The organism is Stenotrophomonas sp. FSL W7-1447 (assembly GCF_037966425.1).
Classification (GTDB): domain Bacteria; phylum Pseudomonadota; class Gammaproteobacteria; order Xanthomonadales; family Xanthomonadaceae; genus Stenotrophomonas; species Stenotrophomonas pavanii.
On the sequence record NZ_CP150199.1, the window covers coordinates 3,059,241 to 3,115,129 of the forward strand.

Sequence of the window (55,889 nt, forward strand, 5' to 3'; positions counted from 1 at the left end):
GTCATCGACCTGATGTGCTACCGCCGCTGGGGCCACAACGAGGCCGACGAACCGGCGATCACCCAGCCGCTGATGTACCAGGTGATCCGCAAGCACCCGACCACCCGCGAGATGTACGCCGAGCAGCTGGAAAAGGCGGGCGTGATCGCCGCCGGCGCCGGCAAGGCGATGGTCGATGCCTACCGCGAGAAGCTGGACGCCGGTGAAGTGACCACCGAGCTGGCCAAGGTCGAGAAGACCCCGCCGAGCAGCCCGCTGTTCGTCGATTGGCCGAAGCTGCTGGAAGGCAAGCTGTCCGACCCGGTCTCGACCAAGGTCGAGAAGGACAAGCTGGTCGAGCTGGCCAAGCTGATCAACACCATTCCCGATGAAGTGCAGCTGCACTCGCGCGTGGCCAAGGTCTATGACGACCGCCGCAAGATGGCCGCCGGCGAGATTCCGGGCGACTGGGGCTTTGCCGAGAACCTGGCCTACGCCACCCTGCTCGACGAAGGCCATGCGCTGCGCCTGGTCGGCCAGGACGTCGGCCGCGGTACCTTCACGCACCGCCACGCGATCCTGCACGACCAGAAGACCGACAACTACTACATGCCGCTGCGGCAGCTGGTGGATTCGCCGGAGAAGGCCACCGTCATCGATTCGCTGCTGAGCGAAGAAGCGGTGATGGCCTACGAGTACGGCTTCTCCACCACCGATCCGAACACGCTGTGCATCTGGGAAGGCCAGTTCGGCGACTTCGCCAACGGTGCCCAGGTGGTGATCGACCAGTTCATCGCCGCCGGTGAAGCCAAGTGGGGCCGCATTTCCGGCCTGACCCTGCTGCTGCCGCATGGCTATGAAGGGCAAGGCCCGGAACACAGCTCGGCGCGCCTGGAGCGCTTCCTGCAGCTGTGCGCGCTGGAGAACATGCTGGTGGTGGTGCCGTCGACCCCGGCCCAGGCCTTCCACATGCTGCGTCGCCAGCTGCACATGACCACCCGCAAGCCGCTGGTGGTGATGTCGCCGAAGTCGCTGCTGCGCCACAAGCTGGCCGTGTCGACCCTGGACGAGCTGGCCAACGGCGAGTTCCAGCACCTGATCGGCGACGCCAACGCAGACGCCAAGAAGGTCAAGCGCGTGGTGCTGTGCTCGGGCAAGGTCTATTACGACCTGCTGGAGGACCAGATCAAGCGTAGCCAGGACGACGTGGCGATCATCCGCGTGGAGCAGCTGTATCCGTTCCCGCGTGCGCTGCTGGCGGCCGAACTGAAGAAGTACGGCAAGGCCACCGACGTGGTGTGGACGCAGGAAGAACCGCAGAACCAGGGCGCGTGGTACCAGATCCGCCACCACCTGCAGTTCTGCCTGGCCGATGGCCAGAACCTGCACTACGCCGGTCGCGCACGTTCGGCCTCGCCGGCTGCCGGTCACATGGCTGACCACGTCCGCGAGCAGCAGCAGCTGATCGCCGACGCACTGGTCAACCCGTTCAACGACCAGGTCGCTGAATAACTCTCCCCCCTATTTAGAAGACAAACCAGGAAGCTCCCGCATGGCCACCGAAGTCAAAGCCCCGGTACTGCCCGAATCCGTCGCCGACGGCACCATCGCCACCTGGCACAAGAAGGTGGGCGACGCCGTCAAGCGCGACGAAAACCTGCTTGACCTGGAAACCGACAAGGTCGTCCTGGAAGTGCCGTCGCCGGTCGACGGCGTGCTGAAGGAAATCAAGTTCGCCGAAGGCTCGACCGTGACCTCCAGCCAGGTCGTGGCGATCATCGAGGAAGGCGCCGTTGCGGCTGCTCCGGCCCCGGCCGCCGAGGCCGCTCCAGCCGCTGCTCCGGCCGCCGCCGCCGCTCCGGCTCCGGCCGCTGCCGCTGCGCTACCCCGGCCGCCAAGTCGGCCGCCGATGCGCTGCCGCCGGGCGCCCGCTTCACCGCCATCACTGAAGGCGTGAACCCGGCCGATGTCGACGGCACCGGCCGTCGCGGCGCGGTCACCAAGGAAGACATCGTCAACTTCGCCCGCAACGGCGGCGCCGGCAAGGCCGGTGGCGCACGCCCGGAAGAGCGCGTGCCGATGACCCGCATCCGCAAGCGCATTGCCGAGCGCCTGATGGAGTCGAAGAATTCGACCGCCATGCTGACCACCTTCAACGAAGTCGACCTGTCGAAGGTGTCGGCGGCGCGCAAGGAACTGCAGGACGAGTTCGTCAAGGCCCACGGCATCAAGCTGGGCTTCATGAGCTTCTTCGTGAAGGCCGCCGCCAACGCGCTGCAGCGCTTCCCGCTGGTCAACGCCTCGATCGACGGCGACGACATCATCTATCACGGCTACTCGGACATCTCGATCGCCGTCTCGACCGAGAAGGGCCTGGTCACGCCGGTGCTGCGCAACGTCGAGCGCATGTCGTTCGCCGACATCGAGAAGACCATCGCCGACTACGCCAAGAAGGCCCGTGACGGCAAGCTGGGCCTGGAAGAACTGCAGGGCGGCACCTTCACCGTGACCAACGGCGGCACCTTCGGTTCGCTGCTGTCGACCCCGATCATCAACCCGCCGCAGAGCGCCATCCTGGGCATGCACGCCATCAAGGAGCGTCCGATCGCCCAGAACGGCCAGGTCGTGATCGCGCCGATGATGTACCTGGCGCTGTCCTACGACCACCGCATCATCGACGGCAAGGACTCGGTGCAGTTCCTGGTGGACATCAAGAACCAGCTGGAAAACCCGGGCCGCATGCTGTTCGGCCTGTAAGAAACCTCCCGCCCCTCCGCGCCTGCGCGGAGGGGTTCTGGTAATGCATCAAGGAATAATTCAATGGCTGAACAATTCGACGTCGTCGTCATCGGTGCTGGCCCGGCCGGTTACCACGCTGCCATCCGCGCGGCCCAGCTGGGCCTGAAGACCGCCTGCATCGACGCAGCGCTGGGCAAGGACGGCAAGCCGGCCCTCGGCGGCACCTGCCTGCGCGTGGGCTGCATCCCATCCAAGGCGCTGCTGGATTCCTCGCGCCAGTACTGGAACATGGGCCACATCTTTGGCGACCACGGCATCAGCTTCAAGGATGCCAAGATCGACGTCGAGGCGATGGTTGGCCGCAAGGACAAGATCGTCAAGCAGTTCACCGGCGGCATCGCCATGCTGTTCAAGGCCAACAAGGTCGCCACCTACTACGGCTTCGGCCAGCTGCAGCCGGGCAACGTGGTCAAGGTGAAGCAGCACGACGGTTCGGAAGTCGAGCTGAAGGGCACCAACGTCATCATCGCCGCCGGCTCGGATTCGATCGAGCTGCCGTTCGCCAAGTTCGACGGCGAGACCATCGTCGACAACGTCGGCGGCCTGGACTTCACCGAAGTGCCGAACCGCCTGGCGGTGATCGGCGCCGGCGTGATCGGCCTGGAACTGGGCAGCGTGTGGAAGCGCCTGGGCGCTGAAGTCACCATCCTGGAAGCCATGCCGGAGTTCCTGGCGGCTGCCGATGCCGAAGTGGCCAAGGCGGCTGCCAAGGAATTCAAGAAGCAGGGCCTGGACATCAAGCTCAATGCCAAGGTCTCCAAGACCGAGATCACCGGCAAGGGCAAGAAGAAGGAAGTCATCGTCACCTACACCGACGCGGAAGGCGAAAAGACCCTGACCGTGGACAAGCTGCTGGTGGCCGTGGGCCGTCGCGCGGCGACCAAGGGCCTGCTGGCCGAAGGCACCGGCGTCAAGGTCAACGAGCGCGGCCAGATCGAAGTCGATGCGCACTGCCACACCGGCGTCAACGGCGTGTGGGCGGTCGGCGACTGCGTGCGCGGCCCGATGCTGGCACACAAGGGCTTCGAGGAAGGCATCGCGGTGGCTGAGCTGATCGCCGGCCTGCCGGGCCACGTCAACTTCGACACCATTCCGTGGGTCATCTACACCGAGCCGGAACTGGCCTGGGTCGGCAAGACCGAAGCCCAGCTGAAGGCCGAAGGCATTCCGTACAAGGCCGGCAGCTTCCCGTTCGCCGCCAACGGCCGTGCCGTGGCGATGATCGAACCGGCAGGCTTCGTGAAGATCCTGGCCCATGCCGAAACCGACCGCATCCTGGGCATGCACCTGGTCGGCGCCAACGTTTCCGAGCTGGTGCACGAAGGCGTGCTGACCATGGAGTTCAGCGGTTCGGCCGATGACCTGGCCCGCATCTGCCACGCCCACCCGTCGCTGTCGGAAGTGGTCCACGACGCGGCGATGGCGGTCAGCAAGCGCGCCATCCACAAGGCGAACTGATCGGCCGGTAGTGCCGGCCGCTGGCCGGCATCACCCGGATATGAAGAACCCCGCCTCGGCGGGGTTTTTTGTTGCCCGTTTCCCTGTAGCGCCGAGCACAGGCTCGGCGCTACGCCTTTCCAGCAGGCTTCTTCGGTGGATCCTCACAGACCCTGTGCTGCACCACCGTATCGCCGGCCTTCCATTGCTTGACCACCCGGCAGCGCGCCTCGGCTTTCGGCGCAGGGGCCGCCGCGGCATTGGCTTCGTCAGCCGCAGCGCTCTGCTCGCGCTCCAGCCACGCCGACGGGGGTGCCGGGGGTGCCGGGGGCGCGGCCAGCACCGGGCCTGGCAACAGGACCAGACCGGCCAGCAGCGCCCTCCTCATGCGGGAACCGCCCGGCCACCGAGCAGGCGCGCCGGCAGCATGAACAGCGCGCGCAAGAAGGCGAACAGCGCCGAGAAGGTGATGCCGACCAGGCGGAACGGCAGGCTCAGCAGCCACACGAACGGCCAGGCGATCAGGGCGAGGATCGCCAGCGGCCAGCACAGCACGAACAGCAGGCACCACACACCGAGCGCGAACAGGGTCTTCATCACGGTCTCCTTGGGGCGGCACCCTGCCGCCTGCGCACACCTTGGCGCCCTGCCTGCGCCGCCGGCAAACGGTTTGCGACGAAACCGGGCTGGCGGCGATGAAACCGGTGGTGGGGAAACCGGAGATTGATCAGGTTGCCGGCCAGCGGCCGGCACTACCGAACCGAGTCACGCCGGCACTGCCCCCGGACTGCCGTGGGTCACCTGGAAGCGCGCCGCGGTGCGCACCGCGGCATCCGGGCGCAGCACGCTGTCGGCGAAGCGCAGTTCGGCGTCCAGCGTCTGCCGGTTCAACTGCAGCTTCCACCAGCCGCGGCGGTCGCCGTCGAAGTAGCGGATGTGCGGGTTCTGCCCTATCGACGGACCGTAGTACGGCCCATACGGCGTATCGTCACCGCCGCTGCTGATCGCCGGGGCGATGAATTCGGTGGCGACGACCGGCGCACCGGTGGCATCGAAATCCAGCTTGAGGTCGTTGACGAAGGTGGAATGCCAGTCGCCGCCAAGCACGATGGCATTGCCCTGCCCGCCCACCTGCATCGCCTGCAGCAGACGCCTGCGTGCGGCGGGATAGCCATCCCAGGCGTCGTTCCAGAAGCGCTCGCGCGGCGTGCCGCCGTCCAGCCGAAGCTGCGCCATCAGCAGCTGCTGCACCACCACGTTCCAGCGCGTGCCCTGTGCGGCGGCCATCGACTGCGTGAACCACGCTTCCTGGCCGATGCCGAGCATGCTCATGCGTGGATCGAGCGCCGCCTCGCAGCGTGGTGACTCGCCCACACCACAGGGATTGGCCGGGCGGAACTGACGGCAGTCCAGCAACGTCAGCTGTGCCAGGTCGCCATAGCGCAGGCGCCGATGCACGCGCAGGCCGCCGTTGCCCGCAGGCGTGCTGCGCATCGGCAGGTGTTCGTAGAACGCACGGTAGGCTGCCGCGCGGCGCACGATGAAATCCTCCGTCGAGACGCCGGGCGTCTCCGGATGGATACCAGAGTAATCGTTCTGCACTTCGTGGTCGTCCCAGATCACCGCGAAGGCATGCGCGGCATGGGCCGCCTGAAGATCCGGATCGAGCTTGTACAGCGCGTACTGGTCACGGTAGCGCTGCAGGCTGATGGTTTCACCGCTGAAGCGCGCCGCATCCAGTGTTTCGCCGCGCGCATTCTGCAGCGGGCTGTACTCGTACAGGTAATCGCCCGCATGCAGCACCAGGTCGACATCGCTCTGCGCGATATCCCGCAGTACCGGGTAATAGCCGCTGTTCCAGGCCTGGCAGGTGCACAACGCCAGCCGCAGCTGCTGCAGCTGGGTTTCCAGCAGCGGTGCGGTACGGAAGTGGCCAACCGGACTTTCCTCATCACCGTCGCAGGCGAAGCGGTAGTAGTAGTCGCGGCCCGGGCGCAGGCCGTTGACCTCCACATGCACCGAATGCGCGAGCTCGGGCACCGCCGCGGCAACACCACGCTGCACCAACCGGCGCATCCGCGCGTCTTCGGCCACGAACCAGCGCACCGGCACCGCCCGCGACGGCATGCCACCGCCGTTGAGCGGGTCCGGCGCCAGCCGCGTCCACAGCACTGCACCCTGTGGATCCGGATCGCCAGCGGCGACACCGAGGGTGAACGGGTCACGCCCCAGCCGCGGCCGTGGGCCCGCCGTGGCCAGCCCCGGCATCGCCGCCAGCGCGATCGCCGCCCCCGTGCCCTGCCACGCCATGCGCAGCAGGCGACGACGGCTTTCCGGATCCACCGGCCCGCGCATCAGAAGCGCACGGTGGCGGTGGCCATCACCTGCCGCGGCGCGCCGACCTGCATGGTCGCCAGGCTGCGGGTCGGGTCGGCGGCGTAGGTGCCGTTGGTGTTGATCGACGACAGGTAGCGCTTGTCGGTCAGGTTGGTCAGGTTCAGCGCCACGGTCAGGTTCTGCGCCGGGCCGAGCGCGCCGAAGTCATAGGCCACCGACGCGTTGACCAGCCAGTAGCTCGGCACCGACACGTCGTTGGTGTAGGTCACGTAGCGCTTGCCGACGTGGTTGGCCGACAGGCGCATGTCCCACGGGCCCGGGGTCCAGGCCAGGGTGCTGGCGAACATCCATTCGGGGGTGTCGACGGTCTTCTTGCCGCGGGTCGGCACCACGCCGTTGTTCACATAGTCGTTGTCGTAGGTGCTGTCATTCCAGGACAGCGCGTTGGACCAGGCCAGGTCCTGCATCGGCTTCAGCTGCAGGGTCGCCTCGGCGCCGCGGCTGGTCACCGAACCAACGTTGGAGAACAGCGCCGGGCAACCCAGGATGCCGACGCACTGGGCGATCGCCAGCAGGCGGTTGTCGAACTTGACGTCGTACACCGCAACCGAGGCTTCATAGCCCTGCCCGTAGCCGCGCCAGCCCAGTTCCAGGGTGCGCGACTGTTCCGGCTTCAGGTTCTGCGCGCTGGCATCGAACGCGGCCTGTGGCACGTTGAACGGGCTGCCCACGCCCAGCGCATAGGCGGCGACGTTCTTTGCGAACGAACCGAAGATCTCGTTGCCTTCGTTGAGCTTGAAGTTGAAGCCGGCCTGCGGCAGGAAGCCCTTCTTCGAGGTCAGGCTGCTGTTGTTGGCATAGTTGCCCAGCGGCGTGCGCACGCGGGTGCGGGTGTGCGGCGACTTCGCGCCGATGTCGATGGTCAGGCGGTCGTCGAACAGGCGCAAGCGGTCCTGCACGTAGAACTGGCGGGTGATGGTGGTGTAGCGCTGGTGCCACACGCGCTGGTCCGGGTTGCGCAGGAAGAAGTCGTCGGTGACCGGGCCGTCGATGTAGTAGAAGTTGCGCTGAACGCTGTGGCCGTTGTCCTCGTACCAGAGGCCGGCCTCCAGTTCGTGGCCACCGACGTTCCAGGTGAACGCCGAGGTCACGCCGGTACGGTCGATCGCGTACTCGGTGGTGCGGATCGAGATCGGGATCTCGCGGAGGGTACCCGGGTTGGACGGATTGGACGGGCTGAACCAGTGGCCCTGGCCACGGTTGCTGTGGTTGTAGACGTTGACCTTCAGCCGCATCGACTCGTTCAGGCCGAAATCGCCGGCAATGCTGGACAGGTCATCGTTGCGCAGGCCGTGGCCGGAGTAGTACGCATCCCACGGACTGTTGACGCCACCGCTGAATGTCCCGCGTGCCGCGGCGACGGCGCGATCCCAGTCCGGCGCGTAGTTGTCCCAGTCCCAGCCGAGGCGATCGATCATCTCCAGCGACAGGTCCTGGTAATCGGCCTCGACGCGGCGCGAGGCGTTGAACAACGCGGTAATCCTGCTGTCCGTTCCGAAGTTGTAGGTGGCCTTGCCGTTGAACTGCTTCAGCTCCTGCGAGCCCTTGCCCTTCCACTTGTCACCTTCCGAATACACGCCGGACAGATAGGCGGCAAAGCCCTGGTGCTCGCCGGTCTCCAGGCGCGCATAGCTGCGCCGCGCGCTGTCGCTGCCGAAGCCCTGCGCCAGCACCACGCCGTGCTCGGTGGACGGATCGATCGAATAGAACTGGAACACGCCACCGAGGTTGCTGGTGGACGGCGTGCCAAGCGCACCGATGCCGGTGGACACTTCGGCTCCGCCCAGGTTCTCGCTGATCACGGCACGGCTGATGTGCAGGCCGTTGCTGTTGCCATAGGCCATGTTGCCCAGCGGGATGCCATCGAGCGTGTAGCCCAGGCGGTTCTGGTTGAAGCCACGCAGGCTGATGGTGGTGGACCATTCGTAGGCGCCGGTGGCATCGGCCGACTCGAAGTGCACACCGGGCTTGCTGGCCAGCAGCTTCAGCGGGTTGGCACCGGGCGGCAGGATCTTCATGTCCTCGGCGGTCACACGCTGCACCTGGCGGGCTTCGCCGCGGCCGATCACCGAGATTGAATCGAGGGTGGTGGCCGACGCTGCGTCGGCAGCGGGAGCAGTTTCAGCGGCAGCCAGCGACGGCAGCCAGGCGCAGACCAGCAGGGCCAGCAGATTGCGGCGAAGCGGAGCGTGGGACGGCATGGGGGCGGATTCCTTGGGCACGCTGGACGCCGAAGGGCGGCGTCGAAGGGCAGCAGCGGCGGAATCGTAGAAGCGTCGCGTTACATGTCATTTACACGCCACAGACGGGCGCTCGGCGTTTCGAATGGTCTGCCGGCCGGCGGGTGGTTGCCGGCCAGCGCCCGGCACGACCGTTACTCGAACGAACCGACCGAATCGTGGGCCAGGTTGTCAAAGCGGGTGTATTCGCCGAAGAACTTCAGCTTGCACGAACCGGTCGGGCCACCACGGTGCTTGCCGATGATGATCTCGGCCAGGCCCTTGTCCGGCGAGTTTTCCTTGTTGTAGTAGTCGTCGCGGTAGATGAACACGATCATGTCCGCGTCCTGCTCGATTGCGCCCGACTCGCGAAGGTCGGCCATCACCGGGCGCTTGTCGGTACGCGTTTCCAGCGAGCGGTTCAGCTGTGACAGCGCGATCACCGGTACGTTCAGTTCCTTGGCCAGGCCCTTCAACGAACGCGAGATTTCCGAGATCTCGGTGGCGCGGTTTTCGCTGTTGCCCGGCACGCTCATCAGCTGCAGGTAGTCGATCACGATCAGGCCGAGATCATGCTCGCGCTTCAGCCGGCGGCACTTGGAGCGCAGCACTTCCGGCGACACGCCCGGCGTATCGTCGATGAAGATCTTGGTTTCCTTCAGCATCTTGATCGCGCTGGTGACGCGACTCCAGTCCTCGTCTTCCAGCTGGCCGGTACGCAGGCGCTGCGCGTTGATGCGGCCGTTGGAGGAAATCAGGCGCATCGCCAGCTGCGATGCCGACATTTCCATCGAGAACACCGCCACGCCCTTCTTCGACTTGATCGCCGCGTACTCGGCGATGTTCAGTGCGAAAGTGGTCTTGCCCATGGCCGGGCGTGCCGCGAGGATGATCAGGTCGGTCGGCTGCAGGCCGGCGGTCATCGCATCGAAATCGGTGTAGCCGGTCGGCAGGCCGGTGATGTTGCCGCCGTTCTCGAAGCGGTTGCGCAGTTCCTCGAACGCATCCTTCAGCGCACCGGGCATGGCCACGAAATCGGTACGGCCACGCGCGCCCTGTTCGGCAATGGCAAACACGCTCTTTTCCGCCGAGGCCAGCAGCTCGCTGCTGTCGCGGCCTTCGGGCTGGAAGCCATCGTTGACGATATCGGTGCCGACCTGGATCAGCTGCCGCAGCACCGCCTTGTCACGCACGATCTCGGCATAGGCCACGATGTTGGCAGCCGACGGCGTGGTACTGGCCAGCTCGATCAGGTAGGCACCATCACCCACCAGTTCCATCTTGCCCTGCGACTCGAACCACTCGCCCAGCGTCACCGCATCGAACGGACGCTCGCGCTCGGACAGCTCGCGGATCGCGCGATAGATCATCTGGTGGTCGCGGCGGTAGAAATCGCCCTCGGTCAGCTGGTCATTGACCCGGTCGTAGGCCTCGGGCGCCAGCATCAGGCCGCCCAGCACCGCCTGCTCGGCTTCCACCGAATGCGGCGGTACCCGCAACTGGTCGATGCGCGACTCGTCGCGATCGCGATCGAAGCCATCACCGCGCTCTCTGCGGTTGGAACGGAAGCCGGGACGAGCGGACATGCTGCGGTGTTTCCTGCAAAAGTGGGCCAGACGAGTGTAGGCATGCGCCGACCCCGGCGACCATGGACAAGCCTGTGGATAAGCCGTGGAGAAACGGGGGATATCCGCCGGCGCCTGGCCAGACTGGCGTGGGGGCGTCGCACTGCCTGCGACGGGCGCCCTTGCGGCACCCGAGCGGGACATTATCGCAGATCAACGTCCCGGGGTCGGAGCCCGTCGCTGCGCGTCAGGATCCGACCCCCAGGCGCGGCCGGGTCGTCCGCAGGCGTCAATCGCCCTTGGCGTGCACTGCGATCAGCGCCAGGAAGCGGTCAACATAGCCCTGCAGGAACTTCTGCGTGCCTTCGTTGTGGATCGTGCCGTCGGCATCGATCAGGCCGTCCTTGAAGTGGATGAAGGCCTCGGGCTGGCCAAGCACGTGCATGTCCAGGAAGGCCAGGCTGTTGCGCAGGTGCTGCTGGGCCACGGCGGTGCCGATCTGGCCGATGGATGCACCGATCACCGCCGCCGGCTTGCCGGCAAACGCACTGTCGCCATAGGGGCGCGATCCGATATCGATGGCGTTCTTGAGCACGCCGGGCACCGACCGGTTGTACTCGGGCGTCACGAACAGCACCGCGTCGGCAGCACGCACCTGGTCCTTGAGCCGGGTGCCCTGCGGCGGATAATCGGCGTCGAAATCCTGGTCGTACAACGGCAGGTCGCCGATCTGCACGTACTGGAAGCGCGCGCGGTCACCGGCGAGCTTTTCCAGCGCATGGGCCAGCTTGCGGTTGCAGGAGTCCTTGCGCAGGCTGCCGACGAACACGGCGATGGTGGGGGTGGACATCGGGACATTCTCCTCACGGTGCGGAACGCCCAGCCTAGCCCCCGGGCACGTGCGGGCCGGTGAAGATCAGCGCCCCGCAATTCCTGCGCGCACGTCGCGCCAATGCGCCTGCCAGGCCTGGAACATCAGCACGTTCCACAGATGGGTATGCCACTTGCGCTGCCCCGCCAGGAACTGCTGCCACAGTGGCTGCACCGCCGACGCCGACAACACGCCCTCGCGCTCCAGCCGCGACGGCTGCAGCAGGTCCTCGGCCCACGGGCGCAGGTCGCCCTTCAGCCAGTCGCTGACCGGTGCGCCGAAGCCACGCTTGGGGCGGTGCACCATCGAATGCGGCACATAGCGCCCCAGCACGCGCTTGAGCAGCACCTTGCTGGTGGTCTCGCTGCGCTTGAAGCCCAGTGGCAGCGACCAGGCGAACTCGGCCACGCGCCAGTCCAGCAGTGGCGCGCGCGCCTCCAGGCTGACCGCCATCGAGGTACGGTCGACCTTGCACAACAGGTCGTCCGGCAGGTAGGTCACGAAATCGGCCAGCATCATTGCATCGGCCGGCGTACCCGCGCCGTGCAGCGGATCGGCCAGGTCGTAGAAGCTGCCGGCCGCCTGCGCACCGGGTACCGCCGCCGCCGGGTCGCGCCAGCGCGAAATGCGGTTGCGGTAGACGTCGCCGATGCCACGCGCGCCGGTCTCGGCCAGCAGCGCGGCCAGGCCGCCGGTCCGCGAGGCCTCGCCCTGCTGCTGCGCGCGTGCCCCCATCCAGCGCCGCAGCGGCCCCGGCACGCGGCAGAGCATCTGCCAGTTGCGCAGCGCGCGTACATAGCGGGTGTAGCCGAAGAACAGCTCATCGCCACCGTCGCCGGACAGCGCCACGGTCACCCCCTGCCGCGCCAGCCGGGCGACCAGCGCAGTCGGCACCTGCGAAGCGTCGGCGAAAGGTTCATCGAACATCGATGGCAACTGCGGCACCACCGCCAGGGCGTCGGCGCCGCTGACGTACAGCTCGGTGTGATCGCAGCCCAGGTGGGTGGCCAGTTCGCGGGCAAGCGGTGCCTCATCGTGCCCCGAACCGGTGAAGCCGATGCTGAAGCTGTGCACCGGCTGCCCGCTCTGCGCCTGCATCAGCGCCGCCACCAGCGATGAGTCGGTGCCGCCGGACAGGAACACGCCGACCGGCACGTCGGCCACCATGCGCAGCGCCACCGCGTCGCGCAGCAATGCGTCCAGCTGTTCCTCGGCCTCCTCGATGCGGCCCTGGAACGGTGCGGCCAGCGCGGCCTGCATGCGCGCACGCGCGTCCCAGTACGGGCGCTGCGCCTGCTCCGGGCGATGTGCGGCGGCCCCTGCAGCGACAGCGGCCGCGTCCAGGCGCAGCACGCGGCCCGGCATCAGCTTGTAGCAGCGCTGGTGGATGCTGTGCGGCGCCGGGATGTAGTCCAGCCGCAGCAGCAGGGTCAATGCATCGCGATCGATGTCGTTGTCGAACGCCGGGTGCTGCCACAACGCCTTCAGTTCCGAACCGAACACCAGCGTGTCGCCGGCCCAGCCGTAGTACAGCGGCTTCTTGCCGACACGGTCGCGCGCCAGCCACAGGCAATGCTGCTGGCGGTCCCACAGCGCGATGGCGAACATGCCGTTGCAGCGCTGCAGCGTGTCTTCCACGCCCCACTGCAGGATCGCCGCCAGCAGCACTTCGGTATCGGAGTGGCCGCGGAAGGTGTGCCCCAGCGGCTCCAGCTGTTCACGCAGGGCGGCGAAGTTGTAGACCTCGCCGTTGTACGCCATCACGTAGCGGCCGTCGGCCGAGGCCATCGGCTGGTGGCCCAGCGGGGACAGGTCGAGGATGCTCAGCCGGCGATGCGCCAGCGCGATGCCGGCCTCGGCATCGACCCAGCTGCCGCCATCATCCGGCCCGCGGTGGTGCAGCGCCTGGCCCATGGCCAGGGCCTGCGCCTGCAGTGCCTCGGCCGACGCCAGCGGCGCCGGCAACAACATTCCCGCCAATCCACACATGCATCAGGGTTCCTGCGCCAGGTCGAGGGCGGCGCCAATCACCGCATTGTCGCTTGGAAGCCCGAACATTGCTGCCCCCGCCAGCGGCGTGTAGGTGTCGGCGCCACAGACCCGGCGCAGCGGCAGGTGGCCGAATCCGGCCTCGACCAGCGCCGTGACCACGCCCTCACCCACTCCGCCGCTGTGGCGGCCTTCGTCCAGCACCAGCACCCGCCGCGCGCTGGCGGCCTGGGCGGCGATGAAGCCGGCATCCAGCGGTACCAGCCAGCGCAGGTCGACCACCCGCACCTGCCAGCCCAGCTGCTGCTCGATGGCCCGCGCCGCGCGCAACGCCATCGGCACGCCATTGCCATAGGTGTAGATCACCAGGTCTCCGGCCTCCGGTGCGTAGACCCGGCCCTCGCCCGGCACCAGCGCCTGGCCCTGTGCCGGGTAGTCGAACAACCACTGGCCATCCCCCGCTTCGTGCAGGTCCTTGCTCATGTACAACGCGATCGGCTCCAGGAATACCGCCACGCGCCCATCCACCCGCGCCAGTGCGGCCAGCGTGCGCAGCATCATCACCGCGTCGTCGCCGCGCGAGGGGCAGCCCACCACCAGGCCGGGAATGTCGCGCAGCGCGGTGACCGAGTTGTCATTGTGGAAGTGGCCACCGAAGCCCTTCTGGTAGCCCAGCCCGGCCACCCGCACCAGCATCGGGTTGCGGAACTGGTCGTTGGAGAAGAACTGCAGCGAACACGCTTCGCCACGCACCTGGTCGATGGCGTTGTGCAGATAGGCCAGGTACTGGATCTCCGGAATCGGCAGCATGCCCAGGTTGGCCAGGCCCTGCGCCATGCCCAGGATCATGGTCTCGTCCAGCAGGGTGTTGAACACCCGGCGTGGGCCGAAGCGGCGCAGCAGATCCTTGGTGACGGTGTAGACACCGCCCTTCTGCGCGACATCCTCGCCGAACAGCAGGCTCTGCGGATACTTCGCCAGCAGTTCCTGCAGGACGTGGTTGATCTGGATCGCGAGGTGGCGTGGCGGCTGCCGTTCGGGCAGGGCCTGCGCACCGCCATACAGCGCTTCGCGCGTCGCAGCGGGCACCTCGCGCCGCGCTTCGGCCTGCACCGCAGCCGGCGTGTACGGCGCAAGCGGCGCCATCACCGCCTGCAGCGACTGCAGCTTCGGCCGTCCTTCGGCCTCGGCGGCGGCGGCCATGCAGCGCGCACGCATCGTCTCGTAGGCGGTCTCGACGGCTGCCGCATCCATCCAGCCCGATTCCAGCGCGATCTGCGCCGAGCGCAGCAGCGGATCCTGCGCCTCGGCCGCGCACAGCTCCGGCAACGGGCGCCATTCCACTTCGAAGTCGGTGCCGGCGTGGCCCATCAGGCGCGTGGTGCGCAGATGCAGGAAAGTCGGCCGCCGGGTGCGCCGGCAATGGTCCACCGCGGCCTGCACCTGGGCATGCCCCACGGCCAGGTCAAGGCCATCGGCGAAGAAGTAGTCCAGCCCCGGCTGCCGGCCGAAACGCTCGGCGATCCAGCCCTCCGGCGTCTTCACCGAAATGCCCAGGCCGTTGTCCTCGCAGACGAACAGGACCGGCGCCGGCAGCTTCTGGTAAGCCGACCACATCGCGGTGTTGAATGCGGTCTGTGCGGTGGCATGGTTGGCTGAGGCATCGCCGAACGAGCACAGCACGATGCTGTCGGCCGGAATGGGAAGCGCGTGGCCCAGTCGCTTGCCACTCTCGATGGCCAGTGCGGTGCCCAGTGCCTTGGGCAGGTGCGAAGCGATGGTCGAGGTCTGCGGCAGCACCCACAGTGGCTTGCTGCCCCACACCTTGTGCCGGCCCCCGCTGGCCGGATCGTCGGCGCTGGCGGCGAACGAAAGCGCGGCATCGCGCAACGGATCGATGCCCGGCACCTGGCGCGAACGCTCGGCCATGAAGGCACCGGAGCGATAGTGCAGGAACGCCGGGTCGGTATGCCGGCAGGCCCGCGCCAGCAGCGCGTTGCCTTCATGGCCGGACGAACCGATGGTGTAGAAGACCTTGTTCTGCACGCGCAGGACGCGGGCCATCAGGTCCAGCTGGCGGCTGGCCAGCTGCGAATCGAACAGTTCGCCGAACGCCGCGGCGCTGAGCGTGCTGCCCGGCAGGATCGGCGCGTCCGGCGCAGGGCGCGCGCGCGCGGTACCCCGCCAACCACGCACCGCCTCGAGGAAATTGGCGTCGCACACCTCGGCGCGGTTGAGCACGCGCATGCGCGCGGGGATCGGATCCGGGACCACAGCAAACATCGAACACCCTCCGTGTCGTTGTTGCATTCCACCGGGCGTGCCCGGCGCTACGCTGCGGGCATCACGCGGCCTCGAATCGCGCGCGTACCTCGGCGGTCACCGCCGGCATCGGCAGGAAGCGGGGTTGCCCACGCACCCGCTGCAGCCAGGCGCGCACCTCGGGGAAAGGCTCCAGGCTGATGCCGCCCTCGCCTGCCACATCGGTGTAGGCGAACAGCGCGATATCGGCAATGCCGTAGCCGCTGCCGGTGAACCAGCGTGCCTGGCGCAGGTGCTGTTCCATCACCGCCAGCGCGCTGGCGGCACGTTCGTGCAACCGTGGCAGTTCGGCGCGGCGCGGTGAATCCGCCGAGGTCCAGCCACGGATGAAACGCGCTACTGCGACGCACGGCTCGTGCGTGTACTGCTCGAAGAACATCCAGCTCAGCGCCTGCGCGCGCTCCCATCCATCGCTGGGCAGGTACGGCGTGCCTTCGGCCAGCCAGAACAGGATCGCATTGGACTCGGTCAACACACGTCCATCGTCGCGGACGATCAGCGGCACCTTGGCATTGGGGTTCAGCGCAAGGAACTCGGGGGTATGGGTCTGCCCATGGGCACTGTCCACCTCCACCCAGCGGTAGCGGCTGCCGAGCTGCTCCAGCAGCAGGCGGACCTTGTGGCAATTGCCTGACACCGACATGCCGTGCACCGTCAACGGGACCCGCTCTTCCACCATTGCCTGCTCCCTCGTATCCGGCCGGCGGCCGGCTGCGTGCAGTCTGGCAAGCACGCCGATGAATGCCAAGCGCGGGTGCAGCATGGCAACGCGGTCGTTACCGCTGGCTTCACAACCTCGATGCAGTCGGTAGTGCCGGCCGCTGGTAAGCAACCTCGATGCGGCTGGATCCAAGCGATTGCCTACCAGCGGCCGGCACTACCTGGCCACGCTCAGCGCGCGCGTTGCCGCCACTGCTCGCGCGACTGCCCCCAGATCTGCATCGGCTTGTCGTTGTAGGGCGCGGGCAGCTCCCCCATGCGCAGCAGGGTGCTGCCCAGCTTTCGCGCCACGGCCCGCGAGTTGTCGTTGTTCTCGGCGATGGTGTGGATCACCTCATCCCACCCGAGCGTGTCGAACGCCCAGTCGATCGCCGCGACCGCCGCCTCCGGCGCGTAGCCCCTGCCCCAGCTGGCATGGCGGATGCCCCAGCCGACTTCGGTACCTGGCCAGTCCTGCGGCTGCCACGGTCCCATCCGCCCGATCCATTCGCCACTGGCTTTCTCGATCACGCTGAACATCGAGAAGCCGAACAGCTGCCAGGCACCAGCCAGGCTGCAGAAACCGCGCCAGGCCACCGAGGGGGGCTGCACGCCGCCCAGGGTACGCATCGTGGCCTCGTCGGCGCAGAACGCCAGATACGGCTCGTAGTCTTCGCGCAGCAGCGGGCGCAGGATCAGCCGCTCGGTTTCGATGCGCAGGTCGAAGATGCTCATGCCGACTCCATGTCGAAGGGAACGTCCATGATGGTGGATTGCCCCGCCGTGCGGATGAACACCACCGGCTGCAACAGAACGGGCCGGCATGTGCCGGCCCGTCGGGTACTGCGGTTGCCTGGGATTACTGGCGCGTCGCTGCGGCGGTGGCACCGGCTGCGGCGGTCTGCGTGACCAGCTGACCATCGACCACCGGCAGGCGATCGCTGGCCGGCTTGTTGTCCATGCGCACGGTCTTCTCGGCGCCGTCGTAGCGATAGGTCACGTTGTAGCCCTTCACCACATCATTGGTGCCCATGGCGATGCGGCTGCCCGGCTTGCTGGCCATGCGCATGGTGCCGGTGGTGCCGTCCTCGTTGCGATAGGTCACGTTGTAACCGGTGACGCGGCTCGACTCGGAGGTTGCGGTCTCGGTGTGGCACTGGCGCTCGGTGCGATTGACCACGCGACCGCCCACGTGGCGCTTGTCGATCTGGTTGCCGATGAAGCCACCGGCCACCGCACCGGCTGCGGTCGCGGCCTTCTTGCCGTTGCCGCCACCGACCTGGTTGCCGAGCAGGCCACCGACCACCGCGCCAACCACGGTGCCGCCGACGTTGCCATCACGTTCCGGCAGGCGTTCCTGCACCGTCACGTCCTGGCAGACCTCGTGCGGGGTCTGGGTGGTGGAGGTCTCGCGCACCGGATCGGTTCCGATCACGGTGGCATAGGCCTTCTGCTTCTCGGTGATCGGGTCGACCTTCAGCACGTCGGCGTACTCCAGCCCGCGCGGCGCGGACGGGGCCAGCGTGTCACCACGTGCGCCATCGTCGGTGGCGTTGCCATCGACCAGGCGCGACTCGCCATTGGGGGTTGCGGCGCTGATGGAATCGGGCGAGCGGTCGCCACTCTTCATGAAGGCGGCGGTGGCGATGCCACCGACCAGCAGCGCGCCCGCTGCGACCAGGACAGTTGTAGTTGTGCTTTTCATGACCTGCTCCTTGCGGACCATCCGCAACGTTCTCGAAGCAGATTGCAGCACGCGCTGCCTGAACGGAATCTCCACATTTCCTGCTCATTCCTGTAACCCATTCAGCATCGGGAAATGCTGGGCCCGTGGTAGCGTTTGCATATTCCCCACGAGGATTCCCGCCATGGCCAACCCGATGCTGCTGCCGGTACTGCAATGGGCGCGCCGGCTGCGCTACCCCACCCTGTTCAAGCTCACCGCCGGCCTGTTCGTGCTGACCTTGTTCATCCCGGACCCGATCCCGTTCGTCGATGAGCTGGTGCTCGGCTTCGGCACGCTGCTGCTGGCCAACTGGAAGAATCGCAACACGGCCACGCCGCCCCCGCTGGAGCAGCGTTGAACCTGCTGGTCGACAGCCACTGCCATCTCGATGCCGGCGAGTTCGACAGTGACCGCGCCGCCGTGATCGCACGCGCGCAGGCCGCAGGCGTGCGCCTGCAGGTCGTGCCCGCGGTGACCGCTGCCAGCTGGCCGAAGCTGCGCGAGGTCTGCCGGCAGGCACCGGGACTGCACCCGGCCTATGGCCTGCACCCGATGTTCCTGGCCGAGCACCAGCCTGGGCACCTGCCGCTGCTGCGCGAGTGGATCGCGCGCGAACGCCCCTGCGCGATCGGTGAATGCGGCCTCGACTTCTTCGTCGAAGGACTGGATGCCGAGGCCCAGCAGGCGTATTTCATCGGCCAGCTGGAACTGGCCCGTGAATTCGACCTGCCGGTGATCGTCCACGCGCGACGCGCGGTGGACGCGGTGATCGCCGCGATCCGCCGCATCGGCGGCCTGCGCGGCGTGGTGCACAGTTTTTCCGGCAGCCCCGAACAGGCCGCGCAACTGCACAAACAAGGCTTCCTGCTGGGTCTTGGCGGTCCGCTGACCTATGAGCGTGCCCAGCGCCTGCAGCGGCTGGTGCGCGACATGCCACTGGAACAGCTGCTGCTGGAAACCGACGCACCCGACCAGCCCGACGCGGGCATCCGTGGCCAGCGCAATGAACCGGCGCGCTTGGCAACCATCGCCCGTCACGTGGCTGCACTGCGCGGGATGGAGCTGGAGGCAGTGGCCCGGATCACCACGGAAAACGCACGGCGGCTGTTCGCGCTGCCGGCGCTCTAACGGTACTGCCGGCCCCCGGCCGGCACCAGCGCTGATTCGATCATTCCGGAGTTGCCGGCCAGCGGCCGGCACTACCATCACGCCTCGGCGTCATCCTCGACCACTTCAGCCTTCACCTTCTTCGGCTCCAGCAGCATTTCCAGCGCCTTGCCGACTGCGGCGAAGGCGAACGCACCGGTGATGTGGGTCGCCGCGCCCAGGCCAGCACCGCAATCCAGCTTCAACGCCGCATCGGCGCCCAGGTTCGGCCGGATGCCGCAGACACTGCCATCGGCCTGCGGATACTTCACGTTCTCCAGCGAATACACCGCCGGCACGCCGAAATAACGCTTGGCGTTCTTCGGGAAATTGAACTCGCTGCGCAGCTTCTTGCGGATCAGCGCCAGCATGGCATCGTGCTCGGTGCGCGACACATCGCGGATGCGCACCAGGGTCGGGTCGGTGCGCCCGCCAGCAGCGCCGACGGTCAGCAGCGGCAGCTTGCGGCGGCGGCACCAGGCAATCGTCTCGACCTTGACCCGGAAGCTGTCGCAGGCGTCGATCACCAGATCGAAACCACGGTCCAGCAGCTCGGCCATGTTGGACACGGTCAGGAATGCCTGCACCGCGTCGACCCCGATGTCCGGGTTGATCGCACGGCAGCGCTCGGCCATCGCCTCGGCCTTGTTGCGACCGTAGTTGCCTTCCATCGCCGGCAGCTGCCGGTTGGTGTTGGAGACGCAGATGTCATCGGCATCGATCAGGGTCAGGTGGCCGACCGCCGAACGGGCCAGCGCCTCCACCACCCACGAGCCGACGCCCCCCATGCCCACCACCGCCACGCGGCTGCCCTGCAGGCGCTCGAGTGCGCCGACGCCATACAGCCGTTCGATGCCGGCAAAGCGCTGTTTTACCTGTTCGTTCATCAAGCTATTTTAACGTGCAGGCGCCGGCGCCTGCGCGTGCCGGCATCGAACCCACCGTTGCATGTCCGGAGAGCCCGCATGAACGCCAGCCCGCCACGCGCCTGTCCGCCGCCCACCGCTACCTGTTCGTGCTCTGCCTGGGCCTGCTGATCGGCCTGATAGCCACGGTGATGGTGAGCCGGGCCCTGCAGGCCCGCCGCGATCCGTTCCCGGGCAGCCTGATGCAGGTCATGCAGCGGCAGACGCAGTTGCTGCAGCAGGCCCAGCAGCAGAACCGCTGCACCCTGGCCGACAGCGTGCCGCGGCTGCAGGCGCTGCGCCTGCTGTCCAACGACCTGGACCTGGCCTTTCCGGGGCTGAAGGACAGTGCGCAGTTCCAGCAGCACGCCAGCCAGCTGCGCGGCAACCTCAACACGGCCCTGGCCTCGCCGCCACGCGACTGCAAGGCGCTGGCCCAGGTGGTCGAAACCCTGCAGGCGGACTGCCGCGCCTGCCATCAGGATTTCCGCTGAGCCGCATTCATCCTGCAGCCGGGCAGCACGCGCACGGTTGGCGCGTTGTTCACGTTCGAAAGGAGAGGATTCGTCCACCCTGCTGCACGACGCAGTACCACCCAACCCACCCGCCTTCACGGCCAGGAGACGCCCCATGAAGATCCAGCTCATCGCCGCCAGCGCCATCGCTACCCTCGCGCTGGCTGGCTGTGCCACCTCGCCCGGTTACAGCGGCGGTGGTTACAACAACGGCTACAACAACGGCGGCTACGGCAACAATGGCGGTTACAACCAGGGCCGTTGCGCTGACTGTGGCATCGTCACCCGCATCAACACCGTGCCCTCGGGCCGCACCGCGCCCAGCGCGACCGGCGCGATCCTCGGCGGCATCGTCGGCGCCGTGGCCGGCCATGAAATCTCCGACCACACCGGTGGCAGCCGTGGCAACAAGAACATCGCCGCCGCCGCAGGCGCGGTCGGTGGCGCCCTGGCCGGCAACCAGATCCAGAAGAACGTCACCAGCGATACCTACGACATCAGCGTGCGCATGGATGATGGCCGCACCATCGTGGTCAACCAGCGCGATCTGGGTGGCATCCGCGAGAACACCTACGTGCGCGTGGTCAACGGCAAGGTCATCCTGCGCTGACCTGCTGCGGGCGACCGGCAACGAAAAAGGCCCGCTTGCGCGGGCCTTTTTCGTGCCGACGGGCGGCGGGTATTACACCGGCTGCACCTTGTCAGCCTGCAGGCCCTTCTGGCCCTGCACGACTTCAAAGCTCACAGTCTGGCCTTCCTTGAGGCTCTTGAAGCCCTGGGTCTCGATGGCGCGGAAGTGCACGAACACGTCCTCGCCATTCTGCCGGCTGATGAAGCCGAAGCCCTTCGCATCATTGAACCACTTTACGGTACCGGTCTCGCGCTCAGCCATCTCACTACTCCCTTTGACTCTCTCTTGTTGTTGGAAACGCCTGGTGGGCGGCTGACAAGCAAGGGGGAAGCGAGGTGCATCGATGCAGCGGATCGGGAAGATCTTGCTTCATCAGGCCACGATCCACGGTGACCTTGCCAAGCTCAGCGACTGCAACTTAACCCGCCCAAAACGAAAAAGCAACTGGCAAAATCCTTCACTGTCAACCCCAAAACGACCACCATACGGGACAGCATGGGACTCTCATTCATCTTGTATCTGCTAGCGGTCATTTTTGTCCTGATCGGCATCGCCGGCATCGTCCTGCCGGCGCTCCCGGGCATCCCGCTGGTCTTCATCGGTCTGCTGCTGGCCGCGTGGGCCGACGACTTTGCCCATGTCGGCTGGCCTACCCTGGTCGCGTTGGGCGTGCTGACCGTGTTTTCGCTGCTGGCCGACGTGCTGGCCACGGTGGTCGGCGCACAGCGCGTCGGCGCCAGCCGCAAGGCGCTCTGGGGAACCTTTGCCGGCAGCATCGTCGGCCTGTTCTTCATGCCGATCGGCCTGTTCGCCGGACCGCTGATCGGCGCCCTGCTCGGCGAGTACTGGCACACCCGCGAACTCGGCCGCTCGACCAAGGTCGGCCTGGCCACCTGGCTCGGCATCCTGCTGGGGCTGGCGCTGAAACTGGCGGTGGTGATCGCGATGCTGGGCCTGTTCGCATTCGCCTGGTTCTTCTGAGGCGGACCGCCTTCACGCCACACGCACGCGGTGACCGTGCATAAACCGTGGGGCTGGCCGTGCCCCGGTGCAGCCGCCACACTGTGCGATTCCCGAATTCACCGAAGGGCCTGCTGCAATGACCCTCCCCACGCTGCTTCCCCGTCTGGCGCCGCTGGCGCTTGCCCTGGCCAGTGCCCCGCTGGCTGCGCAGGAGTTCGCGCCCAGCACAGACACCTCGCCGGCCGCTTGCGCGGCGATCACCACCGATGCGGCCCGCCTGGCCTGCTATGACCGCCTGTTCGGGCGTACCCCGGAGGCCACCGCCGCCGCCGATGCGGCCGCCGAAGCGGCGGCGCAGGCACGCCGCGAAGAGCGGCAGACCGCCGCCGTGAGCCAGGGCGAGGAGAAGCTGCGCGAGCGGGTCAGCGACCTGTTCCGCCCGGCGACGCCGGACAGCGCACTGGCCAACGCCGGCCGCGGTTCGCTGCTGGACAGCCGCTGGGAACTGGCCGAGGACTCCAAGCTGGGGCCGTTCCAGCTGCGTGCCTACAAGCCGGTGTACCTGCTGCCCGCGTTCTGGACCAGCGACCGCAACACCATGCCGCACTCGCCGAACCCGGCCAACAGCGTGACCACGCCGCAGGTACTCGACAGTGCCGAGCTGAAGTTCCAGATCAGCTTCAAGACCAAGATCGCCGAGAACCTGTTCGGCGACAACGGCGACATCTGGGCCGGCTACACCCAGAGTTCGCGCTGGCAGGCCTACAACAGCGAGGATTCGCGTCCGTTCCGCGAGACCAATTACGAGCCGGAAGTGATGATGGTGTTCCGCAACGGCTACTCGATCGGTGGCTGGCGCGGACGGATGACCGGCATCAGCCTCAACCACCAGTCCAACGGGCGGGCCGATCCGCTCTCGCGCAGCTGGAACCGGGTCATGCTCAACGTCGGCCTGGACCGCGAGAACTGGGCACTGGTGCTGCGCCCGTGGTACCGCATTCCGGAGACCCGCAGCGAAGACAACAATCCGGACATCGAGGATTACATGGGCCGTGGTGACGCGACCCTGACCTGGAACCGCAACGGGCATGAAGTCTCGCTCATGGCGCGTCATTCGCTGCGCACCGGCAACCGCTCGCACGGCGCGCTGCAGCTGGACTACGGCTTCCCGATCAGCAACCTGCTGCGTGGCCACGTGCAGATCTTCGATGGCTACGGCGAGAGCCTGATCGACTACAACCACAAGGCCACCTATGTGGGCGTGGGCGTATCGCTGCTGGAATGGTTCTGATGACCGTGACGATCTGGCACAACCCCGCCTGCAGCAACTCGCGCGGGGCACTGAAGCTGATCCGCGACGCAGGCTTCGACCCGGTGGTGATCGACTACCTGGACAGTCCTCCCGACGTGGCCATGCTGCGCCAGGTACTGGCCGAATCCGGGCTGGACGCGCAGGCGCTGGTGCGCAGCAAGGAAGCCCAGTTCGCCGAACTGGGCCTGGACGGTGCCGATGAAAACACCCTGCTGGCAGCGATGGCCGCACACCCGCGGCTGATCAACCGCCCGGTGGTGCGCACGCCCAAGGGCACCCGCCTGTGCCGCCCACCGGAAACGGTGCTGGAGATCCTGTAACGGAAAGGGGACGGAGGGGATTAAGTCGTTTGTGCACAAACGACTTAATCCCCTCCGTCCCCTTTTCTGGTTACCGCCAGTCGGTGATGCCTTCGCGGCGGTACACCTCGGCGAACGCCGGGCGCGCCTTCATCGCCGTGGCATGCGTCTTGAGCGCCGGCCAGGTGTCGCTGGGCCGGGGCATGTTGCGTGACCAGCGCATCAGCATCACCAGCATGTAGTCAGCCGCGCAGGGCGCGGCGCCCAGCAGGTACGGGCCGTGCGCCTGCAGGTGCGTGGCCACGTGCTGCCATGCATGTTCCAGGCGCTGGCGCGCCCTCTCGCGGCTGGCGTCGATGTTCGCTTCTCCGGCCACTTCGTGCGGATAGAACCAGGCCCGGTAGGCCGGCTGCAGCGTATTGGCGCACCAGAACATCCAGCGGTAGGCATCACCGCGCTCGGCTGTGCCCAGCGCCGGCAACAGGCCGGCCTCGGGATGACGGTCGGCCAGGTACAGCGCGATCGCCGCCGCTTCGGTCAGGACCCGGCCATCGATCAGCAGCGTCGGCACCACGCCAGCAGGGTTCAGTGCCAGGTACTCGGCCGACTTGTGCTCGCGTGCGTCGAAATCCAGCAGCACCAGTTCGTGCTCGATGCCGAGTTCGATCAGCAGCCAGTGCACCACCAGGGCGGCGGTGCTTGTCGAACCATACAGCGTGGTGCTCATGCGGCGGATCCTGTGCGGGTGGACCGGCCAATTATGCGCCTCGCCGATGAGCGCTGCTCAGCCGCAGCTGCTCATGCAGCTATCGCGGCGCTCGCCACAGGACATCATCGGCGCGCGCAGCGTGCACTCATGCGTCTTCAGTTCGCAGGCACGGCGCAGGTCCGGGTTGTCCACGTCCTTGCAGCGCTTGTCCGGCGCCGGCACCACCTGTTGCTCGCAATTGCTCTGGCGGCTGCCGAGGGAGTCATTCTGCGCCATGCAGCTGCGGTAGCTGGCCTGGCACTGCATGCGGCATTGTGCCGATGCAGGGAAATCCGCGCCTTCGTACGACGCCGGGGTGCTGCAGCCGGCCAGGGCCAGCAGCACGCCGGCGACGATGAATCGATGCAGGGCCATGGACACGTCCTGTGTGAGGGTGTGCCGACCGTAGCAGAGCCCGGGCTACAGGCGCGTTAATCCTGCCTCCAGATACAACAACGGCGCCACACGGGCGCCGTCGTCTGGATCGAAGCGGGCGGACTTACTCCACCACCACCGGAATCTTGCCGATGCGGGCCTGCCATTCGCGCGGGCCGGTCTTGTGCACCGATTCACCGGTGGAATCGACCGCCACGGTCACCGGCATGTCCTGCACGGTGAACTCGTAGATCGCTTCCATGCCCAGGTCGGCGAAGCCAACGACCTTGGCCGCCTTGATCGCCTTCGACACCAGGTAGGCCGAACCACCGACGGCCATCAGGTAGGCCGACTTGTGCTTCTTGATCGCCTCGATCGCGGCCGGGCCGCGCTCGGCCTTGCCGACCATGCCCAGCAGGCCGGTCTGTGCCAGTACCTGCTCGGTGAACTTGTCCATGCGGGTCGCCGTGGTCGGGCCGGCCGGACCCACCACCTCGTCGCGCACCGGATCGACCGGGCCCACGTAGTAGATGAAACGCCCCTTCAGGTCGACCGGCAGTTCCTCGCCCTTGTTGAGCATGTCGACCATGCGCTTGTGCGCGGCGTCGCGGCCGGTCAGCAGCTTGCCGTTGAGCAGCAGGGTCTGGCCCGGCTTCCAGCTGGCCACGTCCTCCGGGGTGATCGTGTCCAGGTCCACCCGGGTGCCCTTGGACGCGTCATAGGTCAGCTTCGGCCAGTCTTCCAGCGACGGCGGATCCAGCATCACCGGGCCGCTGCCATCCAGGGTGAAGTGCGCATGGCGGGTGGCCGCGCAGTTCGGGATCATCGCCACCGGCAGGTTGGCCGCGTGGGTCGGGTAATCCTTGATCTTGATGTCGAGCACGGTGGTCAGGCCACCCAGGCCCTGCGCACCAATGCCCAGCGCGTTGACCTTCTCGTACAGCTCCAGGCGCAGCTCTTCGATGCGGTTGGACGCGCCACGGGCCTGCAGCTCGGTGATGTCGATCGGTTCCATCAGCGCTTCCTTGGCCAGCAGCATCGCCTTTTCGGCGGTGCCACCGATGCCGATGCCGAGCATGCCCGGCGGGCACCAGCCGGCGCCCATGGTCGGCACGGTCTTCAGCACCCAGTCGACGATGGAGTCGGACGGGTTGAGCATCGCGAACTTGGTCTTCGCTTCCGAACCACCGCCCTTGGCGGCGACGATCACGTCGACCGTGTTGCCCGGCACCACCTTGACGTTGACCACGCCCGGGGTGTTGTCCTTGGTGTTGATGCGCTTGCCGGCCGGATCGGCCAGCACCGAGGCGCGCAGCTTGTTGTCCGGGTGCATGTAGGCGCGGCGCACGCCTTCATTGGCCATGTCTTCCACGCCCATGGTGGCGTCATCCCAGCGCACGTCCATGCCGATTTCCAGGAACACGGTGACGATGCCGGTGTCCTGGCAGATCGGGCGGTGGCCTTCCGCGCACATCCGCGAATTGATCAGGATCTGCGCCATCGCTTCCTTCGCGGCCGGCGACTCCTCGCGCTCGTAGGCGGCGGCAAGGTTCTTGATGTAGTCGACCGGGTGGTAGTACGAGATGTACTGCAGCGCGTCGGCGATGGACTGGATGAGGTCTTCCTGCTTGATCGATGTCACGGCTTGCTCGCTTGCTCGAGGCTGGCGGGGGTAATCCGCCCATTTTACCCCCTCCCCCGGCCCCGGGGTGGTAGTGCCGGCCGCTGGCCGGCAAGATTCCCCCGACGCTCTGTCACGCCACGCGCCGCTGCGGCGTCCTTGCCCCCATGAACGCCGAAACCGCCTTCCAGACCCACCGCCCGCGCCTGATGGCCCTGGCCTACCGCCTGCTCGGCAGTCGCGCCGACGCCGAAGACGTGGTCCAGGACGCCTGGTTGCGCTGGTCCGGCGCCGATCCGGCCAGCGTCCGCGACCCCGAGGCGTGGCTGGTCACCACCACCACCCGGCTGGGTCTGGACCGGCTGCGCGCGGCCAGGCGCGAGCGCGTGCACTACGTCGGCCCGTGGCTGGCCGAGCCGCTGGCGGTCACGCTGGAGCCCGACCCGGCACCCGGACCGGCGCAGCTGCATGCGCTGGCCGACGACGTCTCGGTCGCCTTCCTGACCCTGCTCGAACAGCTCGGCCCCGAGGAACGCGCCGCGTTCCTGCTGAAGGAGGCCTTCGATCACGACTACCGCGAAATCGCCGACCTGATCGGCCACAGCGAAGCCAACTGCCGGCAGCTGGTACACCGTGCCCGGCAGCGCCTGCACGCCGGACGGCCGCGCTTCAACGCCGATGCCAGCCAGCACCGGCAGCTGCTGGCGCGCTTCATGGACGCCTCGCAGCGCGGCGACAGCGAAGCGATCCAGGCCCTGCTGCACGCCAACGCGCTGCTGGTCTCCGACGGTGGCGGCGTGGTCACCGCCGCGATCCGCCCGCTGCGGGGCGCCGAGCGCATCGGCCGCCTGTTCTGGGCCATCGCCCGCCGCGGCGCGGCGCATCCGGCGCAGCTGGGCTATGTCAATGGCGAACCGGCGATCCTGCGCTTCCACGGCGAGCGCCTGCACTCGGTCACCACCATCGAAGTGGTCGACGGCCGCATCGCCAATGTCTACAGCGTGCTGAATCCGGAAAAGCTGCCGAGGGTTGTCACGCGCGATGGTGCTGCGGCGTCCTGGGAGTGAAAGGCGGCCATCGTGGCCGCCCTGGAGCCCACGATGTCCAACCACACCTCTCCCCGCGTTCCCTACATCCGCCTGGCCGCCGAGGCCTTCAAGGGCCTGCTGGCCACCAGCCAGGCCGTGCATGACAGCTCGATCGATCCGGCCCTGATGGAACTGGTGTTCCTGCGCGTGTCGCAGCTCAACGGCTGCGGCTACTGCATGGACATGCACGGCACGGCCCTGCGCAAGGGCGGCATCGAGCCGCGCAAGCTGGACACCCTGCTGGCCTGGCACGAAAGCCGCTTCTTCGATGCGCGAGAGCGCGCGGCACTGGGCTGGGCCGAGGCGCTGACCCGGCTGACCGACGGCGCACCGTCGCAGGCGGCGTTCGATGCACTGGCACCGCACTTCGATGAGAAGGGCATCAGTGACCTGAGCATGGGCATCGCGGTGATCAATGCCTGGAACCGCCTCGGTGCGGGGTTGCTGCCGCCGCTGCCGTAACGGGGGGCTGGCCGGGCTGCCGCCCGGCACCCGCAGAGGCAACACCCAGAGCAACATCAAAAGCCGGCGCTACTGTGGGTTGGCGGGGTGGGTCCACGCCACGCGTGGATGCGGGAGGGTCGATCCCTTTGCGTGGCAAAGGGATCTGACCCCGGTGCCGGCCACACGGCTGCACTGACCCCCTCTGCACGTAGCAGGCGCGCACAATACGCGCATGCCTGCTTCCCCCACCGCTGGCGCCGCCGCCGCGAAGAAACCCAGCCTGCGCCAGCGCTTCAAGGCGATGCGCAACCTGCCGCCATTCCTGCGCATGGTGTGGCAGACCAGCCCCGCGCTCACCCTGGCCAGCCTTGGCCTGCGGCTGATCCGGGCGCTGCTGCCGGTGGCGATGCTGTACGTCGGCAAGCTGATCATCGACAGCGCCCTGCAGCTGAGCCAGCACGGTGCCGGCTTCCCTCCACTGGGCGAGGCGCTGTCCAGCGGACTGCTCAATCCACTGCTGGGCCTGCTGGCGCTGGAATTCGGCCTGGCCATCGCCTCGGACCTGCTCGGCCGGCTGGTCAGCTATGCCGATGCGCTGCTCTCGGAACTGTTCGCCAACGCCACCAGCATCCGCCTGATGGAACACGCCGCGACGCTGGATCTGGAGGACTTCGAGGACCCGGACCTGCAGGACAAGCTGGACCGTGCACGGCGCCAGACCATGGGCCGGATGAACCTGATGAGCCAGCTGTTCGGCCAGGTGCAGGATGCGATCACCGTGGCCAGCCTCGCCATCGGCCTGCTGGTCTATGCGCCGTGGCTGATCCTGCTGCTGGCGCTGGCACTGGTGCCGGCCTTCATCGGCGAATCGCACTTCAATGCGGCCGGCTACAGCCTCAACTTCCAGTGGACGCCCGAGCGCCGCCAGCTCGACTACCTGCGCCAGTTGGGTGCCAGCGTGGAAACGGCCAAGGAAGTGAAGATCTACAACCTGCACCGCTTCCTGGTGGAGCGCTACCGGCGCCTGTCGGTGGCGCTGTTCCTGGCCAACCGCGCACTGGCCCGGCGCCGCGCGTTCTGGGGCACGCTGCTGGCCGCGCTCGGCACGCTGGGCTATTACACCGCCTACGCCTACATCGCCTGGCGCACGGTGCGCGGCGATTTCACGATCGGCGACCTGACCTTCCTCGCTGGCAGCTTCCTGCGCCTGCGCCAGCTGCTGGAGGGCCTGCTGATCGGATTCTCGCAGGTGGCCAGCCAGGCGCTGTACCTGGATGACCTGTTCTCGTTCTTCCAGATCCAGCCGGAGATCCACTCGCGCGAAGGGGCGGTGCGCGTGCCGCAGCCGATCCGCCAGGGCTTCGTGTTCGAGGACGTCGGCTTCCGCTATCCCGATGCCGAACAGTGGGCGGTGCGCCATCTGGATTTCCAGCTGCACGCCGGCGAAGTGCTGGCCCTGGTGGGAGAGAACGGCGCCGGCAAGACCACCCTGGTCAAGCTGCTGGCACGCCTGTACGAACCGGACGAGGGCCGCATCCTGCTCGATGGCCGCGACCTGCGCGACTACGACCTGGACGACCTGCGTGCCAACCTCGGGGTGATCTTCCAGGACTTCGTGCGCTACAACCTCAGCGCGGGTGAGAACATCGGCGTCGGCCAGGTCGAGGCGATGGACGACCAGGCGCGCATCGCCGACGCGGCACGGCGTGGCATGGCCGAGGAAGTGATCGACGACCTGCCCGGCGGCTACGACCAGCAAATCGGCCGTCGCTTCAAGCAGGGCGTGGACCTGTCCGGCGGCCAATGGCAGAAGATCGCCATCGCCCGCGCCTGGATGCGCAACGCGCAGGTGATGATCCTCGACGAGCCCACCGCCGCGCTGGATGCGCGCAGTGAGTTCGACGTGTTCCAGCGGTTCAGGGAACTGGCGGATAATCGCACCGCAGTGCTGATCTCCCACCGTTTTTCCTCGGTACGCATGGCCGACCGCATCCTGGTGCTGGCCGATGGCCGCATCGAGGCCAGCGGCACCCATGAGCAGCTGATGGCGCAGGGCGGCCGCTACGCCGAACTGTTCGAGCTGCAGGCGGCCGGTTACCGCTGAGAACGCCTCTCGTTCCGCCCAATGAGAACCTGTCTCATTTGAGATAGAATCACCTCCGACGACTTTCGATAGATACGCCCATGTCCTCCGCTTTTGGCGCCGAAACGGTGCTTGAGGTCCGCCACTGGACCGACGCCTACTTCAGTTTCACCACCACCCGCGACAGCGGCTTCCGCTTCGAGAACGGCCAGTTCGTGATGATCGGCCTGGAAACCGACGCGCGCCCGTTGCTGCGTGCGTACTCCATCGCCAGTGCCAACTGGGAAGAGCAGCTGGAATTCTTCAGCATCAAGGTGCAGGACGGCCCGCTGACCTCGCGCCTGCAGCACATCAAGCCGGGTGACAAGGTGCTGGTCGGCAAGAAGCCCACCGGCACCCTGCTGATCAGCGACCTGCACCCCGGCAGGAATCTGTACCTGCTGGGCACCGGCACCGGCCTGGCGCCGTGGCTGTCGGTGATCAAGGACCCGGAAACCTATGAGCGCTTCGAGAAGGTGATCCTCTGCCACGGCGTGCGCTACGAAAAGGACCTGGCCTATCGCGATTACTTCGAGAAAGAACTGCGGGAGCACGAGTTCCTCGGCGACATGATCGGCGACAAGCTGCTGTACTACCCGGCCGTCACCCGCGAGCCGTTCGCCAACCAGGGCCGCCTGACCTCGCTGATGGAAAGCGGCCAGATGCAGCGCACCCTCGGCCTGCCGGAACTGAGCCCGGAAAACGACCGCGCGATGATCTGCGGCAGCCCGCAGATGCTCGCCGACCTGCGTACCGTGCTCGACGCCCGGGGCTTCCAGGTTTCGCCGCGCATCGGCCAGCCGGGCCACTACGTGTTCGAGCGCGCGTTCGTCGAGAAATGATGCTGCAACGGGAGTGCCGGCCAGTGGCCGGCGCTTCCTGGCCAACGGGGTTGCCGGCCAGCGGCCGGCACTACCTCACAGCAGCGCTTCAATCTCGCCGCGCAGCTGCTCCGGCCGGGTGGTGGGCGCATGCCGCGACACCACCTGCCCCTGGCGGTCGACCAGGAACTTGCTGAAATTCCACTTGATGCGGGCACTGCCGAGCAGGCCGCGTTTCTCGCGTGACAGCCATGCCCACAGCGGATCGGCGCCTTCACCGTTGACCTCGATCTTCTCCGACAGCGGGAAGCTGACCGGATAGTCCAGCGAACAGAACTGGCGGATCTGCGCGGCGTCACCGGGCTCCTGCGCGCCGAACTGGTTGCACGGGAAACCGATCACCACCAGGCCACGCTCGCGATACTCCTGCCACAGCTGCTCCAGCCCGGTGTATTGCGGGGTGAAGCCACAGCGGCTGGCGACGTTGACCAGCAGCAACGGATGGCCCTGGTAGCGGGCCAGGGCGTGCGGCTGGCCGTCGAGGTCGCGGAAGCTGAAATCGTAGGCAGTGGTCATGGCAGCAGGCCGTGGGCGGAGAATGCATGGTACCCGCGCCCGGCCCCGGCAACATGCCTTTTGACACAAGTGCGGGCGGCGCCGGCCGGGTTACCCTCGGGCCCTTGTTTGCCTTACCGGAGTTCCTGCCTTGACCACCCGCCTTGCCCTTGCCGTGGCCATGTCCCTCGGCCTTGCCCTGCCCGCCTTCTCGGCCGGCGCCGCCACCCCGGCTGCCAGCACCGCCGCCCAGCAGGCCAACCCGTTCTTCGCCGAAAGCCCGCTGCCGCTGCACTTCCCGCAGTTCGACAAGATCAAGGACAGCGACTTCGCCCCGGCCTTCGATGCCGGCATGGCACAGCAGCTGAAGGAAGTGGAGGCGATCGCCAACAACAAGGCCAAGCCGACCTTCGACAACACCATCATCGCCCTGGAAAAGAGCGGTGATGTGCTCGACCGCGCGACCACCGTGTTCTTCAGCCTGGTCGGCGCCGACACCAACGACACCCGCAAGAAGCTGCAGGCCGACTACTCGGCCAGGTTCGCTGCGCACAGCGATGCGATCGCGCTGAACGGCAAGCTGTTCGCCCGCATCCAGGCGCTGTACGACAGCCGCTCCACCCTGGGCCTGGACGCCGAAGGCGTGCGCCTGGTCGAGAAGTACTACGACAACTACGTGCGCGCCGGCGCCAAGCTGTCCGAGGCCGACAAGGCCAAGCTGAAGGACATGAATGCCGAACTGGCCAACCTGGGCACCAAGTTCAGCCAGAACGTGCAGTCGGAAGTGAACGCTTCGGCGATCACCGTCGACGACGTCAAGGAACTGGCCGGCCTGTCCAAGGAGCAGATCGCCGCCGCCGCCGAAGCCGCCAAGGCCCGTGGCCAGGACGGCAAGTACGTGATCACCCTGCTCAACACCACCGGCCAGCCGCCGCTGACCAACCTGGCCAACCGCGCCCTGCGCCAGAAGATCTATGAAGCCTCGGTCAGCCGTGGCAGCCGCGGTGGCGAGTTCGACAACACCGCGCTGGTATCGCGCATCATGCAGCTGCGCGCGGACAAGGCCAAGCTGATGGGCTTCCCGAACTTCGCCGCCTACAACCTGACCAACCAGACCGCCAAGACCCCCGAAGCGGTCAACGCGATGCTGGGCAAGCTGGCCCCGGCCGCAGTGGCCAACGCCAAGCGTGAGGCCGCCGACCTGCAGGCGATGATCGACCAGGAACAGAAGGCGGCCGGCAAGCCGACGTTCAAGCTGGAACCGTGGGACTGGGCCTTCTACAGCGAGAAGGTGCGCCAGGCCAAATACAACTTCGACGAGTCGCAGCTGAAGCCGTACTTCGAACTGAAGAACGTGCTGGAGAACGGCGTGTTCTACGCGGCCGGCCAGGAATTCGGCCTGACCTTCAAGCAGCGCACCGACCTGCCGGTCTACCACGACGACGTCACCGTCTACGATGTGTTCGACGCCGATGGCAGCCAGCTGGCGATCTTCATCTTCGACCCGTATGCACGTGCGTCCAAGCGTGGCGGTGCGTGGATGAACTCGTACGTCTCGCAGTCGAAGCTGACCGGCTTCAAGCCGGTGGTGGCCAACCACCTGAACATCCCGAAGCCGCCGGCCGGCCAGCCGACCCTGCTGACCTGGGATGAAGTGAGCACCACGTTCCATGAGTTCGGCCACGCACTGCATGGCATGTTCTCCAACGTGAAGTACCCCTACTTCTCCGGCACCTCGGTGCCGCGTGACTTCGTCGAGTTCCCCTCGCAGGTCAACGAAATGTGGGCGGACAACCCGGTCATCCTGAAGAACTATGCCAAGCACTACCAGAACGGCAGCGCGATGCCACAGGCCCTGCTGGACAAGGTGATTGCCGCCTCGAAATTCAACCAGGGCTTTGCCACCACCGAATACCTGGGCGCGGCGATGCTGGACCAGAACTGGCACCAGATCGGCCCGGACCAGGTGCCGGCCGCCAAGGACGTGATGGCCTTCGAGCGCGCCGCGCTGGAGAAGGACGGCATCTACTACGCGCCGGTGCCGCCGCGCTACAAGACGCCGTACTTCAGCCACATCATGGGCGGCTACTCGGCCGGCTACTACGCCTACATCTGGTCGGAAGTGCTCGACGCCAACACCCAGAAGTGGTTCAAGGACAATGGCGGCCTGAGCCGCAAGAACGGCGACCACTTCCGCGCCACGCTGCTGTCCAAGGGCGGCAGCGTCGATGCGATGCAGCTGTTCCGCGATTTCGCCGGCCACGAGCCGCAGATCGAACCGCTGCTGGAAAAGCGTGGCCTGACCGGCGCTGGCAACTGATCGCCCGCGTACCGGCCTGAAACGGAAACCGCCCGGGAGACCGGGCGGTTTTTTTTGTTGTGGCTGGGGTCGGAGCCCTTTTCTGCGAAAAGGGATCTGACCCCGGGGTCTCCGCCCCCGCGCTGGCTTCAGCGCGGCGCCACGTACCCACCCGGCACGCCTTCCGGCGACAGCACCAGCTGCCACAACTGCGCATGGCGGCAGCGGAAGGTGGCCATCGACCCGGCCAGGTAGAAACGCCACATGCGCCGGAAGTGCTCGTCGTAGCGCGCATCCAGCTGCGGCCACGCCGCTTCCACGTTGCGCCGCCAGGCCTGCAGGGTCAGGTCGTAGTCGGTGCCGAAGTTGTGCCAGTCCTCCAGCACGAAACGGCCTTCGAACGCCCGGGTGATCTGCACCGCCGACGGCAGCATCGAATTGGGGAAGATGTAGCGCGCGATCCACGGATCGGTGCGATGCCGCGAGATGTTGGTGCCGATGGTATGCAGCAGCAGCAACCCGCGCGGCGACAGGCAGCGTCTGGCCACCTCGAAGAAGCTTGCGTAATTCTTGTCCCCGACGTGCTCGAACATGCCGATCGAGAAGATCGCATCGAACGGCTCATCCAGTTCACGGTAGTCCTGCAGGCGGATCTCGATCGGCAGGCCCGCGCACAACTGCCGCGCGAACTCGGCCTGCTCCTGCGAAATCGTCACGCCCACGCCGCTGACACCGTAGCGCTCGGCCGCGAACTTCAGGGCTTCGCCCCAACCGCAGCCGATGTCCAGCACGCGCTGGCCCGGGCGCAGCCCCAGCTTGCGGCAGACCAGATCAAGCTTTGCTTCCTGCGCGGCATCCAGGTCACCGGCATGGCGCCAGTAGCCGCAGCTGTAGACCAGCCGCTGGCCCAGCATGGCCTGGTAGAGATCGTTGCCGAGGTCGTAGTGGCGGCGGCCGACCTCGTAGCTGCCCTGCCCGGCCTGCAGGTTGAACAGGCGCGCCTTCAGCGCATCGGCCACTTCGCGCCAGCCGTGCACCCGTTCGTCCAGGTGCGCCTGCATCAGGTGGACCAGGAATTCATCCAGGACGTTGGCATCCCACCAGCCGTCCATGTAGCTCTCGCCGAGGCCGAGCGAGCCCTGGCCCATGACCCGCGCGAAGAAGCGTGGGTCATGCACCTGGATGTCCTGTGGCTGGGTGCCGCCGATGCGGACCCCGGCTTCGTGGAGCAGGCCGGCGACCCGCTCCTGCAACCCTGTATCCACGCCACCTCCTCGACTGCGGTCAACCGCGTGCGAACAGCTCCACGTAGTCCTTGGCCACGTGCGGCAACAGCACCGCCGCCGGTACGTCGGCGGTCTGGGTGCCATCCGAGTATGGCCCCACCTGGTACGGCGGGAACACAAAGCGCAGCGCGGTGATCTGCCCCTTGTCGTTGGTCAACGGCTGGAACTGGCTGAAATTGTCGGCCTGCGGCCCGGTACCGTCGGCGATCATGCGTGACGCGTTGCGCAGCGATTCCTGCAGCTGGGCCGGATCCATGTCCTCGCCGCTGAGGCGGGTGGCCACGCGTTCGCGCAGCTGGTCGGCGACAAAATCGCTGATCGCCTTCCAGCCCTTGGCGTCGGCCACCAGCTTTTCGGCACTGAGCATCTGCTGCTGCTGCGGCAACCACACAAAGCGCGCCACCAGCGGCTCGCCGTGGGCGCCACCGGTATAACGGCTGCCATCGGCACTGACCACCACCAGCTGCGGGGTTTCCAGCAGCTTCTCGAAACTCAGCGACAGTTCGTAGGGCATGGTCGGCTTGTCGTTGCCCAGCCCGTCCAGCGCCTGCTGCAGGTCACTGCGCGCACTGGTCGCATAGCTCTGCAGCGCGCGGGCCAGGCCCGGATAACGGTCGATGCCCGCCGGGTAACTGATACCCACCACTTCGCGCTCGTTGTTCTCGATCACGTCGCGCAGGTCCAGCGCTGCTTCCGTGGCCGGCGTTTCGCCCGCGGCCGTCGCCTCGGCGGCAGGAGCCGCGTCGGTCGCCGGTGCCGGCTCGCTTTCACGCTGGCAACCGGCCAGCAACAGCACGCCCACCACGCCGGCCAGCACGCTGCCGTGCAATGGCCGGTTGTTTCCAATCTTCATCGGGATCCCCTGTTCATGTTTGTACATCATCGCCTGCCCTGGCTGAAGCGTGATCCGCTGGCATTCAGCCAGCGAGCAGGTCGTGGTACTCCTCGTGCCGCTGCAGGAAGGCCTCGGCATAGGAACATGCCGGCACCACCTTGTACTTCTGCTCACGGGCGAAACGCAGTGCCACACGGGTCAGCTCACCGGCGATGCCGCGGCCAGCGATCGGCTCGGGCACTTCGGTGTGGGTGATGACCATGCGCTTGCGCTTGATCTGGTAGTCCAGCACCGCCAGCTGTCCTCGCACACGGGCGGTGAAGCGGTGGTTGGCCAGGTCATGTTCGACCTCGTAGGCCAGACCGGGGGGCGTGACCGAAGCCATGGAACTGTCTCCTGCGGCGACTGCGTGGATGGTGCGCAGCCGGGCGCCATGATCGCGTGAAGCCTGAACAGGGGCAAGTCCAGTCCATTCACGTCAGTTTTCGACCCTCAAGCTGGAGGGCCGCCGGCCGCTATCGCCTGTGGAGGGGTACGGCCGGGCTGGCACGACCCTTGCGATCCTTGACCCTGCGCACCACCGTGGAGCTTCCCATGCACGCCAGCAATTCCCATACCGATACCGACCGCGCCCTGCTGGAGGGCCTGCTGCAACTGGCGGTGGAAGGGCAGACCGAGGATCAGGATTTCCAGCGTATCGGCGAGGAAGTGTTCGCCCGCCTGCTGGATACCTACGGCCAGCAGACGGCGGTCTGAGCCCGGGCGGGCTGCCGCCTTGCGCGGGGTCGGATCGATGGATCCGACCCCGGCTTCCTCAACCGCCGCCGAGGCGGAAGGTCGGGTTGGAGAGTTCGCGCAGGAAGTGGTTGAAGATGCTCGGCTGCATGGCCAGCATGAAGATCACGCCGAACGCCGCGCCCGCCAGGTGCGCGCTGTGGTTGATGCGGTCGCCGCCGCGCTTGTCCATCCAGATGCTGTAGCCGACGTAGAACGCGGCATAGATGATCGCCGGTGCCGGGATGAAGAACACCAGGATGATCGACCACGGCTTGATCAGGATGAAGGCGAACAGCACCGCCGACACCGCCCCGGACGCTCCGAGGCTGAGGTAGTTCGGGTTCTTCTGGTTCTTCAGGTAGCTGGGCAGGATCGAGACCAGCAGCGCACCGATGTAGAACGCCGGGTAGGTCAGGTAGCTGCCGGTCAGCTGCACCATCACGCTCTCGATGAATCCCCCGAAGAAGAACAGGGTGATCATGTTGAAGATCAGGTGCGACCAGTCGGCGTGGATGAAGCCATAGGTCACCAGCCGGTCGTACTGGCGGTGACGGTCGATGGCGGGCGGCCACAGGATCAGGCGGTCGGCCAGCTTGCGGTTGTTGAACGCCATCCACGACAGGATGGCGGTGATGGCGATCAACAGCAGATTGACGGGGGTCATGTCAGGCTCAGGCGCTGCGGTAGTTGTCGACCATACGATAGCGTTTCGCGTACCAACCGAAGGCCAACGCCGCGACGAAGGCGAAGCCGGCGAAGAAGAACATCAGGAAGGCCGCCTCGCTCAGCCCTGTACCGGCGATCTGGTGGGTCACGGTGTCGTTGCGCACGGCGGCGTTGGACAGCAGCACCCACAGGTTGCCGATGGTGGTGGTCAGGTTCCAGAAGCTCATCACCACGCCCTTCATGGCCTGCGGCGCCTGGCTGTAGGCGAATTCCAGGCCGGTGGCCGAGACCAGCACCTCGCCGAAGGTCAGCAGCGCGTACGGCAGCATCTGCCAGAAGATCGACATGGCGTTGCCGCCGTCCATCACCACCTGGATGCCGCCGACCACGATCCAGGCCAGGCCGCTGAAGGCGATGCCGGCGGTCATGCGGCGCAGTGCGGTCGGCTCGAAGCCGAAGCGGCGCAGCGCCGGATACAGCACCAGGTTGTTGAACGGAATCAGGATCATCACCAGCAGCGGGTTCAGTGCCTGCATCTGCGAGGCGGTGAACCAGCTCGGCATCTGCATCTGCTGGCCCTGCAGCACCCAGGTCGAAGCCTTCTGGTCGAACAGCGAGAAGAACGGCGTGGTCAGCGCGAAGATCACCAGCACCCGCAGCACCGAGCGCACGCCCTCCACGGCTTCGGCCGGATGCTGGCCACGGGCACGGTCCAGCTGCAGCCAGGTGCCGCCGCCGATGCCGGCGAGGATGGCCACCAGCGCCAGGCACAGGCAGATCACGATGCCCAGCGAGCCGACCAGGGCGAACGAGGCCGCCGCCAGCACCAGGCCAAGCACGGCGATCACCAGGCCCGGGCGGCCCTGGCCGGCCACGCGTGCGGTCAGCGCCGTGCGCACCACGTTGGCGAACGAATGCGGATCCTTCGGCGGCAGCGGCACCAGCACGTAACGCTTGCGGCCCAGCCAGAACACGAAGGTGGCGATGAACATCAGGATGCCGGGGATGCCGAACGCCCACTGCGGGCCCCAGTTCTTCAGCACCAGCGGGATCAGCAGCGAGGCGAACAGCGAGCCGAAGTTGATGATCCAGTAGAAGGCGTCGAAGACGATCTTGGCCAGGTGCTTGTTGCTCTGGTCGAACTGGTCACCCATGAACGAAGCCACCAGCGGCTTGATGCCGCCGGCACCGAGCGCGATCAGGCCCAGGCCGAGGAAGAAGCCCTCGCGGCTGTTCTCGAATAGCGCCAGGCACAGGTGGCCGGCGCAGTAGACCAGGCTGAACCAGAGGATGGTGTGGTACTTGCCGAAGAACCGGTCGGCCAGCCAGCCACCGAGCAGCGGGAAGAAATACACGCCGATCATGAAGCTGTGCATGATGTCCTTGGCTTCACCGGCACGGCCTTCCGCAGTGATTTCCTGCAGCAGCAGCGAGGTGATCAGGAACTGCACCAGGATGTTGCGCATCCCGTAGAAACTGAACCGCTCGCAGGCCTCATTGCCGATGATGTACGGAATCTGGCGCGGCATCTTTCCTTGGCCGGCGATGGGGGCGACTGCGTCGTGGCTCATCCTGTAGGGCATTCCTGCAAAGCGAAAGGCGCAAGGTTACCGGAACCGGGGCGCGCCAGGCACGCTGCAGGGCTGCATGACAACGGTGCCAATCCGTGGCAGGCGATCCCGGCCCTGCCGGAAGTCACGGCACCTGCACGGCAAAAGCGTAAACTTATCGTTATGCGCCCCCTCGCCCACGCCCGCCTCCTGCTCAGCTGTTTCGCGCTGCTGCTGGCGTTGCAGGCACAGGCACGCCCGCAGGCCGCGGCCACCGCCGCCAGCGGCAACGGCGCACGGCAACTGACCGTGGCCGCACTGGAACTGCCCAGCCGTGACGATGCGCAGTGGAAGCAGCGCCGTGAGCAGGTCGCACAACTGCTGACCGAACTGCAGCCGGACGTGATCTCGGTGCAGCAGGTGCTGCAGCAGCAGGGCCGCAATCCGGCCTGCTGGCTGGCCAGCCGGCTGCGCTACAGCTGCGACTTCGTCACCGCCGATCCGCCCAGCCAGCCGCTGCGGCATGGCAACGCAATGCTGACCCGGCTACCGGTCAGCGAAGACGGGGTGACCCTGCTGCATCCTCCTGGCACCTTCAGCGCGGCCGGCATGATGCGGCTCAAGCTGGGCGAGGCGCTGGTCAATGTCTATGTGGCGCGGCTGCGTCCGGAGCCGGACGGGGCCACCGCCCGCCAGCACCAGACCAGCGACCTGATGACCTGGATCGGCGCCACCGCCGAAGGCATGCCCAGCCTGATCGCCGGCGACTTCTCTGCAGCGACCGTGGAACTGGTGCGCAGCACACCGGGATTTCAACCGGCCCGGCGCAATCCTGGCGGCCGGCCCGAGGTGGCCGCGGCCAATGGCGGGGGCAGCACCGGCCACGGACTGGATGTGCTGTTCCAGGTCAAGCATTTCGACGGGATCCGCCAGCAGCCGATCCTGCTGCCGGCCGACGGCGACCTGCCCGGGCTGCGCCTGGGCGTGATGGCGACCCTGCGCCTGCAGGGCGATACGGCCACCGCGGAATAGGTAGTGCCGGCCGCGGGCCGGCTCCCCCGGTACCGCACGGTTGCCGGCCAGCGGCCGGCACTACCGAACGACTGCTGCAACAGAAAAGGCCGGGGTCTCCCCCGGCCTTTTCCGTTCATCCCGTCACCGCGATCAGGCGATCGCTTCCTGGTAACGGCGCTCGACTTCGTTCCAGTCGATGACGTTGAAGAACGCGCCGATGTACTCCGGGCGGCGGTTCTGGTACTTCAGGTAGTACGCGTGTTCCCACACGTCCAGGCCGAGGATGGGGGTGTTGCCTTCCATCAGCGGGCTGTCCTGGTTGCCGGTGCTCTCGACCACGACCTTCTTGTCCGGGGTCACGCTCAGCCACGCCCAGCCGCTGCCGAAACGGGTCAGCGCGGCCTTGGTGAAGGCATCCTTGAACTTGTCGAAACCGCCCAGGTCCTTGTCGATGGCCTTGGCCACGTCGCCCACCGGGTTGCCGCCGGCATTGGGCGCCATCACGGTCCAGAACAGCGAGTGGTTGGCGTGGCCACCACCGTTGTTGCGCACCGGGCCCTGCAGGTTCTCCGGCAGCGACTTGAGCTTCTTCACCAGCTCTTCGACCGGCAGGTCAGCGTACTCGGTGCCTTCCAGCGCCGCGTTGACGTTGTTGATGTAGGTCTGGTGATGCTTGGTGTGATGGATTTCCATCGTCGCCGCGTCGATATGCGGCTCCAGCGCGTCGTAGGCGTAGGACAGCTTGGGCAGGGTGTAGGCCATGATGCATCTCCTGATTGCGAGGGCACCCGACGTTGTCGGGCGGTGCGCGGTGAATGATGGGGACAGACCGCAAGATTACCAAGGGGGATGTAAAGGAAATTGCGTCCTGCCAGTGAGTACGACGGCAATTGTTACGCAGCAGTGACGCGGCACCTCCTCATGCACCATGCAGCGCGCAGGCGCTACAGTGCATGCACCACCCTCGCCCGCCCCAGCCCATGCGCAACCCCCGGCTGCTGATCACCGCCATCGCCCTGCTGCTGCTCGGCCTGGTCGCCAACCATTTCCTGCAACGGCCACCGGCGCCGCAGTTTGCGCCTGACCTGCAGGGCACGCCCACCGCGCGCGCGCCCGCGCCCGCCTCGACCGGCGGGGCCAGCGGCCTGCCCGCGTTCCTGCCTGCCGAAGCACGCGCGACCATCGCCCTAATCCAGCGTGGCGGCCCCTTCCCCCACCGCCAGGACGGCAGCACCTTCGGCAACCGCGAGCAGCAGTTGCCGCAGCGGGCACGCGGCTACTACCGCGAATACACCGTCGACACCCCCGGCGCACGCACCCGTGGCACGCGCCGCATCGTCACCGGCGGCGATCCGCCGGAAGCGTGGTACTACACCGACGACCATTACGCGTCATTCCGCAGCTTCACCGTACCGGCCCAGGGAGCGCAGTGATGAGCCATGATGATTTCGGCCTCGGCCTGCATGACATCAACAATGCCGGCGTGTATGCCATCGACAGCGACGACATCGGCGCACTGGCCGCCGCGATGCGCGATGCCGGCCTGAAGGTGATCCGCATCGATCTGGAAAACGTCGCCGACAAGCGCACGCTGCTCGCCCGGTTGGCAGCGCAGCTGGATTTCCCCGCCGGTTTCGGCGGCAACTGGGATGCACTGTCGGACAATCTGCGCGACCTGCAATGGCTGCCGGCCGCCGGCTATGCGCTGTTCCTGGCCGACGTGGATGCACTGCGCGCCGGCGCAGCGAAGGACTTCGACACCCTGCTGGACGTGATGGACGAGACCAGCCGCGACTGGCTCGGCCGCGACGTGCCGTTCTGGGTGTTCCTGTCGCAGAGCGCGTAAGGGCAACGCCCTGATGGAGGCCGACCCTGGTCGGCATGGGCGTGCCCCCCCCATGCGTGGATGCGCCGTCCTAGCGGCTGCCGTTGTCTTCCTGCAGTTCCTTCTTGAACGGGATGTCCGGCGGCGGTCGTGCCACGGCCGGCTGGTCCTGCATGTTGGGGTTGGTCAGGCCACAGCCGCCACCGGCCTGCAGGATCGAAATGACGCAGGAGATCCTGGTGTTGGTGCCCGGCAATGGAATCTCCATGGCCTTGACCCCCTTGCGCACCCACTCGGCCAGCAACGATTCCTGCGGTACCCAGTACTTGTCGAACGAGGTCGGCGTGTAGTCGTACGGCGGGCGCTTCAGCCAGGTGCCGGACTGCGCGATGCGCTCCTTGCTCCAGCCATCGTTGGCACCACCGGGCGCGCCGCGCTCTGCATGGCCGTCGCCCTCCTGGCCGGGTACACGCACGCTGCCATCGGCATTGAACAGGCCATTGCCCCGGCCGGCGGCGCTTGCCTGGCGGGCACCGTCGCTGCTGCCCTCGCGGTTGCGGCTGGATGCCCCCCAGTCATCGCCCTTGGCAGGTGTCGCCCAGTTGCCGGGATCGGGGGCAGGACGCGCGCCTGCGCTTGCCGGCGTACTGCTGGAGGCCACCGGTCGCGTGCTGCGGCTCGCCTGCGCCGTGCTGCCCTCGGCCGCAGCGGCGGGTGTCGACGTGGCGCTGCCGCTGGAGACGGCGGGCGCCACGGCCGGTGCCGAGGGCACCTGACGTTCCCGTACCTGCACGTCGCGTCCGCTGGGCGCGCGTACGGCCGGCTCACGCCCGGCCACCGCCGCCATCCGCACCTGCGGATCGGCCACGGCCTGCACTTCGCGTTCGCGCACCTGCACGTCCCGCTGCGGCACGCGCACCTGCACTTCAGCGTTGCGCAGCGGTTGGAGCGCGACGGGCGCGTCAACCGTGCTGACTTCGCGTTCGCGCACCTGGATGTCACGCACCTGCGGTGCGCGCACGGCCAGCTCCGGGGTGCGCACTGCGGTCGGTGCCGGAGGCGCCTGCACCGGTTGAATGCTGCGCTCGCGCACGCTGGGCGTGCTGTCGCGCGGCACGACGCTGACCTCGGTGCGGGGCACGCTGACCGGCGGCACCACGAAATCCGTGCTGGCCTGCGCCACTTCGGTGGCCTGGATCGGAGAAGGCGGCGGCGCGGCAACCGGCGCCGGCTCGGCTTCTCGCCGGCGGCGGAACACTCGCGGCAGGTGCCGACGCGGGGGACGCGCTGGCGGCTTCGGCCGCCAGCGGGCGCGGCGCAGGCGCCGTCGCAGCGCCCGCCTCCTGCCCCGCCGCAACCTGACCGGCCGGTGCGGCCTCGGCGGCCTCGGCGCCCGGCTGGTCGCCGCCGCCCTCCTGCGTGGCGCGGCCGACGAATTCCACCTGCACGCGCTCGCCTTCGGTGCCCTCGTCCTGCGGCGCGCTGGTACGGATCACCGCCACCCACAGCAACAGCATGAAGAACAGCAGGTGCAGCAGCGCACTGGCCACTGCCGAGAGCCAGCGCATCCAGCGCTGGTCGCGCGGCGCGGCGTCCCAGTCCTGCCAGAACAAGCGACGCAGCGCCTGCCACGGCGACAGCTGCGGCGATTGACCGGGTGGCCCCGGCAACGGCCGGGGCAGCAATACCGCGATCACGTCGCGCGCGTGGTACGGCCGCGGCAGCGGCCCCAGCGAGCGCAGCCACAGCGCCCAGCCATACGGCAGGCGCGTGGTCTTCTCGAGGACGGCGCGGGGCTGCTGGCGCGCCAGCAGCAGATCGATGAGTTGCTCGGCCCGGGTCAGAGGCACGCGTCGGCGATCAGGCGACGTTGTCGCGCGGGATGTACGGCGCGTGGCCGCTGTCGTGGTCGGTCGCGTCGCGCACGGCGGTCACGCCGGGCACGCGGCCCATCAGCGTCTTTTCGATGCCCTGCTTCAGCGTCACATCGGCCATGCCACAGCCCTGGCAGCCACCGCCGAAGCGCAGCAGCACCACGCCATCGGCCGAGACTTCCTGCACGGCGACCTTGCCGCCATGCGAGGCCAGCTGCGGATTGACCTCGTTCTCCACCACCCAGTGCACGCGCTCGACCAGCGATGCCGCATCGCCGGGTGCTTCACCCTTGATGCGCGGCGCCTTGATGGTCAGCTGCTGGGTGCCGGCGGTGCCGGCGACGATGTCGATCTCGGCGCCATCAAGCCAGCCTACGCTGCCGGCATCGACATACAGGGTGAACCCATCGCAGTCCACCGCCCACTCGTCACCCAGAAGGTCGGTCGGTTCGGCGAATTCGAGCCGGGCGTCGGCGCGCGGCGTGCCGGGGTCGACCGCGCTCAGGCGCACGCCCATGCCGGGCACGCCCTCGCGTTCGATCAACTTGCGGAAGTGGGTCTGGGCAGTGTCGGAGATCTGGATCATCAGGCTATTCTAGCCAAGTAAGCGTCAGCCGCTCATTCGGTTTATACACCGTCCGGCGCATTGTTCAGTCAACACGAGGTGGAGATTCCCATGGCCGACCTGATTCCACTGGCCCAGGCCCGTTGCGTGCCGCGCAAAGGCAGCGACCACAAGCTCGGCGAAGCCCGCCTGGCCGAACTGCTGCCGCAGGTTCCCGGCTGGGAGCTGAGCGAGGGTGGCCAGGCCCTGTCGCGTACCTTCCGCTTCAAGGACTACTACGCCACCATGGCCTTCGTGAACGCGCTGGCCTGGATCGCCCACCGCGAGGACCACCACCCGGACCTGGGCGTGCACTACGACCGCGCGGTCGTGCGCTTCTCCACCCACGATGTGGGCGGGCTGAGCGAGAACGACTTCATCTGCGCGGCCAAGACTTCGGCCCTGACGGAGCAACTGCCATGAACGTACGTTTGCTGAGCCTGTCCCTGATCGCTGCGACCGGCCTGGCCGGCTGTGGCGCGTCCGAACCGCCGGCACCGCCACCGCCCGCGCCGACCGAAGTCGCAGCGGTGAAGACGCCGCCGCCGCAGTACCCGCTGGAACTGGCCTGCATGGGCGTGGGTGGCACCAGCACCTTCAAGGTGACCATCGGTACCGACGGCAAGCCGAGCGAGGTCGCCCTGCTCACCGGCGCCGGCAACCCGCAGCTGGACGAACTGGCCAGGACCGCGGTGCAGGGCTGGCAGTTCAAGGCCGCGACCCGCAACGGCCAGCCGGTACCGGCCACCATCCAGGTGCCGGTCAGCTTCAACCCGCCGCAGCCGAAGCCGGACCAGTGCTTCGCCATCGAAGAGCGCCTGCGCCGCGGCGGCTGATCGCGCGCACCCGACGAGGCCCGCCGACGCCCGCCTCGCCCCCGCCGCCCCGGCCCTGTCCGGGGCGGTTGTCTGTTGACCAGGACCGCGTCGGTAGATGCTGCAGATCCCCCCCGAAAACATCTGGATCGCACTGGCGGTCACGCTGGCCGCAGGCCTGGCCACCGCGATCGGCAGCCTGCTGGTGCTGTTCTCGCGCCGCCCCAGCCCGCGCCTGCTGGCGTTCGGCCTGGCCTTTGCCGGTGGCGCGATGGTCTATGTGTCGCTGTCGGAAATCCTCAACAAGTCCATTGCCTCGTTCGCCCTGGCCTATGGCGAGCGTACCGGCTTCACCTACGGCACCCTGGCCTTCCTGCTGGGCGTGATCGTGATCGTGCTGATCGACCACTTCATCCCCAACCCGCATGACAGCCTGGACAAGCAGGATCCCGCGTTCCGCGAGAACAGCCGCGAGTACCTCAAGCGCGTTGCCCTGCTGACCTCGATCGCGATCACCGCGCACAATTTCCCGGAGGGCCTGGCGACGTTCTTTGCGACGCTGGAAAGCCCGTCGGTGGGCATGCCGCTGGCCTTCGCCATCGCCATCCACAACATTCCCGAGGGCATCGCGATCGCGGTGCCGGTGTATTTCGCCACCCAGAACAAGGCCTATGCGTTCACCGCCAGCCTGCTGTCGGGCCTGGCCGAGCCGATCGGCGCAGCGATCGGCTACCTGCTGCTGTCCGGATCGCTGTCGCACGCCACGTTCGGCTGGGTGTTCGGCCTGATCGCCGGCGTGATGGTGTTCCTGGCGCTGGACGAGCTGCTGCCGGCGGCCAAGCGCTATGCCAAGGGCCACGAAACCGTATACGGCCTGGTGGCCGGCATGGGCACCCTGGCAATCAGCCTGGTGCTGTTCAAGTGGTGAACGACCCAGAGGGGCGCATCCACGCATGGCGTGGATCTACCCAAACAAGGTAGCGGCCGGGCCTGCCCCGGCGCTACCCGGTCATTGTCAGCGCAGGCGGTCCAGCGCCTCGACCAGCTCATCCGCCAGCGGCGCGTTCAGCACATACGGGCTCTTGCCGTCATCCAGCGCGAACTCCAGCGATGCCGCGTGCAGGAACAGGCGCTTCAGCCCGATCTGCTCGCGAAGCCGCTTGTTGACTGCAGGATCGCCGTACTTGTCATCGCCGGCCACCGGATGCCCCAGATGCTGGGCATGCACGCGGATCTGGTGGGTCCGGCCGGTCTCGATGCGCACCTCGCAGTACGAATGGCCGCCGCGGCGCTCCAGCACCCGGAAGTGACTGATCGATTCCTTGCCGATGGCGTTGACCTGCACATGGCGTTCGCCGCCCTGGCGCAGGCCCACGTGCAGCGGCGCGTCGACGGTCATCACCCCGTCGGGCATGCGCCCGGCCAGCAGGGTCAGGTAGCGCTTGCGGATGCCGGCGCCGTGGTCTTCACGCAGCAGCGCCTGCAGTTCGCTCAGCGCCGAGCGCTTCTTGGCCACGATCAGCAGGCCCGAAGTGTCGCGATCCAGCCGGTGGACCAGTTCCAGGGTCTGCCCGGGACGCAACGCGCGCAGGGTCTCGATCGCGCCGAAGCTGATGCCACTGCCACCATGGCTGGCCACCCCCGAGGGCTTGTTCAGGGCCAGCAGGCGCGCGTCCTCGAACACGATGGCCTGCTCCAGGCGGCGCATGAACGCCTCGGGCGGACCGGCCTTGTCTCCCTCCTCACTGAGACGGACCGGCGGCACGCGCACCTCGTCACCGGCCTCCAGCTTGCGCTCGGCCTTGGCGCGGCCGCCGTTGACCCGCACCTGACCACTGCGCACCAGCTTGTACACCAGGCTGCGCGGGGCGCCCTTCAGCTGGCCGAGCAGGAAGTTGTCCAGGCGCTGGCCGGCGCGGTCGGCGGGAACGGTGATCATGCGCACGGAAGGCTTGTCGCCAGCGGGCTTGGTGGGGTCTTGGGCGGTCATCAGGCTGTTTATTCTGTTACACTCGGGGGGCGAGATAAGGGATTGATTTCGTTGGAAGTTACTCAGGGCCAGAAGCCCAGCTTCCGACGAATCCGGCACAGTGCGCGACCACCGCCCGCGGGGCGGCCATGTTAGCGGCTCACCGGCCTTCCCGGCCATCGCCGGATGCCTGACACGCAACCGTGCTGAACATGTCCCGCGTGGCGCTCCAGCCTGGCTGACAGCTGCCTGCGGCCCTGCAACACCCAAAAACCATAAGAGTGAAGCGCTCCCGCGGCCTGCCGTGGTGTCGTAGCGCTGGAAACCCAAGCCGCCCTCCCCGCGCTTGCGCGAATGGGCGGCGAGCCGTGTCCAGAGGCGAAACCCCATGGCGTTCCGCGCGGTAGCCGCTTGCGAGGAACGCAACAATGAAGCGAATGCTGATCAACGCCACGCAGGCTGAAGAGCTGCGTGTTGCCATCGTGGATGGCCAGTCGTTGTATGACATCGACATCGAACAGCCGTCGAAGGAACAGAAGAAGTCCAACATCTACAAGGGCCGGATCTTCCGCATCGAGCCCTCGCTGGAAGCGGCCTTCGTCGAGTACGGCGGTGGCCGCCATGGCTTCCTGCCGCTGAAGGAAATCTCCCGCGACTACTTCCAGGCCGGTGTCGACCACAACAAGGCCGGCATCCGCGAGCTGCTGAAGGAAGGCCAGGAGATCGTCGTCCAGGTCGACAAGGAAGAGCGTGGCAACAAGGGCGCCGCCCTGACCACGTTCATTTCGCTGGCCGGCCGCTACATGGTGCTGATGCCGAACTCGCCCAGCGCCGGCGGCGTGTCGCGCCGCATCGAGGGCGAAGACCGGGCCGCGCTGAAGGACGCCCTGGACAAGCTGAACATCCCTGACGACATGGGCGTGATCATCCGTACCGCCGGCGTCGGCCGCGATGCGGAAGAACTGCAGTGGGACCTGGACTACCTGCTCAATGTCTGGCGTGCCATCGCCGAAGCCGCACTGAGCAAGCCGGCCCCGTTCCTGATCTACCAGGAATCGCGCCTGATCGTGCGCGCCCTGCGTGACTACCTGCGCGCCGACATCGGCGAGATCCTGGTGGACACCGAGGAGATGTACGAGCACGCCCGCGAGTTCATGCAGCAGGTGATGCCGCAGACCCTGCGCAAGCTCAAGCACTACAAGGACGACATCCCGCTGTTCAACCGCTTCCAGATCGAATCGCAGATCGAAGGCGCCTACGAGCGCAACGTGCGCCTGCCGTCGGGCGGCTCGATCGTGGTCGACCAGACCGAAGCGCTGACCGCAGTCGACGTGAACTCCTCGCGCGCCACCAAGGGCAGCGACATCGAGGACACCGCCTTCCAGACCAACCTGGAAGCGGCCGAGGAAGTGGCCCGCCAGCTGCGCCTGCGCGACCTGGGCGGCCTGGTGGTGATCGACTTCATCGACATGGCCTCCAACAAGCACCAGCGCGAGGTCGAGAACCGCCTGGCCAACGCGCTGAAGTACGACCGGGCCCGCGTCCAGGTCGGCCGCATCTCGCGCTTCGGCCTGCTGGAAATGAGCCGCCAGCGCCTGCGCCCGAGCCTGGGTGAATCCAGCCAGATCGTCTGCCCGCGCTGCGACGGCCACGGCCGCATGCGCAGTGTCGAGTCGCTGTCGCTGTCGATCATCCGCGTCGCCGAAGAGCATGCGATGAAGGAGAACACTGGGCAGGTGCTGGTCCAGGCCCCGGTGGAGATCGCCAATTACCTGCTGAACGAGAAGCGCAGCGCGCTGCGCGAGATCGAGCAGCGCCACGAGGCGCCGATCGTGATCGTCGCCGACGAGCAGCTGCATACCCCGCACTACACCGTCACCCGCCTGCGCGAGAACGAGCTGGGTGAAGAGAGCAGCAAGCCCAGCTACCAGCGCGGCACCCCGCGCAAGCTGCCGGTGCACGCCCTGACCAAGGGCCAGCTGAACATCCCGCCGCCGGCGGTGACCCAGGTCAAGCACACCTCGCCCGCCCCGGTGCGCGAGGAGGTTGAACCGGCCAAGGCAGCTCCGGCTCCGGTCGTCGCCGCACCGGCGGCACCCGCCCCCAGCGGCGGCGTGATTGGTTGGCTCAAGCGCGTGTTCGGTGGCGAGCCGGCCCCGGCGCCGGCACCGGTGGCTCCGGCCGCCCGCCAGCAGCAGGACGGCGGCCGCAAGGACCGCCACAAGGATCGCAACAAGGACCGCAAGGACCGTCGCGACGACACGCGTGGCAATGGCGGCAACGGCAACGCGCAGCCGCAGAAGGACGGCGGCAACCGCAAGGACCGCGGTGAGCAGCGCAAGGACGGCCGTAACGGCAATACCCAGCAGCCGCAGCAGCAGGGCAAGCAGAAGGAGCCGCAGCAGCAGAACAAGCCGCGCAACGACCAGCAGGGCCAGAACCAGAACCAGAACCAGCAGCCGAAGCTGAAGCAGCCCAAGCAGCCGCGCCAGCAGCAGGAAGGTGACAAGCCGGCCGAGAAGCCGCAGCGCGGCGGCGTCGAGGCACCGGCGGAGAGCGTGACCGCGGCGGCAGCCGTGGCCGCGACGACCATCGCCACCAATGCGGTGACCGCGCAGGAAGCGACCGCGCCGGTGGCGCCGGTGGCTCCGGCAGCGGCCGCTCCGGCGGACGCCGCCGCATTGGCCGACACCGCTGCCAACGCCGGCAGCGAGGCCGAAGCCGTTGCGGTGACCGGTGACGAGACGGTGGCTGACACCCATGGCGAACAGAACGGTGAAGGCGCGACCCGCCGCCGCCGCGGCCGTCGTGGTGGCCGTCGCCGTCGCCGTGGTGGTGCTGAGAACACGGCCGGCAGCGATAGCCTGGGCGATGACCAGGACGACGCTGACGACGGTGATGACGCCGAGGGTGCCGAACCGAACCTCGACAACGGTGCGGGTGCTGCTTCGGCCGCGTCTGCACAGCCGACCCGCTCGCAGCCGGAATTCGACTTCGATGACGACGTCGAGCCGACCGCCTCCGACGCCGGGAAGCCGGTCCGCGCCGCTGCCGCCGTTGCCGCTGCGCCGGTCGCGGTGGTGAGCAGCGCGGTGGTGGAAACCGCTGCACAGGCCGTGGCCGAGGTGCAGGCCCCGGTCGACAGCGCCGCCAAGGCCGAACCGGCATCGCCGGTGCAGACCAGCATGCTCGATGCCATCGACGCTGCGACTCCGGCCCAGCCGTTGGCCGCTGCGGCGCCGGTGATCGAAGCCAAGCCGGTCGTGGTTGAAACCGCGCCAGTGGCTGAAGCCGCGCCGGTCATCGAAGCGACGCCGGCAGCGGTCGAGGCTGCGCCGGTCGTGGAATCGAAGCCGCAGATCGCTGAAGCCGCTCCGGCGGTCGAAGCGCCGCCGGTGGCCGTTGCGGCTGCGCCGGCGGTCGAGGCCAAGCCGGTTGTCGAGCCGGTCGGGGTCGCCGAACAGCCGGTGGCTCCGGTGGCAGTTGAAGCCGCGCCGGTGGACGCTGCGGCGCCGGTCGCCGATGCGGTGGTGACGCCGTCGGTCGATCCGGTCGCCGATGGTCACGCCGATGCCGCCGCCCAGGCGGCCGAGGCCAAGGCCGACGAAGAAGACGAAGAAGCCGCCAAGCGCACGCCGCCGGCGAACTGATCGCGGTTTGATCGCGTAAAACGAAACGGCGGGGATCGATGATCCCCGCCGTTTCCGTTTGTGGCCCTGGTCGTATCCCACCCACCCGGGTTGGCACCGACCACAGCACCCTGCGTCAGGGCTTCGGCGCGAACTGCAGGCGCGTCCACACGCCGTAATGGTCCGAGGCCCAGCGACCGCTGTCATCAGGCTGGTCGAACAGGAGCTTCGCTTCGCGCGCGACCATCCGGTCCTGCTGGAAGAAGATGTGGTCGATCCGCGACGGCGCCTGGTAATAGTGCCGGTTCAAGGTACTGACCCCGGCCAGGTCGGTGTTGACGTGCACGCTGCCGTAGCTGTCACCGTAGTGGCTGCGCAGCTCGCTCAGGTCGCCGGCATCCACCAGCGCGTTGAAGTCGCCTGCAATCACTACCGGTGCCCCGGCTGACGTGGCGGTGATGAAGCGCAGCAGATCCTCGACCTGTGCGCGGCGGATGCGTTGGCCGCTTTCGTCATTGCGTTCGTTGAGATGGGTGGCATAGACGTTGACCGCCTTGCCGTCCACATCGATGCGCAGATGGGCAACGGTGCGGTAGTCTTCCCGCGGCTGCAGCAGGTGCTCGCCCTGGGCCAGGACCGGGCGCCGGCTCAGCAACGCATTGCCATAGCGCTTCGGTGCACCCACCGTATCGGTGGAGACGAAGATGTACCTGTAGCCGAGCTGGCTGGCCAGCCACTGCGCCTGGTTGCGCACGTTGCGGCGCTGGATCACCTCCTGCAGGGCGATGGCATCGGGCTGCAGGCGCTTGAGTTCGGCCAGGATCGTGCGGCGGCGGCTCGGCCAGTCCTCACGGTCATGATGCAGGTTGAAGGTCACCATGCTCATGCCGGGCGCGTTGGCGGCCTCGGCCGCCGTGGCCGCCTGCGGCCCGGCCGCCAGGACCAGTCCCGGCAGCGCCAATGCAACCGCCAGCCCCAGGGCGCGCATCGTCGTGCGCGACCTTGTTCCCTGCTGCTTCATGATTACTGCCCCTTGCGCTCGGCGCGGCGCACCGCGCCCGGCACCTCGATCTCGACCCGCGCCGGCAGCTGGTGCACGTGCAGCTCGTTGTTGACCCACTCGGCCGTTTCGCCGTTGATGGTCGCCTCGCCCGGCTCACCGGCATACGGCCATGGCAGCACCACGCCGCCGACCGGTGGCACCAGGCCCGGCTGCACCTCCAGCACCAGCTGCTTGTCACTGCGTTGCAGGCGGTAGTTCAGCTGGCCCTGCGGCGTGCGCAGGCCCTGCACGGCAACACCGTCGCCCTGCAGCCAGGCGGTCGGGACGCCTGCGGCCAGTACCAGCGCATCATCCATGTCGCGGCTGTAGGCAAACATGTCCAGTGCCGAACGCACGAAGTCCGAGGCGACCCAGGCATGTGGCAGGTCACCGACGAAGAACGGCTTGCGCGGCGTGCGCGAAACCACTTCGGCCCACTGGTTCCAGGCTTGCGGCGCACGGTCCCTGAAGAAGAACTCGGTCGCCTGCCAGGCGCGATCGCGCCAGCCCAGGCGAACGAAGGCGGCCACGTTGCGCCATTCGTACGGCGTGTAGTCCTTCCACTCGCGCTTGCCATCGCGGCGGGCTACGAATTCCTTCCAGTAACGCTCGAAGGTCGCCTCCAACGCCTGCTGCGGCAGGCGGCCCTGCTCGCCGCCCGGCGCCAGCGCGATGGTGGTCGAGGTCGCGTCGAAATCGCCCAGCTCGGCCGAACCCGGCAGGTAGTCGATGTTGTGCTGCTGCATCGCCGACAGCAGTGACGCCTGCAGGTCATCACGGAACTGGTCACGCGACTCGGCGATCTGCATCGCTTCGACCTTGCCCAGCTGGGCCGCCAGCGTTGCCGCGTCCTTGTAGCCGCGCAGGGCCCAGAAGTTGTCCCAGTACGAATGCATCGGCTTGGCCGAATAGCCTTCGTGGCTGATCGAGGCCGGCATCATCCCGTAGAACGCCGGATTGCGCGCACGGTTCTCTTCGGTACGCTCGCTGGCACGCAGCTGCTCCATGTAGGTGTAGGCGCCCTGCACGTGCGGCCACATCAGCTCGGCGAAGGTGCTGTCGCCGGTATAGCGCCCATATTCGGCGATGCTGTAGATCAGCTCACCGTGGCTGTCATTCTCCGGCACCGGGTCGCTGCCGCGCGCATCGACACAGCACGGCACCTTGCCGTTCTCGAACTGGAACGGCGCATACCAGTTGATGTAGTCACGTACTGCGTCGCTGCGGCCCATGCGCAGCAGGCCTTCGGAAATCATCGCGCCGTCGCGGATCCAGCTGCGCGCGTACGAGCGCGTGCCCGGCTGCAGGCGCGGGCCAACCCGCGAGATCAGCATGTGCGCCACGGCGGTGCGCAGGGTGTCGACCAGGGCCTGGTCGGCCGCCGGCACCTGCAGCGAGACCACGCCCAGCTTCTGCCGCCACTGTTCGGCCACCTGCGCCTGGGCCTTGGCCACGTCCAGCGACTGCGGCGCCCAGCTCCCGGTCTGCGGCAGTACCACTGCCACTTCGCGGCTCTGGCCGGGTTCCAGCTTGATCGTATACAGCAGCGCACCGGACGCCATGCCGGTACTGTCCTTCACCGCCGTGCTGGCCGGGTATTTCCCGGAGGCCAGGTGCATCGCGTCGAGCTTGCCATCGAACGTGCTGGCGAAGCGGGCATCGGGCACCTGCAGTGGATAGATGCGCGGCTCGCCGTTGATGCGCACCAGCTGCTCGCCCACGTCCAGCGCGTCGATGCGGCTGAAGCCGCCCACCGTGTTGAGGAACTGGGTCGGCGGGTTGACCTGCCAGGGGCGGATCGCCAGCGCGAGCGTGTATTCGTGGGCGACCTTGTCCGGATTGCTCAAGCGGTAGCGGCCGATCAACTGCGCGCGCTCCGGCGTGCCCTGCACGAAGCTGGTCACCGCCAGGCCGGCCTTCTCGTGCACCCAATCGACGTTGGCGATCGGAAGATAGTGGTCCTGCAGCGACTGGGTGATGGCAACCTTGGACCAGTCCAGCAGCTTGCCGTCGAGGCGGATGAACGGCTCGATGCTGAAGCTGCCCTTGGCCGGTTCCAGGGCCCCGTCCTCGCTGATCAGCGCCTGTTCCTGTCCACCGTCCAGGCCCAGCAGGGTCCAGTACGGCTGTTCGCCCACGTAGGCGCGCGGCAACGAACCGCGTGGCAGGTCGGCCGCCACCGAGGACAGGAACGCGTTCGGCGTGGCGGCAAAGGCCAGCGGCTTGAGCGTGATGTCACGGATGCCGTAACGCCAGTTCGGGCCATCGAGCAGATCGAAGCGCACGTACCGCGCATCGGTGTCCGGCAATGCCAGCCAGTCGCGGCCACCGGCAGCGCCGGTCACCTCGCGCACGGTGCGCCAGTCGCGGCCATCCTCGGAGGTCCGCACGGTATAGCGGCTGGCTTCCAGATTCGGCAGCCAGTCGATCACTGCACCGCCGATCTCGCGGCTCTTGTGCAGGTCCAGGCTGATGGTCTGCTGCTTGACCCCGCCGCTGATCCAGAACGTATCGCTCTTGCCGTCGATCATGCGGTCCTGCAACGCGGTGGCAGTATCGGCGATCACCGACGGCGCCAGCGCCGAATCATCCTGCGCTGGCAGGCCCTGCAGGGTCAGCCTGTCGAAGCACACCGTGCCGCGCCCGCCGACCTTGCTGTAGATCGTGAACTCGACCGCAGCGCTGCGCGCCATCTCCTTTTCGGGCGAGGGCCCCCACGCCTTGTCGATCTGGCGACGGCGGTATTCGACTGGCGACCATGCCTTGGGGAAACGGTAGCCCGGGCGGTTGACCCACCAGACATTGTCGCCGCTGGCGTCGATCAGCTTGAACTGCAGGTCGTTGGCCGGCGAGTCACCGCGCAGCTGGAAGCCGAAGCGGTAGTTGACCGGGTACTCGATGTTCAGCGCACGGCGGATGCCGACGTAGCCGGAGACGTTGTGGAAATCGTAGTCCAGGCACAGGGCACGGCCGCCACCGGCACCACTGACCGGCCGCAGCGATCCACTGACCTGGTCGGACAGCACCAGTTTCCAGGCGCCGATGTCGTCGAAGTCGTCCAGCACCTTCGGTGCCGGCAGCACCGGAGGTGCGGCCATCGCCAGGGAGGTCCACAACAGGCCCAGTCCAACGGCGATCACGCGCTTCATCCCTTGACGCTCCCCAGCAACAGACCTTGGATGTAGTACCGCTGCAGCACCAGGAACAGCGCCAGCACCGGAACCACGGTAACCACCGCGCCCGCCATCATCATTTCCACGTCCATGATGTGCTCGCGCGAGAGGGTGGCCAGCGCCACCGGCAAAGTGTAGTGCTCCTGGTCGGTCAACACGATCAGCGGCCACATGAAATCGTTCCATGCGCCCATGAAGGTGAAGATGGCCAGCGTCACCAGCACCGGCTTGAGCATCGGCAGCACGATCTGGAAGAAGATGCGCAGCTCCCCTGCCCCGTCGATGCGCGCCGCTTCAAGCAGCTCGTCCGGAATCGAACGCGCGTACTGGCGCACCAGGAAAATGCCGAACACGCTGGCCAGCGCCGGCACGATCACGCCGCCGAAGCTGTTGACCAGGCCGAGCTGCTTCATCAGCAGGAACAGAGGCAGCATCGCCACCTGCGCCGGAATCACCAGCGCCGCCATCAGCACCTGGAACAGGCGCTCGCGACCGACGAAGTTGAGCTTGGCGAAGGCATAGCCCGCCATGGTGTTGAGCAGCAGCGAACCCACGGTGATGCCCAGCGACACCAGCAGGCTGTTGGCGAAGTTGCCCCCCATGCCGGTGCGCGCGAACAGCTCATGGTAGTTGTGCGTGGTGATGCTCGAAGGCAGCAGTGGCGGCGGGAAATGGCTGGCCTCGCCCTGCGGCATGAACGAGACCGAGACCATCCACAGCAGCGGTGCCAGGCTGACCAGGGCCAGCACCAGCAACGCACCATTGATCACCCACGGGTACCAGCGCGACTGGCCGATTTCACGACTCATACCAACTGCCTCTTGCGGCCGAAACGCAGCATCACGGTGGTCACCGCCAGGATGATCAGGAACAGCAGGAACGCCACCGCGGAGGCGCGTCCCAGATTCCACCACTTGAAGCCTTCCTCGAACATGAAATACAGCACGCTGACGGTGCTCTGCAGCGGGTCGCCGCGGGTCATG

Annotated in this window: 50 protein-coding genes and 3 pseudogenes (2 of these 53 cut by a window edge); 23 read left to right on the forward strand and 30 right to left on the reverse strand. The window is 67.3% G+C overall.

Going from position 1 to position 55,889, the window contains the following annotated elements; genetic code table 11:
* The 3 genes and pseudogenes from NSQ78_RS14375 to lpdA form a co-directional block, all read left to right on the forward strand.
* Positions 1–1,491: the 3' portion of a 2-oxoglutarate dehydrogenase E1 component gene (locus NSQ78_RS14375; RefSeq protein WP_064238857.1), read on the forward strand. The gene continues 1,341 nt to the left of window position 1, outside the view; only the last 1,491 of its 2,832 coding nucleotides appear in the window; its start codon lies off the left edge, out of view; its stop codon occupies positions 1,489–1,491.
* Between the two features lie 40 nt (positions 1,492–1,531).
* Positions 1,532–2,736, forward strand: a pseudogene (sucB, locus tag NSQ78_RS14380) (dihydrolipoyllysine-residue succinyltransferase).
* Positions 2,737–2,799: 63 nt separating this feature from the next.
* Positions 2,800–4,236: a dihydrolipoyl dehydrogenase gene (gene lpdA / locus NSQ78_RS14385; RefSeq protein WP_049467622.1), complete on the forward strand. Its 1,437-nt coding sequence runs from the start codon at positions 2,800–2,802 to the stop codon at positions 4,234–4,236.
* A gap of 109 nt (positions 4,237–4,345) precedes the next feature.
* On the opposite strand, the gene NSQ78_RS14390 is transcribed toward lpdA, so the two are convergent.
* From NSQ78_RS14390 to NSQ78_RS14440, 11 genes are all read right to left on the reverse strand, one after another.
* Complete coding sequence (locus NSQ78_RS14390; RefSeq protein ID WP_080473148.1) at positions 4,346–4,603, reverse strand: hypothetical protein; 258 nt, start codon at positions 4,601–4,603, stop codon at positions 4,346–4,348.
* The gene (locus tag NSQ78_RS14395; RefSeq protein ID WP_014647705.1) at positions 4,600–4,812 is read right to left on the reverse strand and encodes a hypothetical protein; all 213 of its coding nucleotides are present in this window, start codon (positions 4,810–4,812) and stop codon (positions 4,600–4,602) included. The genes NSQ78_RS14390 and NSQ78_RS14395 overlap by 4 nt, the downstream gene beginning before the upstream one ends.
* Positions 4,813–4,980: 168 nt before the next feature.
* Positions 4,981–6,570 (reverse strand): alkaline phosphatase D family protein, encoded by a 1,590-nt coding sequence (locus NSQ78_RS14400; protein ID WP_064238858.1) that lies wholly within the window; start codon positions 6,568–6,570, stop codon positions 4,981–4,983.
* Positions 6,570–8,813: a TonB-dependent receptor gene (locus NSQ78_RS14405; protein WP_064238859.1), complete on the reverse strand. Its 2,244-nt coding sequence runs from the start codon at positions 8,811–8,813 to the stop codon at positions 6,570–6,572. Before NSQ78_RS14405 ends, NSQ78_RS14400 begins: the two co-directional genes overlap by 1 nt.
* Before the next feature lie 173 nt (positions 8,814–8,986).
* Positions 8,987–10,417, reverse strand: coding sequence for a replicative DNA helicase (locus NSQ78_RS14410; RefSeq protein WP_014647708.1), 1,431 nt, complete (start codon positions 10,415–10,417; stop codon positions 8,987–8,989).
* A gap of 268 nt (positions 10,418–10,685) precedes the next feature.
* Positions 10,686–11,246, reverse strand: coding sequence for an NAD(P)H-dependent oxidoreductase (locus NSQ78_RS14415; protein WP_049467617.1), 561 nt, complete (start codon positions 11,244–11,246; stop codon positions 10,686–10,688).
* 66 nt (positions 11,247–11,312) lie between these two features.
* Complete coding sequence (asnB, locus tag NSQ78_RS14420) at positions 11,313–13,256, reverse strand: asparagine synthase (glutamine-hydrolyzing) (protein WP_064238860.1); 1,944 nt, start codon at positions 13,254–13,256, stop codon at positions 11,313–11,315.
* A gap of 3 nt (positions 13,257–13,259) precedes the next feature.
* Positions 13,260–15,539, reverse strand: a complete 2,280-nt coding sequence (locus tag NSQ78_RS14425) for a thiamine pyrophosphate-dependent enzyme (protein WP_149901951.1) — start codon at positions 15,537–15,539, stop codon at positions 13,260–13,262.
* A 61-nt stretch (positions 15,540–15,600) separates the two neighbouring features.
* Positions 15,601–16,257: a glutathione S-transferase family protein gene (locus NSQ78_RS14430; RefSeq protein WP_064239669.1), complete on the reverse strand. Its 657-nt coding sequence runs from the start codon at positions 16,255–16,257 to the stop codon at positions 15,601–15,603.
* Between the two features lie 212 nt (positions 16,258–16,469).
* Positions 16,470–17,012, reverse strand: coding sequence for a GNAT family N-acetyltransferase (locus NSQ78_RS14435; RefSeq protein ID WP_053460845.1), 543 nt, complete (start codon positions 17,010–17,012; stop codon positions 16,470–16,472).
* A gap of 124 nt (positions 17,013–17,136) precedes the next feature.
* Positions 17,137–17,982, reverse strand: a complete 846-nt coding sequence (locus NSQ78_RS14440) for a glycine zipper 2TM domain-containing protein (protein ID WP_049466688.1) — start codon at positions 17,980–17,982, stop codon at positions 17,137–17,139.
* Between the two features lie 163 nt (positions 17,983–18,145).
* Here NSQ78_RS14440 and NSQ78_RS14445 point away from each other — a divergent pair, with 163 nt between their 5' ends.
* On the forward strand, positions 18,146–18,361 hold the full coding sequence (locus NSQ78_RS14445; protein ID WP_049466674.1) for a DUF6116 family protein: 216 nt from the start codon (positions 18,146–18,148) through the stop codon (positions 18,359–18,361).
* Entirely contained in the window at positions 18,358–19,131 is a 774-nt protein-coding gene (locus NSQ78_RS14450; RefSeq protein WP_057495051.1) for a TatD family hydrolase, read from the forward strand. Before NSQ78_RS14445 ends, NSQ78_RS14450 begins: the two co-directional genes overlap by 4 nt.
* Positions 19,132–19,208: 77 nt before the next feature.
* Here the strand turns inward: NSQ78_RS14450 and NSQ78_RS14455 are convergent, their stop codons facing one another.
* The gene (locus NSQ78_RS14455) at positions 19,209–20,036 is read right to left on the reverse strand and encodes a tRNA threonylcarbamoyladenosine dehydratase (RefSeq protein ID WP_049466679.1); all 828 of its coding nucleotides are present in this window, start codon (positions 20,034–20,036) and stop codon (positions 19,209–19,211) included.
* Positions 20,037–20,114: 78 nt separating this feature from the next.
* Here NSQ78_RS14455 and NSQ78_RS14460 point away from each other — a divergent pair.
* Both NSQ78_RS14460 and NSQ78_RS14465 read left to right on the forward strand, forming a co-directional pair.
* Positions 20,115–20,548: pseudogene (locus NSQ78_RS14460) on the forward strand (hypothetical protein).
* A gap of 136 nt (positions 20,549–20,684) precedes the next feature.
* On the forward strand, positions 20,685–21,179 hold the full coding sequence (locus NSQ78_RS14465; protein ID WP_005417545.1) for a glycine zipper 2TM domain-containing protein: 495 nt from the start codon (positions 20,685–20,687) through the stop codon (positions 21,177–21,179).
* A 72-nt stretch (positions 21,180–21,251) separates the two neighbouring features.
* On the opposite strand, the gene NSQ78_RS14470 is transcribed toward NSQ78_RS14465, so the two are convergent.
* Positions 21,252–21,461, reverse strand: a complete 210-nt coding sequence (locus NSQ78_RS14470) for a cold-shock protein (RefSeq protein WP_014647720.1) — start codon at positions 21,459–21,461, stop codon at positions 21,252–21,254.
* Between the two features lie 234 nt (positions 21,462–21,695).
* Here NSQ78_RS14470 and NSQ78_RS14475 point away from each other — a divergent pair, with 234 nt between their 5' ends.
* From NSQ78_RS14475 to arsC, 3 genes are all read left to right on the forward strand, one after another.
* Entirely contained in the window at positions 21,696–22,181 is a 486-nt protein-coding gene (locus NSQ78_RS14475) for a DUF456 domain-containing protein (RefSeq protein ID WP_064238862.1), read from the forward strand.
* A gap of 118 nt (positions 22,182–22,299) precedes the next feature.
* Positions 22,300–23,454 carry a phospholipase A gene (locus tag NSQ78_RS14480; protein ID WP_049466684.1) on the forward strand — a complete coding sequence of 385 codons (1,155 nt, stop codon included), beginning with the start codon at positions 22,300–22,302 and terminating at the stop codon, positions 23,452–23,454.
* Positions 23,454–23,795, forward strand: a complete 342-nt coding sequence (arsC, locus tag NSQ78_RS14485) for an arsenate reductase (glutaredoxin) (protein ID WP_053460850.1) — start codon at positions 23,454–23,456, stop codon at positions 23,793–23,795. The genes NSQ78_RS14480 and arsC overlap by 1 nt, the downstream gene beginning before the upstream one ends.
* A gap of 70 nt (positions 23,796–23,865) precedes the next feature.
* On the opposite strand, the gene NSQ78_RS14490 is transcribed toward arsC, so the two are convergent.
* The 3 genes from NSQ78_RS14490 to NSQ78_RS14500 all read right to left on the reverse strand — a co-directional run bounded on the left by NSQ78_RS14490 (position 23,866) and on the right by NSQ78_RS14500 (position 26,539).
* Positions 23,866–24,501 carry a glutathione S-transferase family protein gene (locus tag NSQ78_RS14490; protein ID WP_064238863.1) on the reverse strand — a complete coding sequence of 212 codons (636 nt, stop codon included), beginning with the start codon at positions 24,499–24,501 and terminating at the stop codon, positions 23,866–23,868.
* A 57-nt stretch (positions 24,502–24,558) separates the two neighbouring features.
* The gene (locus NSQ78_RS14495) at positions 24,559–24,897 is read right to left on the reverse strand and encodes a hypothetical protein (protein ID WP_064238864.1); all 339 of its coding nucleotides are present in this window, start codon (positions 24,895–24,897) and stop codon (positions 24,559–24,561) included.
* 124 nt (positions 24,898–25,021) lie between these two features.
* Complete coding sequence (locus NSQ78_RS14500; RefSeq protein WP_049466799.1) at positions 25,022–26,539, reverse strand: fumarate hydratase; 1,518 nt, start codon at positions 26,537–26,539, stop codon at positions 25,022–25,024.
* A gap of 146 nt (positions 26,540–26,685) precedes the next feature.
* Between NSQ78_RS14500 and NSQ78_RS14505 the strand changes: the two genes are divergently transcribed.
* The 4 genes from NSQ78_RS14505 (at position 26,686) to NSQ78_RS14520 (ending at position 31,014) form a co-directional block, all read left to right on the forward strand.
* Positions 26,686–27,585, forward strand: a complete 900-nt coding sequence (locus NSQ78_RS14505; RefSeq protein WP_064238865.1) for an RNA polymerase sigma-70 factor — start codon at positions 26,686–26,688, stop codon at positions 27,583–27,585.
* Positions 27,586–27,618: 33 nt separating this feature from the next.
* Positions 27,619–28,068, forward strand: a complete 450-nt coding sequence (locus NSQ78_RS14510) for a carboxymuconolactone decarboxylase family protein (protein ID WP_064238866.1) — start codon at positions 27,619–27,621, stop codon at positions 28,066–28,068.
* A gap of 214 nt (positions 28,069–28,282) precedes the next feature.
* Complete coding sequence (locus tag NSQ78_RS14515) at positions 28,283–30,154, forward strand: ABC transporter ATP-binding protein (protein WP_064238867.1); 1,872 nt, start codon at positions 28,283–28,285, stop codon at positions 30,152–30,154.
* An 80-nt stretch (positions 30,155–30,234) separates the two neighbouring features.
* Complete coding sequence (locus NSQ78_RS14520) at positions 30,235–31,014, forward strand: ferredoxin--NADP reductase (RefSeq protein WP_064238868.1); 780 nt, start codon at positions 30,235–30,237, stop codon at positions 31,012–31,014.
* A gap of 75 nt (positions 31,015–31,089) precedes the next feature.
* Here NSQ78_RS14520 and NSQ78_RS14525 read toward each other — a convergent pair whose 3' ends face one another.
* Positions 31,090–31,569 carry a glutathione peroxidase gene (locus NSQ78_RS14525; RefSeq protein WP_049466810.1) on the reverse strand — a complete coding sequence of 160 codons (480 nt, stop codon included), beginning with the start codon at positions 31,567–31,569 and terminating at the stop codon, positions 31,090–31,092.
* Between the two features lie 130 nt (positions 31,570–31,699).
* Here NSQ78_RS14525 and NSQ78_RS14530 point away from each other — a divergent pair, with 130 nt between their 5' ends.
* Positions 31,700–33,868, forward strand: coding sequence for a M3 family metallopeptidase (locus tag NSQ78_RS14530; RefSeq protein WP_064238869.1), 2,169 nt, complete (start codon positions 31,700–31,702; stop codon positions 33,866–33,868).
* Between the two features lie 128 nt (positions 33,869–33,996).
* Here NSQ78_RS14530 and cfa read toward each other — a convergent pair whose 3' ends face one another.
* From cfa to NSQ78_RS14545, 3 genes are read right to left on the reverse strand one after another with little or no spacing between them, the layout of a single operon-like run.
* The gene (gene cfa / locus NSQ78_RS14535) at positions 33,997–35,112 is read right to left on the reverse strand and encodes a cyclopropane fatty acyl phospholipid synthase (protein ID WP_064238870.1); all 1,116 of its coding nucleotides are present in this window, start codon (positions 35,110–35,112) and stop codon (positions 33,997–33,999) included.
* Positions 35,113–35,131: 19 nt separating this feature from the next.
* Positions 35,132–36,013, reverse strand: a complete 882-nt coding sequence (locus NSQ78_RS14540) for a DUF3298 and DUF4163 domain-containing protein (RefSeq protein WP_053462553.1) — start codon at positions 36,011–36,013, stop codon at positions 35,132–35,134.
* A 37-nt stretch (positions 36,014–36,050) separates the two neighbouring features.
* Positions 36,051–36,353: a GNAT family N-acetyltransferase gene (locus NSQ78_RS14545; protein WP_019660442.1), complete on the reverse strand. Its 303-nt coding sequence runs from the start codon at positions 36,351–36,353 to the stop codon at positions 36,051–36,053.
* A gap of 209 nt (positions 36,354–36,562) precedes the next feature.
* Here NSQ78_RS14545 and NSQ78_RS14550 point away from each other — a divergent pair, with 209 nt between their 5' ends.
* Positions 36,563–36,724, forward strand: a complete 162-nt coding sequence (locus NSQ78_RS14550) for a hypothetical protein (RefSeq protein ID WP_164687841.1) — start codon at positions 36,563–36,565, stop codon at positions 36,722–36,724.
* A gap of 58 nt (positions 36,725–36,782) precedes the next feature.
* Here NSQ78_RS14550 and NSQ78_RS14555 read toward each other — a convergent pair whose 3' ends face one another.
* Both NSQ78_RS14555 and NSQ78_RS14560 read right to left on the reverse strand, forming a co-directional pair.
* Positions 36,783–37,409 (reverse strand): rhomboid family intramembrane serine protease, encoded by a 627-nt coding sequence (locus NSQ78_RS14555; RefSeq protein ID WP_014037807.1) that lies wholly within the window; start codon positions 37,407–37,409, stop codon positions 36,783–36,785.
* A 7-nt stretch (positions 37,410–37,416) separates the two neighbouring features.
* Positions 37,417–38,982: an oligopeptide:H+ symporter gene (locus tag NSQ78_RS14560; RefSeq protein ID WP_049466817.1), complete on the reverse strand. Its 1,566-nt coding sequence runs from the start codon at positions 38,980–38,982 to the stop codon at positions 37,417–37,419.
* 162 nt (positions 38,983–39,144) lie between these two features.
* On the opposite strand from NSQ78_RS14560, the gene NSQ78_RS14565 reads away from it, so the two are divergent.
* Positions 39,145–39,993: an endonuclease/exonuclease/phosphatase family protein gene (locus NSQ78_RS14565; protein ID WP_064238871.1), complete on the forward strand. Its 849-nt coding sequence runs from the start codon at positions 39,145–39,147 to the stop codon at positions 39,991–39,993.
* Positions 39,994–40,125: 132 nt separating this feature from the next.
* Here NSQ78_RS14565 and NSQ78_RS14570 read toward each other — a convergent pair whose 3' ends face one another.
* A complete protein-coding gene (locus tag NSQ78_RS14570; protein WP_005410310.1) occupies positions 40,126–40,737 on the reverse strand; it encodes a superoxide dismutase in 612 nt (203 codons plus the stop codon).
* A gap of 218 nt (positions 40,738–40,955) precedes the next feature.
* Between NSQ78_RS14570 and NSQ78_RS14575 the strand changes: the two genes are divergently transcribed.
* Positions 40,956–41,408, forward strand: coding sequence for a ribonuclease domain-containing protein (locus NSQ78_RS14575; RefSeq protein ID WP_053460861.1), 453 nt, complete (start codon positions 40,956–40,958; stop codon positions 41,406–41,408).
* Positions 41,408–41,821 carry a barstar family protein gene (locus NSQ78_RS14580; protein WP_049466827.1) on the forward strand — a complete coding sequence of 138 codons (414 nt, stop codon included), beginning with the start codon at positions 41,408–41,410 and terminating at the stop codon, positions 41,819–41,821. Before NSQ78_RS14575 ends, NSQ78_RS14580 begins: the two co-directional genes overlap by 1 nt.
* A gap of 70 nt (positions 41,822–41,891) precedes the next feature.
* Here NSQ78_RS14580 and NSQ78_RS14585 read toward each other — a convergent pair.
* A pseudogene (locus NSQ78_RS14585) lies at positions 41,892–43,650 on the reverse strand (hypothetical protein).
* 10 nt (positions 43,651–43,660) lie between these two features.
* Complete coding sequence (locus NSQ78_RS14590) at positions 43,661–44,260, reverse strand: NfuA family Fe-S biogenesis protein (protein ID WP_053460863.1); 600 nt, start codon at positions 44,258–44,260, stop codon at positions 43,661–43,663.
* A gap of 90 nt (positions 44,261–44,350) precedes the next feature.
* Here NSQ78_RS14590 and NSQ78_RS14595 point away from each other — a divergent pair, with 90 nt between their 5' ends.
* The 3 genes from NSQ78_RS14595 to zupT all read left to right on the forward strand — a co-directional run bounded on the left by NSQ78_RS14595 (position 44,351) and on the right by zupT (position 46,021).
* Positions 44,351–44,701 carry a 4a-hydroxytetrahydrobiopterin dehydratase gene (locus NSQ78_RS14595; protein WP_049466833.1) on the forward strand — a complete coding sequence of 117 codons (351 nt, stop codon included), beginning with the start codon at positions 44,351–44,353 and terminating at the stop codon, positions 44,699–44,701.
* On the forward strand, positions 44,698–45,114 hold the full coding sequence (locus NSQ78_RS14600) for an energy transducer TonB (protein ID WP_049466835.1): 417 nt from the start codon (positions 44,698–44,700) through the stop codon (positions 45,112–45,114). Before NSQ78_RS14595 ends, NSQ78_RS14600 begins: the two co-directional genes overlap by 4 nt.
* Positions 45,115–45,211: 97 nt before the next feature.
* Positions 45,212–46,021 (forward strand): zinc transporter ZupT, encoded by an 810-nt coding sequence (zupT, locus tag NSQ78_RS14605; RefSeq protein ID WP_064238873.1) that lies wholly within the window; start codon positions 45,212–45,214, stop codon positions 46,019–46,021.
* Between the two features lie 87 nt (positions 46,022–46,108).
* Here zupT and NSQ78_RS14610 read toward each other — a convergent pair whose 3' ends face one another.
* Positions 46,109–47,083 carry an RluA family pseudouridine synthase gene (locus NSQ78_RS14610; protein ID WP_031269982.1) on the reverse strand — a complete coding sequence of 325 codons (975 nt, stop codon included), beginning with the start codon at positions 47,081–47,083 and terminating at the stop codon, positions 46,109–46,111.
* Positions 47,084–47,490: 407 nt separating this feature from the next.
* On the opposite strand from NSQ78_RS14610, the gene rne reads away from it, so the two are divergent.
* Positions 47,491–50,712: a ribonuclease E gene (gene rne, locus NSQ78_RS14615; protein ID WP_064238874.1), complete on the forward strand. Its 3,222-nt coding sequence runs from the start codon at positions 47,491–47,493 to the stop codon at positions 50,710–50,712.
* Positions 50,713–50,827: 115 nt separating this feature from the next.
* On the opposite strand, the gene NSQ78_RS14620 is transcribed toward rne, so the two are convergent.
* The 4 genes in view from NSQ78_RS14620 to NSQ78_RS14635 are tightly spaced (at most 2 nt apart) and all read right to left on the reverse strand, a layout consistent with a single transcriptional unit that may run on beyond the window.
* Complete coding sequence (locus NSQ78_RS14620) at positions 50,828–51,712, reverse strand: endonuclease/exonuclease/phosphatase family protein (protein WP_064238875.1); 885 nt, start codon at positions 51,710–51,712, stop codon at positions 50,828–50,830.
* Between the two features lie 2 nt (positions 51,713–51,714).
* On the reverse strand, positions 51,715–54,882 hold the full coding sequence (locus NSQ78_RS14625; RefSeq protein WP_339206577.1) for a discoidin domain-containing protein: 3,168 nt from the start codon (positions 54,880–54,882) through the stop codon (positions 51,715–51,717).
* The gene (locus NSQ78_RS14630; RefSeq protein ID WP_064238877.1) at positions 54,879–55,715 is read right to left on the reverse strand and encodes a carbohydrate ABC transporter permease; all 837 of its coding nucleotides are present in this window, start codon (positions 55,713–55,715) and stop codon (positions 54,879–54,881) included. The genes NSQ78_RS14625 and NSQ78_RS14630 overlap by 4 nt, the downstream gene beginning before the upstream one ends.
* Positions 55,712–55,889: the 3' portion of a sugar ABC transporter permease gene (locus NSQ78_RS14635; RefSeq protein WP_005410323.1), read on the reverse strand. It continues 704 nt past the right edge of the window; the window shows 178 of its 882 coding nt (coding positions 705–882); the start codon falls outside the window, past its right edge — the gene reads right to left on this strand; it ends in the stop codon at positions 55,712–55,714. Before NSQ78_RS14635 ends, NSQ78_RS14630 begins: the two co-directional genes overlap by 4 nt.

Bases quoted from the DNA above. Each gene is read 5' to 3' on its own strand.
- NSQ78_RS14480 (WP_049466684.1), top strand. From the start codon at position 22,300: ATGACCCTCCCCACGCTGCTTCCCCGTCTGGCGCCGCTGGCGCTTGCC.
- NSQ78_RS14445 (WP_049466674.1), top strand. From the start codon at position 18,146: ATGGCCAACCCGATGCTGCTGCCGGTACTGCAATGGGCGCGCCGGCTG.
- NSQ78_RS14600 (WP_049466835.1), top strand. From the start codon at position 44,698: ATGAACGTACGTTTGCTGAGCCTGTCCCTGATCGCTGCGACCGGCCTG.
- NSQ78_RS14520 (WP_064238868.1), top strand. From the start codon at position 30,235: ATGTCCTCCGCTTTTGGCGCCGAAACGGTGCTTGAGGTCCGCCACTGG.
- NSQ78_RS14565 (WP_064238871.1), top strand. From the start codon at position 39,145: ATGCGCCCCCTCGCCCACGCCCGCCTCCTGCTCAGCTGTTTCGCGCTG.
- arsC (WP_053460850.1), top strand. From the start codon at position 23,454: ATGACCGTGACGATCTGGCACAACCCCGCCTGCAGCAACTCGCGCGGG.
- NSQ78_RS14435 (WP_053460845.1), bottom strand. From the start codon at position 17,012: ATGAGCATCTTCGACCTGCGCATCGAAACCGAGCGGCTGATCCTGCGC.
- NSQ78_RS14475 (WP_064238862.1), top strand. From the start codon at position 21,696: ATGGGACTCTCATTCATCTTGTATCTGCTAGCGGTCATTTTTGTCCTG.
- NSQ78_RS14410 (WP_014647708.1), bottom strand. From the start codon at position 10,417: ATGTCCGCTCGTCCCGGCTTCCGTTCCAACCGCAGAGAGCGCGGTGAT.
- NSQ78_RS14430 (WP_064239669.1), bottom strand. From the start codon at position 16,257: ATGGTGGAAGAGCGGGTCCCGTTGACGGTGCACGGCATGTCGGTGTCA.
- NSQ78_RS14555 (WP_014037807.1), bottom strand. From the start codon at position 37,409: ATGACCCCCGTCAATCTGCTGTTGATCGCCATCACCGCCATCCTGTCG.
- zupT (WP_064238873.1), top strand. From the start codon at position 45,212: ATGCTGCAGATCCCCCCCGAAAACATCTGGATCGCACTGGCGGTCACG.
- NSQ78_RS14390 (WP_080473148.1), bottom strand. From the start codon at position 4,603: ATGAGGAGGGCGCTGCTGGCCGGTCTGGTCCTGTTGCCAGGCCCGGTG.
- NSQ78_RS14400 (WP_064238858.1), bottom strand. From the start codon at position 6,570: ATGCGCGGGCCGGTGGATCCGGAAAGCCGTCGTCGCCTGCTGCGCATG.
- NSQ78_RS14560 (WP_049466817.1), bottom strand. From the start codon at position 38,982: ATGAGCCACGACGCAGTCGCCCCCATCGCCGGCCAAGGAAAGATGCCG.
- NSQ78_RS14620 (WP_064238875.1), bottom strand. From the start codon at position 51,712: ATGAAGCAGCAGGGAACAAGGTCGCGCACGACGATGCGCGCCCTGGGG.
- NSQ78_RS14570 (WP_005410310.1), bottom strand. From the start codon at position 40,737: ATGGCCTACACCCTGCCCAAGCTGTCCTACGCCTACGACGCGCTGGAG.
- lpdA (WP_049467622.1), top strand. From the start codon at position 2,800: ATGGCTGAACAATTCGACGTCGTCGTCATCGGTGCTGGCCCGGCCGGT.
- NSQ78_RS14540 (WP_053462553.1), bottom strand. From the start codon at position 36,013: ATGTACAAACATGAACAGGGGATCCCGATGAAGATTGGAAACAACCGG.
- rne (WP_064238874.1), top strand. From the start codon at position 47,491: ATGAAGCGAATGCTGATCAACGCCACGCAGGCTGAAGAGCTGCGTGTT.
- asnB (WP_064238860.1), bottom strand. From the start codon at position 13,256: ATGTGTGGATTGGCGGGAATGTTGTTGCCGGCGCCGCTGGCGTCGGCC.
- NSQ78_RS14595 (WP_049466833.1), top strand. From the start codon at position 44,351: ATGGCCGACCTGATTCCACTGGCCCAGGCCCGTTGCGTGCCGCGCAAA.
- NSQ78_RS14505 (WP_064238865.1), top strand. From the start codon at position 26,686: ATGAACGCCGAAACCGCCTTCCAGACCCACCGCCCGCGCCTGATGGCC.
- NSQ78_RS14405 (WP_064238859.1), bottom strand. From the start codon at position 8,813: ATGCCGTCCCACGCTCCGCTTCGCCGCAATCTGCTGGCCCTGCTGGTC.
- NSQ78_RS14630 (WP_064238877.1), bottom strand. From the start codon at position 55,715: ATGAGTCGTGAAATCGGCCAGTCGCGCTGGTACCCGTGGGTGATCAAT.
- NSQ78_RS14470 (WP_014647720.1), bottom strand. From the start codon at position 21,461: ATGGCTGAGCGCGAGACCGGTACCGTAAAGTGGTTCAATGATGCGAAG.
- NSQ78_RS14510 (WP_064238866.1), top strand. From the start codon at position 27,619: ATGTCCAACCACACCTCTCCCCGCGTTCCCTACATCCGCCTGGCCGCC.
- NSQ78_RS14625 (WP_339206577.1), bottom strand. From the start codon at position 54,882: ATGAAGCGCGTGATCGCCGTTGGACTGGGCCTGTTGTGGACCTCCCTG.
- NSQ78_RS14415 (WP_049467617.1), bottom strand. From the start codon at position 11,246: ATGTCCACCCCCACCATCGCCGTGTTCGTCGGCAGCCTGCGCAAGGAC.
- NSQ78_RS14425 (WP_149901951.1), bottom strand. From the start codon at position 15,539: ATGTTTGCTGTGGTCCCGGATCCGATCCCCGCGCGCATGCGCGTGCTC.
- NSQ78_RS14395 (WP_014647705.1), bottom strand. From the start codon at position 4,812: ATGAAGACCCTGTTCGCGCTCGGTGTGTGGTGCCTGCTGTTCGTGCTG.
- NSQ78_RS14465 (WP_005417545.1), top strand. From the start codon at position 20,685: ATGAAGATCCAGCTCATCGCCGCCAGCGCCATCGCTACCCTCGCGCTG.
- NSQ78_RS14455 (WP_049466679.1), bottom strand. From the start codon at position 20,036: ATGAACGAACAGGTAAAACAGCGCTTTGCCGGCATCGAACGGCTGTAT.
- NSQ78_RS14610 (WP_031269982.1), bottom strand. From the start codon at position 47,083: ATGACCGCCCAAGACCCCACCAAGCCCGCTGGCGACAAGCCTTCCGTG.
- NSQ78_RS14575 (WP_053460861.1), top strand. From the start codon at position 40,956: ATGCGCAACCCCCGGCTGCTGATCACCGCCATCGCCCTGCTGCTGCTC.
- NSQ78_RS14440 (WP_049466688.1), bottom strand. From the start codon at position 17,982: ATGAAAAGCACAACTACAACTGTCCTGGTCGCAGCGGGCGCGCTGCTG.
- NSQ78_RS14525 (WP_049466810.1), bottom strand. From the start codon at position 31,569: ATGACCACTGCCTACGATTTCAGCTTCCGCGACCTCGACGGCCAGCCG.
- NSQ78_RS14495 (WP_064238864.1), bottom strand. From the start codon at position 24,897: ATGGCCCTGCATCGATTCATCGTCGCCGGCGTGCTGCTGGCCCTGGCC.
- NSQ78_RS14550 (WP_164687841.1), top strand. From the start codon at position 36,563: ATGCACGCCAGCAATTCCCATACCGATACCGACCGCGCCCTGCTGGAG.
- NSQ78_RS14590 (WP_053460863.1), bottom strand. From the start codon at position 44,260: ATGATCCAGATCTCCGACACTGCCCAGACCCACTTCCGCAAGTTGATC.
- NSQ78_RS14490 (WP_064238863.1), bottom strand. From the start codon at position 24,501: ATGAGCACCACGCTGTATGGTTCGACAAGCACCGCCGCCCTGGTGGTG.
- NSQ78_RS14580 (WP_049466827.1), top strand. From the start codon at position 41,408: ATGAGCCATGATGATTTCGGCCTCGGCCTGCATGACATCAACAATGCC.
- NSQ78_RS14515 (WP_064238867.1), top strand. From the start codon at position 28,283: ATGCCTGCTTCCCCCACCGCTGGCGCCGCCGCCGCGAAGAAACCCAGC.
- NSQ78_RS14545 (WP_019660442.1), bottom strand. From the start codon at position 36,353: ATGGCTTCGGTCACGCCCCCCGGTCTGGCCTACGAGGTCGAACATGAC.